The organism is Danxiaibacter flavus, from assembly GCF_041060425.1.
Taxonomy (GTDB): domain Bacteria; phylum Bacteroidota; class Bacteroidia; order Chitinophagales; family Chitinophagaceae; genus Danxiaibacter; species Danxiaibacter flavus.
The window spans coordinates 739,715-797,385 of sequence record NZ_JAULBC010000002.1 but is presented as its reverse complement, the minus strand read 5'-3'; the positions used below and the strand labels follow the sequence as shown (position 1 = coordinate 797,385).

Sequence of the window (57,671 nt, the reverse complement as noted above, 5' to 3'; positions counted from 1 at the left end):
AAAGTGCAGATGTACGGAAAGAATGAGGAAGTTTTAAAAAGGATTTTTGGAAACGATCGTTTTCCACAGGAAGAAATGGATAATTTATCCATTGAAAAAGAAAAAAGATACCAGGCTGCTTATAAACCAAAACTGGAATTGATTAAAGGCTTGAAACCCTTTCTGGATAAGGCGTTGGAACATGGTATACCAATGGCGATAGGATCTGCTGCCATTCCGTTTAACATAGATTTTGTGCTGGACAATTTAAACATTCGCCACTACTTCAAAGCCATTGTAAGTGCTGATGATGTAACCCACAGCAAACCCGACCCGCAGACTTACCTGGATTGTGCAGAAAAATTACAGATGGCACCTGAAAAATGCATTGTATTTGAAGATGCACCAAAAGGCGTGGAAAGCGCACAAAATGCAGGCATGCAATCCGTAGTGCTCACAACCATGCACGAAGAATACGAGTTCTCCCAATATAATAACACATTGTTTTTTATAAAAGATTATACGGACGATAAGCTGGAAAAGCTGTTTTAAGCTATGAGCTGTCAGCAATCAGCTGTCAGCCTAATTCTGACTCGTTTTCAGGTGTGCACATTTAAGATGTTACAGGAAAAATAGCCTATGGCATTTTATGCTCACAGCTCAAAGCTGATAGCTGAAAGCTAAAACACAACTTTATGAAAAAAATCGCCACCTTCCTGATGGCATGCGGCCTTATGCATGCACATTACTCGAATGCACAGGATATTGTTGTGCAGGTACATAAACCCCAGGCCGTTATACAGCCGAATATGTGGGGAGTTTTTTTTGAAGACATTAATCTCGCAGCAGATGGTGGTTTGTATGCTGAGTTGGTTAAGAACAGATCGTTCGAGTTTAATGCACCCATGATGGGCTGGAAGGAGTTGAAGAAAGAAGGAAGCTCTGCAGCATCACTCGTAGTAAATCGCAGTGCTGTTGACGACAATAATCCAAGATTTATACGGGTTAAGATTAACGATGAAAAAGATGCTTATGGCCTGCAAAATGAAGGGTTCAGAGGCATGGGTATTCATCAGGGCGAACAATATAATTTTTCTGTTTGGGCCAACGCCAGCGCAGGAAAAAATATGCGGCTTCGTCTTGAATTGATCAATGAACAGGGTAAAGAGATAGGTAATGCGTCGCTATCGCTTGACGGCAATAAGTGGAAAAAATATGCCGTATCATTTCCATCCAATGCAACTGCGGAAAAAGCAAAGCTGAATGTATGGATTGAAGGAACCGGTACTTTGGATCTGGATATGATCTCGCTTTTTCCTCAACATACATGGAAAGAAAGACCGGGTGGCTTGCGCGCAGATCTGGTTCAGTTACTTGCTGATTTAAAGCCCGGCTTTATCCGTTTTCCCGGCGGTTGCATTGTGGAAGGAAAGGAACTGGTAAATCGTTATCAATGGAAAAAAACTGTTGGAAATGTAGAAGACAGAAAACTTATCATCAACAGATGGAATAATGAATTTGCCCACAGGTCTACTCCGGATTATTTCCAATCTTTTGGATTAGGCTTCTTTGAATATTTTCAGCTTGCTGAAGACATAGGTGCGAGACCGTTACCCATCCTGAATTGTGGAATGGCCTGCCAGTTTAATTCAGCGGAAGTGGTTGCTGTTGAAGAGATCGATCCGTACATACAGGATGCACTGGATCTGATTGAATTTGCCAACGGCGGAACAGAATCCAAATGGGGCAAATTAAGAGCAGATATGGGACACCCTGCACCTTTCAATTTACAAATGATGGGTGTGGGCAACGAGCAATGGGGATCTCAGTATGTGGAGCGTTATAAACTGTTTGCAAAAGCGATCAAACAAAAATATCCTTCTATTCAGTTGGTGAATAGTGTAGGCCCCTTTCCTGATGGCGATCTGTTTAATTTCCTGAATGATACATTGAGGAGCCTCCATGCAGATATTCTTGATGAGCATTATTATCGTTCGCCCGAGTGGTTTTTGCAACAGGCCAAAAGATACGATAGCTATGATCGTAATGGACCTTCCATTTTTGCCGGAGAATATGCAGCACATACAAAACTGACTGATGAGGCCATCAAAAAGAATAACTGGCAAAGTGCATTAGCTGAAGCTGCTTTCATGACAGGTTTGGAACGTAATGCAGACGTGGTGAAGATGGCTTCTTATGCGCCGTTATTTGCGCATGCAGAGGGATGGCAGTGGGCGCCGGATCTTATCTGGTTCAACAATCTGAAGTCTTATGGAACACCTGACTATTATGTTCAAAAGCTTTATACAAATAATGTGGGCACACGTGTGGTTCCAGCCCTGATGAACAATGCTGTTATTGGAGGTGCAGATAGTTTGTATGCATCCGCAAGCATTAATGAAAACAGCCATGAATTGATCATCAAAATCGCCAATGTTTCAGCTGTTAAGAAAACAAAAAACATCGTCGCCGATGGATTGAAAAAATTGCCAAAGGAAATTTCAGTTACAATGCTTGCTTCTGATAATGTTGCCGGTGTAAACTCTTTCGATCAACCGGAGAATATTAAGCCTGCGCAGGTAACGGTAGTTCCTTCAAAAAATCTTATTCCGTTGAAAATGAAGCCATATTCATTTTATGTGTTACGCATGAAAATGTAAAATATTGCTTGGAAATACGGGACAGTCAGATTTTTAAGGTTAATATTTGTAAATTTTCCGTCGATAAAGGAATAGCGCTTCTCAGCATTATAGTGGAACTTTAGTCAATAGAAAAAGGTTTAGCATTTAAAAAATTTGTTCATGCGTAAAATTGTATTTTTTACATTTATTCTGCTGGCAATTGCAGCCCGGATAATCGCGCAGGATTATCCCATTCAGCCAGTGCCGTTTACTGCGGTAAAGGTGACGGATAACTTTTGGGCTCCACGTATTATGCGTAATTATAAAGTCACCATTCCCATTGCATTGGATCAATGTTACAAAACGGGAAGGGTGGACAATTTTTTAATTGCAGGACATTTGAAAAAGGGCAAGTTCAAAACGGAATATCCCTTTGATGATACAGATATCTATAAGATTATAGAAGGCGCGAGCTATTCGTTGCAAACCTTTCCTGATGCTACTTTGGAAAAACAAATAGATACGCTGATCTATTATATCAGTAAGGCGCAGGAGCCTGATGGTTATTTGTACACCAATCGTACCATTGCAAAAGACAGCGGTTCGCTGCACGAATGGGCGGGTGCTAAGCGTTGGGAAAAGGATCCCGATTTAAGTCATGAGCTTTACAATTGTGGTCACTTGTATGAAGCTGCTGTGGCTCACTACCAGGCAACAGGTAAAACCACTTTGCTGAACATCGCTATTAAAAATGCTGATCTTGTTTATAATGATTTTGTAGTAAAAGGATTGAAATATTATCCGGGACATCAGATCATTGAAATGGGTTTGGTAAAAATGTACAGGGCAACAGGCAACAAAAACTACCTTGAGTTGGCCAGGTACTTTTTGGACATTCGTAAAAATGGAACAGAGTATAACCAGGCACAGTTACCTGTAACTGAACAGACAAAAGCCGTTGGACATGCGGTACGCGCAACTTACATGTATAGCGGCATGGCCGACGTAGCTGCACTAACAGGCGACAAGAGCTATGTTACCGCGATAGATGCTATCTGGCACGATGTGGTAGATCATAAATTATATCTTACCGGTGGCATTGGTGCTGAAGCCGGACATGAAGGTTTTGGTCCTGATTATGCTTTGCCAAACATGAGTGCATACAATGAAACTTGCGCTTCTATTGGTAATATCTATTGGAATTATCGTTTATTTCTGTTGCATGGTGATTCAAAGTACTACGATGTTTTGGAACAGATCTTATACAACGGTATGATCTCTGGTGTATCAGTTAAGGGTGACAGATTTTTCTATCCCAATCCACTGGAATCAATGGGTCAGCATACCCGCAGCGAATGGTTTGGATGTGCATGCTGCCCGAGCAATGTTTGCCGTTTTATTCCTTCTGTACCCGGCTATGTGTATGCAACCGGAAGCAACAGGATCTATGTAAACCTGTTTGTTCAAAGTACTGCTAAAATTCCTTTCAACAAAAGCACTGTAAGTATTGAGCAACAAACAGAATATCCGTGGAAGGGTGATGTGAACTTCACGATTGATCCATCAACTGCATCATTATTTGAGTTGGCTTTGCGTTTGCCTGCATGGCTGAATGATGCGCCTGTTCCCGGCGGTTTATATTCTTTCACAAATGCTGAAGCAAAGAAATTCAATGTTCTTGTAAACGGCAAACCGGTAGAATATAAAAAGGAAAATGGGTACGCAGTTATCAGCAGGCAATGGAAGAAAGGAGATAAGATAACATTCAGTCTTCCAATGGATGTACGCTATGTTAAAGCCAAAGATCAGATAAAATCAGATAACGGTAGAGTTGCTTTGCAACGCGGGCCTTTAGTGTATTGTTTTGAATGGCCGGACAATAAAGATGCATCTGTGCGACACATGCTCTTGAATGATAATAGTATTACTTCCACTGTGTATGATCCGTCTTTACTGGATGGTGTTGAGTTAATTAAAACAACCGCAATTACTCCGGTAATTAATGCCGACGAGAAAGTAGTTGAAAAAAAGGAAGTAGTTACTGCTATCCCTTATTATGCATGGGCAAACAGGGGCGCAGGTGATATGAGTGTTTGGGTGGCAGACAAAGAAACAGCGGTAATACCCTTGCCTCCGCCAACGCTTGCTTCAAAAAGTAAAGTAACGGCCTCTTATCCTACCAAGGCTTTGAGAGCAGTAAATGATCAGCTTGAGTCATCTTCATCACACGATGGCAGTGTTCCATATTATCATTGGTGGCCCAAAAAAGATACTGTGCAATGGGTGCAATATGATTTTGAAAAGCCGGCGTCGGTATCAAAAGTACAATTGTATTGGTTCGATGATGGGCCGTGGGGTGGCTGTAGAATCCCTGCATCCTGGAAAGTGTTGTATAAAGACGGTTCCGGAAACTGGCAGGAAGTTAAAGCTAAAGACGCGTATGGTATAGAAAAAGATAAATATAATGTGGTAAATTTTGATGCGGTCAACACTTCGGCCTTAAGGCTGGAAGTGCAGATAAGCAAGGATCATTCGGCTGGAATTTACGAGTGGAGAGTTGAATAAGAAAGATTTTGGTGATAATAAAGCCCCGGGCAATAAATGGTTGCCCGGGGCTTTTTGTTGCAGGTATAAGATGCTTCAGGTTGCAATAGTTAAGCTTAATAGCTATTTTAAGTAAACATTGTAAAGCAAATCATTGTTTAGTATTAATCACGTCTGTAACTGGTTGAGTGCTGGATGTTTTACGTTCTATGATGCTCTTGGCCGGTTATGGTGTAACCCAAATAAATTATTGCAATGATACCTTCACGTCAACCATACAGTTTGCTTCTGACTTTAATTATATCGACAAGTTTCTGTTTTACCGTGCATAGCCAAATGCTGGTGAGCAGTAAACAACTTAAAGAAGCACTGAAAAAATCTCATGCCACACAAAACGACTGGGATAGTGTATATGAATATGCCGTTAATTATTTTTTATACACCGACACCGGTAGCCTTTATTCTGGCCTTGCCTTGTATATGAATTCGATTGATAGCTCTGAAGAACTTGATGCAGCCATACCATTAATGAAGGGAATGGTTAATGTAAGAAAAAGACGTTATGATAGTGCCATTAACCAATTGCAGCAGGCTTTGAAGACGGGTCTGGAGAAATCGTATTTCCCGCTGATATATTATTCAAACATTCAATTGGGCCAGGTATTCAGGAAGATTGGAAACTTTCCTATTGCGTTGTTAAGTTATAACGAGGCACTGAATGTGGCTGCCCAGGCAAAGAATAAAGATGCCATTGTGCACACGCAAATAAAAAAAAGCGAATTGTTTTTTGAATTGAAGTCCTACAGACGCTCCCTTGATGAACTGAACAATGCCTATGCTTTAACAGACTGGACGAAGATAGAAAGAGATGACCTGGTTAAGGCCTCAATACTCAAAAACAAGGTCAAATGTTTTGAAAAACTGAATAATAAAGACTCTTTGCTTACGACAAAACGTATGCTGGATGAACTTAAATCGGGAGAATTGTACGTTGAATTTGCCAGGATAAGTGCCAATGTTGAGGATGACAGAGTTAAGGGCAACAAGAACCAGGAAATAGCCGGGTTGAAAAAACTGCTTACCCTAACCCGGACTACGGCATTCGAAGATCCGTTGAATGTTGCTGTAAGCCTCGGCAAAGCTTACTATAGCAATGGTGATTACAAGAATGCGCTGGCGATACTTGATAGCGTTGAATATTATGTTGATGGTTTAAATCAACTGAGTGTATTGAAGGATTTATATGTTGTGAAAGCTAACACGTTTGCTGCTATGAATGATATGCCCGCAGCGCTCAAGTATTATGAAAAGAATGAACGTGTGAGTGACAGTATAAACGTAAACACAACTATTGCAAAAAATATGGAAATGAGTACTTCGGTATCTACGTTAAAGAATAATTTGGGAGAGGCTGTGAGAGAGAAAGATCTTCAGAGAAGAGTAGTCATATTCACGATCGTTATTTCCGTATTGTCCTTAACGCTGCTGTACCTGCTCTTCCGTTATGTAGTCAACCGGAATAAAATGCATAGGATGCAAATGCAACAGCATATGAAAGAATTGTCATTTATCAATTCTCATGAAGTGCGAAAATACCTGGCCAATATTTTGGGAATTGTGCAGGTCATAAAAATGGAAAATTATTCCTTTGATACTTACAGGCTGTTTGAAGAAGATTTATTTAAAAATGCGGATGCATTGGATCAGTCTATTAAGGCACTTGCAAAGAAGCTATATGGTATAGACGAAGCTTAATAGATAATTGAAAATTGAAAATCGAAAATGAATAATTGAAAATCGCTGTGTTCCTCCGTGTAACCACACGTATTGAATAGTACAGTTACACAGGGGGCACAGAGAATACACAGAGTTTCACAGAGGCTTACAAATTTGCACATCAAGCATCCTCAAATCAGACATCTTACTGTCTGTCCGATAAGCCCACATTCACATCGAGATCTTCATTCTCCATTAGATATGCGGCCATCTCATCATTCATGGAAAAGCCTCTGTCAAACGTGTGCATGCTCACCTTAATGTTTTCCAACGGCTCATAGACGTTGAATTTCACAACAGCTTTACCGGGGTTGTTTTTCAGGTTCGTCTCAACAAATGAAACAAAGTCTTTGGTTATAGAGGCTGCTGGTAAATTGAATTCAAGCTTTGCCGTCATCGCAGCTTTCAAAGATTCCAGCAGACTTATGGATGCTACTTTAAACTCAAACTGGTCGCTGTTAAATCGCTGTTTGAAGAAGCCGTTGATCACAACATTCTTTCCTTTGTCCAGATAATCTTTAAAGCGCATATAATCGTCGCTCCAAAGCATCATTTCTGTTTTGCCGCTAAAATCTTCAATCACCATAGAACCAAAGTTCCTTCCGGTTTTGGTAACGCGGTGCTGCGCATCAATTACAAGACCGGCCAGACGATAATTTCTGCTTGCAGGTTGCAATTGTGGAGCTTCTTTAATATCGTTGAAGTCGGCCAGTGTCATAATACCGTAGTGCTTCAATTCAAATTTAAAGTGATCAAGCGGGTGACCACTCATGAACATACCGGTGACTTCTTTTTCAAGATCCAGTTTTTCTGTCAATGACCACTCTTCACACTTTGGAAGTTTCGGTGCTGCAATCTCAGGCATCATTCCATCGCCGAACAAGCTGTTACTGCTTTGCTGCTTGTTTGTCTGAAATACGTTTCCGAACTTGATGATCCGCTCGATGCCGTTCATCGTTTCACCCGGAAGTGTATAGAAATATTGTGCACGATGCATGTCTGCAAAGCAGTCAAAAGAACCTGAATACACCAAACTTTCTATTGATCGCTTATTTACTGTTCTTTGGTTAATACGCTTAATAAAATCAAAAATATCCAGGTAGTTGCCATTACGTTCACGCTCTTCCAAAATACTTTCGATAGCAGATTCACCCACACCTTTTAAGCCACCCAGGCCAAAACGGATCTCGCCCTTTTTGTTAGGAGAGAAACCTTTGATAGATTCATTAATATCCGGACCAAGCACTTTAATGCCCATACGTTTGCACTCCTCCATAAAGAAGGTAAGCTTTTCAATGGCGCCTGCATGGTTAAGTACCGCAGCCATATATTCACCGGGGTAGTGCGCTTTTAGATAAGCTGTTTCGTAAGCAACAAACGCGTAACAGGTTGAGTGAGATTTGTTGAACGCATATTGGGCAAATGCTTCCCAGTCGGTCCATACTTTCTCAAGCACGTCTTTGGGATGACCTTTTTTTACAGCGCCATCCATAAACTGGGCCTTCATTTTATCCAGCGTCTTCTTGTCCTTTTTACCCATCGCTTTACGAAGAACGTCCGCATCACCCTTGCTAAAGCCGGCAATCTTCTGCGACAGCAGCATCACCTGCTCCTGGTACACCGTAATACCGTAAGTTTCCTCAAGATATTCCTGCATGTCTGGCAGGTCATAAGTAACCTCTTCGCGTCCGTGTTTACGCGCAACATATTGTGGGATATACGCCATTGGACCGGGACGATACAAGGCGTTCATCGCAATAAGATCGGCGAATTTATCGGGCTTCAGTTCTCGGAGATACTTCTGCATCCCGGGACTTTCAAACTGGAACGTACCGTTGGTTTCGCCCTTTTGATATAGTTGATAAGTTTTTTCATCTGTTAGTGAAATGTCGTCGATTACCAGGTCAACGCCATGATTCAGCTTAATCAACTCCAGCGCAGTTTTGATGATGGACAAGGTTTTCAAACCAAGAAAGTCCATCTTAATTACGCCGGCATCTTCAATCATGCTACCCTCAATCTGGGTAACCCACAGATCAGAGTCTTTTGCAGTAGCAACCGGAATCAATTCCGTAAGATCTTTAGGGGCAATGATGATACCGGCAGCGTGGATACCTGTGTTACGCACAGATCCTTCCAAACGCTCGGCTTCACGCAATACCTGTCCCCTTATATCTTCTCCACCGTAGATTTGCCTCAGTAGCTTAATGTTTTCCAACTCTTCCGGGCCATAGTTCTCTTTGTCTTCTAAGGATTTCTGGCCGTCTTTAGCTTCCTTGCTTGTCATTGGAGCAGTAAGCACACGGCCAAGATCAGTTCCCGGTCTGTCCGGCACCATCTTCGCCAGCATATTACTTTCTGCCAGCGGAAGATCCATTACACGCGCAACGTCCTTGATACTCGATTTCGCAGCCATTGTACCGTAGGTAATGATCTGCGCTACCTGGTTGTTGCCATATTTTTGAACTACATAATCAATTACTTTTTGTCTTCCTTCATCATCGAAGTCCGTATCAATATCCGGCATTGATTTACGGTCAGGGTTAAGAAAACGCTCAAACAGCAGATTGTACTTAATCGGGTCAATATTCGTGATGCCGATACAATAAGCAACTGCACTACCTGCCGCAGATCCACGACCCGGGCCAACAAATACACCAAGATCTCTACCCGCTTTAATGAAGTCACTCACAATAAGGAAGTAACCCGCGAAACCCATCGTTTTAATAGTGAATAATTCAAAGTCCAATCGTTCTCTTGCAGACTCTGATATTTCGCCATAACGCTGGCGTGCACCTTCATAAGTAAGATAGTGCAGGTAGTTCCACTGGTTGATGTTGTTGTCAGTTTCCGTCTGGAATTCCTTTGGCAAAGGAAACGCCGGAAGAAGGATATCTTTCTTCAGGTTGAGCACTTCAACACGATCAACGATCATGTTGGTGTTATCAATACTTTCAGGTATGTCGCTAAACAATTGCGACATTTCATCCTGTGTTTTAAAATAGAACTGATCGTTCGGGAATTTAAAACGACGGTTCTTTATCTGCAGCTCATCATTTACAAAGTCATCAAAACCGGGCGTTGATTGCTTTTCACCGGTGTTGATACAAAGCAGGATATCATGCGCATTAAAATCATCCCTGTCTGTATAGTGACTGTCATTGGTTGCAATAACAGGCACATTAAATTTTTTGGAGAACTTTAGGAGCGTGTCGTTGATGAGTTCCTGTTCTTTGATGTTATGGCGCTGCAGTTCAATAAAGAAATCGTCACCAAACAGATCAAGCCACCATTTGAATTCTTTTTCTGCAGCTTCTTCTCCATCATGAATGATGGTTTGCGGTATGTAAGCACCTATACAACAGGTTGTAGCGATCAGGCCTTCGTGATATTTTTCAATCAACCCCTTATCAATACGAGGATACTTGCTATAGTAACCTTCAATAAATCCAAGCGATGTTAACTTGATCAGGTTCTGGTAACCTTGTTTGTTCTTAGCAAGCAAAACCTGGTGATAACGTTCGTCTCTTACTTCTTTCGAGAAAGATTTTCTATGCCTGTCCTCAACCACGTAAAACTCACAACCAACGATTGGCTTTACGACCGGAGTGGTAATGTCTTTTCCATTCGCATCTTTCCCGATCACCTTGGTGTTTTTCCATGCCTTGCTCACAAATTCAAATACGCCGAACATATTACCGTGATCGGTAATAGCCAGCGCAGGCATGCCGTTCTTTTCTGCTTTTTTATAAAGACTATCTATCGCTGCCGCTCCATCCAGCAGAGAATATTGTGTATGTACGTGTAAGTGTGAGAATTGAGCCATGTTGTTCGTCCTTTGTAAACCTGTAAATCAGTGAATAGTCAATAGTGAATAGTGAAAGCTGAAACCTGTTTAGTTTCCCGTGACCTCTTAAAACTTAGTCCGGAACATAATATTTTGATGATGCTTTTGCCGCCTGTTTACGATTTGACCAAAACTGGTACCGATCGTATCTTTCACTTAGCTCCTTACCATTTACCGAATTATAATAATGAATGAATAAACTAGTACTGACTGCATCTTTCACTATTGACCATTCACCATTCACCATATCAAACCTGCAAATTTCGCTCAAAAATCCATGCCATCCGTCACCTTATTTTCCACAATAAGTGCGTATTATGTTTCGTTTCCTAAAAAGTTTTGCATATAATTTGTGTTGGTGCGCCAAGCCTTTTAACTTGCGCCCTGGTAATGAATATTAAATTTTTTATATATAGTCTTTGCGTTTGTTTGTCGTTAGCGTCGTGTAAAAGTCTCAAGCAAATTACTTCGAGAGATGATTCTAACAACAGAAACAATGCTTCCCGCAATAAAAACCGGGATCCAAGATTCCTCGACGATATCAATGTAACACCGGGAGGTGTTGCCAATAATACGACCTCTTCTTCTTCAAAACGCGCTGAAAAAGAAAGAAAAACTACCGTTTCTAAGATTGAACCTGATCCTTCGCTTTCCAACAGCAACATTGAAAATGCCAATTGGCTTCAGCTTAAATATTCAATCATACTTGACGCAAGTGTTGAAAAGCTCAACAATCCTGCTTTGCTGCAAAACATAGATAAATGGTGGGGAACTAAATATTGCCTCGGCGGTTCAACTGAGAACTGTCTTGACTGCTCAGCTTTTACTCAAATTATGCTGCGGGATGTATATAATGTTACTTTACCGCGGACAGCCCAGGAACAATATAATCTTACTGAACGGGTAGATCAGGAAAATCTGCAGGAAGGTGATCTTGTCTTCTTTCATACCAGCGGCAGGCGCAGCATTACACACGTTGGAATTTACATCCTCAACAATAAGTTTGTCCATGCCGCAACCAGCGGCGGCGTAATGGTCAGCGATCTGAACGACAATTACTGGAGACCCAGGTACAAAGGTGGCGGAAGACCAAAGAGTTAAATGTGCAAATTTGAGAATGTGCGGATGTGCGAATGGGAAGATGTGCACCCGTTTGCGAACTGCGAATATGCAAATGAGTTAGCTTTTTGATTTCATACAAAAAATCCCCTTTTTCAGCATTTAGTATTATATTTCCAAAGAGTGTGGTAGGCTTATGATGTGAGCTTATTAGCTTAGGCAAACGCCTGATACCTGATACCTGACACCTCACGCCCCTCACCATAAAACCTCTTCCATGAATCTCGATCTTTCCAATAAAACAGCACTCGTCTGTGGCGCATCCCAGGGATTGGGTGCCGCTGTGGCAAAAGAATTGGCCTTGCTTGGCGCAACAGTAATTGTGCTGGCACGTAATGAAGACAAGTTGAAAAAAGTAGTTGAGTTGCTGGATGTTTCAAAAAAACAGCGCCATAGTTATATTGTTGCTGATACCTCCAAGCCGCAGGACGTACAAGAAAAGGTTAAGCAACAATTAACTAAAACCAACATCATTCATATATTGGTAAATAACACCGGCGGGCCGCCTTCCGGACCATTGTTGGATACACCGGCAGAGGAGCTGGAACTGGCTTTTGATGCACATTTGGTGACCTCTCATTTGCTTGCACAGACACTGGTGCCGGGCATGAGAAAAGCTGAATTTGGACGTATCGTCAACATAGTGTCCACCTCCGTTAAGCAGCCGATCAACGGGCTGGGAATCTCCAACACCGTGCGCGCAGCTGTGGCCAACTGGGCAAAAACACTTGCAAACGAAATAGGTCATTTCGGCATAACTGTAAACAACGTATTGCCGGGTTTCACCAACACGGACCGGCTCGCTTATCTCTTCGGGAAACAGGCGGAGGCCAACGATACCTCCGTTGAAGAAATCACGCACAAAAGCATTTTGCAGATCCCTGCCGGCCGCCTTGGTGAGGCTTCAGAATTTGGCGCTGCCGTTGCATTCCTTTGCTCACCCGCGGCATCATATATTAATGGCGTTAATTTGCCAGTTGATGGAGGGAGAACGGGAACGCTTTAAGTGGATGAATTGATCAGATTATTGTAAACTGGCTTAGAAGGGGCGTTCAAATTTTATCTCTCACGATTATATATAAGTATTCTTATATTTGTGTATGAGAAAGATCGCCCTCCCCTTTTGTTTTTTTTTGCGCAGCATTGTTTTAGCCAGGCAAAATTCCACCCGTACATTGGCCTACATGCAGCCGTCAATTCCACAACAGATTATTTAGGACCATCATTTCAATTGGGCACTGATTACGCTTTGAATAAAAGAATAACTTTCAGCGCTTACATGAATTATTTCACGGCCAGAATGAATAGCAATGAAGATGATATCAGCTTAGAATATGGCAAACTCCGGATTTTTACCTGTGCATTTTTAGCTCAAACAGAGTTTTCTAAAAAGCTTAACCATTCAGGTCTGTTTGCTGCGGCGGGCGTAGCGTTGCAAAAGAAAACAGAAGACTATCTGTCACAAACAAGCAATGATCATCTCAATAAAATCTATCCAACTTTAGCAATAAGAACCGGCTATATGTTGCCTGTGCACAACGCATTATTGAGCATCGAAGTAAATGCAACGGGTCCATATGTAACTTCAAATAACGACGAGGAATTTGGGTTCTATCAACAATTAGAAGTAGTTACACAGCTTTCTCTTGGTGTAAGACTTATTTGGTAATGCCAGCCTGATCAAACCTCCACGTTTTTTACTTTTTACTTTTGAATTTTTACTTCCTCTTGTCGCGTTCCCGCCCTGACAGCTCAAAGCTTACAGCTGATCGCTTTATATTTCCACCACTTCTCCACAACCGAAAACGAAAAATGGCTATTTTAGCGGTTTTCGCTTAAGTTCGCAGCAATAATCAGGTTTGAAATTGCAATTTCCTGTAAAATCCATACGTTTCTTTTTGGCTATTGCATGCAACCAGTGAACAGAAAGTAGAGTTTATGAAGCTAAAAAGTCTTGAAATAAAAGGGTTTAAGAGTTTTGCCGACAAAACAGTGGTAAGCTTTGATGAAGGCATAACAGGAATTATTGGTCCGAATGGTTGCGGGAAAAGTAATATCATCGATAGCATCCGCTGGGTGATTGGGGAACAAAAGATCTCTGCTTTACGTAGTGAAAACCTGGAAGCGCTTGTCTTTAACGGCTCTAAGACCCGCAGCCCGAGCGGTCTTGCCGAAGTAAGCCTCACTTTTGAAAATACCAAGAATTTATTGCCAACGGAGTTCAGTACCGTTACCATTACCCGCCGTTTCTATAAAAATGGCGATAGTGAATACAGGCTGAATGATGTTGCCTGCCGTTTAAAAGATATCCATAACCTGTTCATGGATACAGGGGTGAGTACTGACAGCTATGCCATCATCGAGCTTGGCATGGTGGACGACATTATTAAAGATAAAGAGAACAGCCGCCGCCGCATGTTAGAGCAGGCCGCTGGTATCACCATATATAAAACACGTAAGAAAGAAGCGAAAGCCAAGCTGGATGCGACAGAGCAGGATCTTAACCGTATTGAGGACCTATTGTTCGAGATCAACAACCAGCTTAAAATGCTGGAGAACCAGGCAAAGAAGGCTGAGAAGTATTACGAAATAAAGAAAGACTACCGCGAAGTATCCATTGAGTTGGCTAAAGCTGCACTGGAAGGATTTAATGTTACTTACCGCGAACTGAACGAACAACAGGATGCGGAGACAGATAAGAAAGTTCGTTTAGAAGCCGAGATAGCGATTGAGGAGGCAGATATTGAGCAGGAGAAAGTTGGATTTATTGAAAAGGAACGAGCGTTGCAAAGCATGCAACATGAGTTTAACGACTTGCTACAAGGCTTGCGTACGAAGGAAAACGAGAAAAATCTCGCTTCTCAAAAACTTCACTACTTAACAGAAAAAGAAACCAGCTTAAAAGATTTCTTACAGAAAGCTGAAGGTCAGTTAAAGACAATTGAAGATTCTATTCATTATACACAAATACAGGTGGGTGATGAACAGGACAGACTTGCTGATCTGCAGGATAAAGTAGAAACTGCCAAACTGGATATAGAAGATAAGCGCCGCACATTTGATGAGAAAAGAAGCAGTGTAGATGGATTACGCGGAAAGTATCAGCAAATTCAACGCAGCCAGTTTGATGCAGAGAAAAAAGTAGCTGTCGCCGATACCTCTATTCAAAACCTGCAACGTTCTCACGCGCAGTTAAGCGATGAAAAGCAAAACCGTTCATTCCAGATGCAACAACTGGAAAATGAACTGAAAGATAAAGAAGAAGTACTTGATGCAAAACGCGTCGATCTGCAACAATTGCAGGAGCAGCATGAAAGAACAAAAGAGCAGATCCTGGAAACGCAGAAAGTGCTGGAATCTCTTCGTAACGAACTGGCTGATGAAACAAGAAAGCTTGATGCCAAACGCAACGAGCACGACTTGTTGAAGAGCCTGATAGATTCAATGGAAGGCTATCCTGAAAGCGTAAAATTCCTTCACAACAATCCGCAATGGAAATCCAACGTGCCCATTCTTTCTGACATTGTTTATGTACAGGAGGAATATCGTGCGGCAGTTGAAAATGTGTTGGAGCCTTACCTGAACTATTATGTAGTTGATAACTTAAAAGAAGGTCTGCAAGCCGTTCATCTGTTGGATCAAAACAAAAAAGGAAAGGCCAACTTCTTTATGCTGGAAGAACTGGACGGCGTAGAAATCAAAACGCATCAACCAGCCAACACCATCAAAGCGATGGATGTTATTGAAGTGGATGATCAATATGTAAAGCTTGCTGAATACTTGTTGGCAAATGTTTACATCGCGGAGAATGAAGAAGCGATGAACAATAGCAACGGTGCGGTTGTATTGGAAAAGACCGGTAAATATGTGAAAGGTAAATTCACTTTAACCGGTGGTAGCGTAGGATTGTTTGAAGGAAAGAAAATTGGGCGAGCCAAGAACCTGGAAAAACTGCACGATGAAATCGTATTGCAGGATGCAGTGGTAAATTCATTAAAAGCTGAGATCAAACAAAAACACAATGAGGTTATTGGTTACAATGAGCAGTTGAAAGAACATGCGATCAAGCAGACAGAGAATGAAATTAACCAGTTAACCAACCAGGTTTTTGCGACGAAGAATAAAATTGAGAATCTGCAGGCGGCTCAATCCAATGCACAGCATAAGCTGGAAGATACTGACAACAGGCTGCAGGATGAGCAGGAAGCCATTGCAGATACAAGAGAGTTGCTGCATACATTAAATGATGAATTGCAGCAGACGAATGAGGAAATGAAAATGGTTGAGCAGGATTATCAGCTTGCTGAACAGGAATACAACTTCGCGTCTGCACAGTATAACGAAACCAATCTGCAACTTACCCGTCAGCAGAGTAAAATATCTGCTTTAAAACAGGAGCTGGTATTTAAAGAAAACCAGTTAAACGATCTGCACGCACAGATCCAAAGCAACACCAAACAATTGTCAGAAGCTTCTGACGACATTCTGATTAACCAGGATGCATTAAAAGAAGCAGAAGAGCAATTGTTGGGCTTAATGCGTAAAAAAGAAGAAGAAGAGAAAAAGCTGAACGAAGCAGATCAGACTTATTACAATCTGCGGAACGCTTTGCAGGAAAAGGAAAGCGCTTTACGTTTGAAAGTGAAGAGCCGTGAAATGATCGAGCACCTGCTCAGCGAATTGAAAGATAAACTCAACGAGTTGAAGCTTCAGTTAGCTGGTATGAAAGAGCGGTTAAGTGTTGAGTTTAAAGTTGAGCTGGACGAGATTCTGGATCAGGATAGAAAGACCAACACCAGCGTTGAAGACCTTCAGGCAAGCTGCGACAGGATGAAGAAACGCCTGGAAAATATGGGCGAAGTGAACCCTACAGCTATTGAGGCGTTCACTGAAATGAAAAAACGTTATGAGTTCATCCTGGAACAAAAAACGGATCTGGTAACAGCTAAGGACAGCTTGTTGCAGACCATTCAGGAAGTGGAAGCAACAGCCAATCAGCAGTTCCTTGATACGTTCAACCAGGTAAGAGATAACTTCCAGAAGGTGTTTAAAGCCTTGTTTACAGAAGAAGATACCGCGGACATGGTGCTTGAAAATCCTGAGAATCTTGCTGAAACAGGCATTGACATCGTGGCCAAACCTAAAGGTAAGCGTCCTTCATCTATTACTCAGTTGAGTGGTGGAGAAAAAACACTAACAGCGACCGCGTTGCTGTTTGCTATCTACCTGATCAAGCCAGCGCCTTTCTGTATCCTGGATGAAGTAGATGCGCCGCTGGATGATGCCAACGTGGGCAAGTTTACGCAGATGATTAAAAAGTTCAGCGAAAACTCTCAGTTCATCATCGTAACGCACAACAAAATGACAATGAGTGCAGTGGATGTGGTTTATGGTGTAACCATGCAGGAACCGGGCGTGAGTAAGCTGGTACCCGTGGATTTCAGAAGCCTGAATTAGCGTTTTGAACCACGAAGCCACGGACGACACGAAGAAGCACAAAGCCTGAAAATTAAAACAGGTCTCAAGAGACTAGATGACGATAAGAAGGCATTCATCGGAACCGCCTTTTCGCTCTCATCTTGATTCGTCGTGTTTCGCAGTGTTCGTTATGTCTCCGTGGTTTTTAAAAAAGACTTACTAATTATTCTATATAGCGACCTGGCAGGTTGAGAAGCTTGTCAGGTTTTTGCTTACAGTCACTTACAAAACAATTACAGTTGTACAAAACGATCATCATACTTTATATTGTTGTTTTCTTTACTTACGTACTCTTTTCACGGCAACCGGATTATTTTGATGGCGAGCAAATGCCTGCAACCATTCATTTTGTGAAAGATCAGAATGATAAGTCTGTGGCTAAAGCAACATTCAATGTAGATAAGAAAGACTATGTTGTTAATGCCGCTTATTTGTTCAGAAGCTTTACGGAAGGAGAGAAGGTGAATATCATTTATGAAAAAGAGCATCCTGAAAAGGCGGCCGTCTATTCCCTTTGGGGATACTGGCTCACATGGCAGGAACTGGTCGGCTCAATAGTATTGTTGATTGTTTTGTTCCAGGCTGCGGTAAAAATCACCAGTCACCCTTCGCCGGAATCATTGATAGATGAACTTGAAGATGATGACAGGCCACGCAAAAAAAGAAGATACAACAGTTAATTTCAATTGTTACTATGCGCACGGTTATACTACTTGTTTTTTCCAATGTATTCATGACAATCGCCTGGTATTGGCATTTAAAAGAGAAAGGTCTCGCATTGTGGAAAGCAATTCTCATTAGTTGGGGAATTGCATTTTTTGAGTATTGTCTTACCGTCCCTGCCAACCGTTATGGGTATAAAGACGGGATAAATGCTTTCCAGCTCAAGATGGTCCAGGAAGTTATTACCCTGGTCATTTTCAGTTTTTTCGCAGTGCTTTATCTAAAAGAACCCTTTCACTGGAGATACCTCGTGAGCTTCTTATTCTTAATAGGTGCGGTATATTTTGCTTTTAAAAAGTAAACTTCATCGTCTTTATTACGTAGCGTAATTGCGTCGACAGTTTCGTTATTTCTACATATTTTTTTATTTCTTATTTTAATCGGTTTTTAATACTTAAAATTTTTCGGTGAATTCTTAAACAAACAATCCTTTGGACCGTTAATTGTTAAATAAAATTTAAGGGAATAGTCACTTAAGCCAAATTTCTATAGCCTCAAGGACCAGCTAACAATTTGTTTACTTTGAATACCAACATATTCAATTTTATTTGCACCCTGAAATTTTAACATTTTATGCTTAAGAAAAACACTACTCTGTTGCTATTGTTTATGGCATTTTTTGCCGTATTACATGCGCAGGTTACTACAAGTAACATGACGGGAGTTGTAAAATCCGTTCGAAATGAATCTTTAGTGGGTGCCACAATCACTGCAACTCACCTTCCCTCAGGAACAGTTTATAAGACGGTGTCAAGAAAAGACGGCCAGTTTGACCTGCCCAACATGCGTGTCGGTGGCCCTTATAAAGTAGAAGTAAGTTTTGTGGGGTTTGACACGCAGACTTTTAATGACCTTTTTCTACAGCTCGGTGAAGATACCCGGCTTACACCAACCTTGTCTGAAGGAACACAAACCCTTGCGGCCGTTAGCGTATCAAGCAGAAGAGGTGCAGTTGCCAAGGAAAAACTTGGTCCATCCATGCAAATTACACAGCAACAGTTAACTTCCTTACCTACTATTACCCGTAACGTAAATGATTTTGCCCGTTTGGTTCCCCAGGCTCAGGCCAGAACCAATGCATCTGACGGATCAACAATGGGTATTTCGTTCGCTGGTCAGAGCAACAGGTACAATCAGTTTACAATTGATGGGGTGAACTCAACGGATATCTTTGGTCTTGCGGCCAGTGGTACCAACGGAGGTCAGGCAGGTATCAATCCAATTCCGTTCGATGCTATCGAGCAGCTGCAAGTTGTATTGGCTCCCTACGATGTAACTCAGGGCGGTTTTACAGGAGGTGGATTAAATGCTGTTACACGTTCCGGTTCTAATGAATTCCATGGATCTGTATATGGTTTTAATCAGAACCAGGGATTGGTTGGTAAAAGTGCTACTGACCGTTCTAAATATGGCAAATTTCATGATAATACTTACGGTGCACGTTTAGGTGGACCAATCATCGCCAACAAATTGTTCTTCTTTGTAAACTACGAAGGAGAAAGGCGTTCAAGCCCGTTGGACTTCCAACCAGGTTCAGTTAACTCTAATGTAAAAACCTCAACGCTTGATTCACTTAGTACATGGTTAAAAGATGGGTCTAAACACGCGGGATGGAGCTATGACCCGGGTGCGTACAATGGTATCAATAAAACAAGACAGTCTGATGCCGTATTCGCACGTATTGACTGGAACATTGACTCAAAGAACAAACTGACACTTCGCCATAGCTATACAAATGGTAAATCATTCGTGATCAGTGACGCGCAAAACTCCATGCAGTTTGTAAACAACGGTTATTATTTTGCAAGCACCAACAACTCAACTGTACTTGAATTGAATTCTAATATTTCAAGTAAGATGTCCAACCTGGCGCGCGTAACCTATACTTCAACAAGAGACAGAAGAGAAACACCGGGCGCTCCCTTCCCTTATGTGAAAATTAAAGATGGTTCTCTTACCTATGCTTTTGGTACTGAAAACAGCTCGGGTGCTAATAAGTTGAGCCAGGACATCATTACTATTACAGATAACTTCAACATCTACTCAGGTAAACACGTGTTTACTGTCGGTACGAATAATGAGATCTACAATACTAAAAACCTGTTCATCCAGAACATCTACGGTAATTATGCCTACAACAGCTTAGCTGACTTTTATAATGATGCAAAGCCTAACAGCTATAGCTACTACTCACCTGCACAGAAGGGAAGCGATGGTTCCGCTGAGATCCATGCAGCTCAATTCGGTATATACGCACAGGATGTTTACCGTGTGACTAACAACTTTAAACTGACCTATGGTATCAGGGCTGATATTCCTGTGTTCTTCAACAAACCAGGAACAAACGAAGCATTCAACAATTCTGATATCGCTAAGAGTTACGGAGTTGCTACCGATAAAGTTCCTGCAACTAAAATATTGGTTGCTCCCCGTGTAGGCTTTACCTGGGATGTTAAAGGTGATAAACAAACCATCGTTCGCGGTGGTGCGGGCTTGTTCACCGGACGCATTCCTTTGGTTTGGATCTCCAACCAATATGGTGGAACAGGTGTATTGCTTAACAGGTATACTGCAAGTTCTGGTGATCTGGCTAACATTCACTTTAACCCGAACAATCCGCCTACAGGTACCGGTGCTGCAAGAAATGAGATCGATGTAACTTCTCACGATTTCAAATTCCCACGCACGTTCAGAGCGAACCTTGCACTGGATCAGAAATTGCCATGGGGTGTAATAGGTACATTCGAAGCTATATATACGAAGACGTTGCAGGATATCCTGTACCAGGATTTAAACCTTGCGCCTTCTACTTCACAGCTGCATTTGGGTAATACTTCCCGTCCGTTCTACGGTTCCCAGGTTGATCCTGTCAACTACAGCAATATCATCCTGTTGAAAAATACCAACAAAGGATATGCTTACAACCTGACGGCTCAGTTTGTACGTCCTTTCAGCCAGGGCTGGACAGCTATGGTTTCTTATAGCCTTGGACACTCCTTTGGTCTGAATGACGGTACTTCTTCTACGGCAATGTCAAACTACCGTTTCGCTTATAATATTAATGGTCTTGGCAATCTTGATTTAGCAAGAAACAACTACGATCAGGGTTCTGCAGTTAAAGCGTATGTAACCAAGAAATTTACTTACGGTAAATTCTATACTTCACTTGGTTTAGTATATAACGGCTACAGCGGACAGACGCTTTCTTATGTTTATTTTGGTGACCTGAACGGTGATGATGGAACTACCAAAACATCTGTAAACACAAGCAACAGCGCCGACCTTATGTACATGCCTACTTCATCGGCTGATTTTGCTCCATTGTACACCTTTGACAGTAAAGGAAACGTAACCGGGATTAAATATTCACCTGAACAACAATATGCAGGTTTCCAGGAGTATATGAATTCTACCCAGTATACAAAAGATCATATTGGTAAAAATACAGCACGTAACGGCGCACGCTTGCCGTGGGAAAATCACTTCGACTTCAAACTGGTTCAGGGCTTCAAGTTTTACAAATCACATTCTCTTGAACTGTCAGTTGATGTATTTAATATCGGCAACCTGCTAAGCAAAAACTGGGGACATGCGTATTATGCCAGCAACCAGGAGCTTCAGCCACTTAACGTAGCAGCTCCTACATCTGCAAGCAAATTCGCAGGAAGCAATGTTGATCCTTCTATGCAGTACACAACATTCGATCCTTCCAATCCAAAAGTTACGTTTGACAAAGCTTTCGGCCTGAACAAATACACTGGCAAGCCATGGGCTTATGCAGATTTCACTTCACGCTGGAACATGCAGATCGGTCTCCGTTATACTTTCTAATAGTTAGATTAATAATAGGAACAACAAAGAAGCGGTGCGAGAGCATCGCTTTTTTTGTCAGGTTTAGGTGGGAGTTTTTTATGTACGATGTGGGGGAATGCAATGTACGATGTTAGATGTACGGTGTACGATGTGAGGGAATGCAATGTACGATGTACGGTTTTAGATGTACGATGTAAGGGGACTTGCAATGTACGATGTACGGTTTTTGATGTACGATGCAGGGGCAAGTCAAAATTCAAAAGTAAAAAATCAAAAAGGGGGAGATGTACATGTCAAATTGCTTCGAGTGTTAATAAAGCATCGACTTTTAAAAAATGATAGTGTTTATGGACTGAAATGGAATAAACGAGGATGGAATACAGGTTAGAAATGTATGTGGCCAGCTAGCAAGCGATATATTCGGAAATGTGGTAAAAAGATAGTAAGGCAAAACTTTTTTTGAGTTACTCTCCTTCGCTCACATCGTACATCTAAAATCGTACATCGTACATTCTCCAAAAAAAGTGGGTGCCCCGCCTCCGGCGAAACACCCGTTTAACCCTGCTGCAAAAATTTATACTAAACCGTACTTTTTAAAATTCAAAACCGATATATAATAGACGAGAACTGATCTTCAAAGTTTAATCAAAACTGAAAAAAATCGAAATTTTTTTTAATAGTCTAAAAAGTTGAGGTTACCGGTAAAATAGTACCTGTTAAAGATGATTTTTTCGCAGGCTTCTTTTTTGATCCATTCAATTACATCCGGAACCATAAAATTTTCAATATTGCCATGTGTTACAGGCTTGTTTTTAAATCGTTGGTTTGTTACGTCAAGATTTTCAATTTCAACATTCCCTGATGAACGCGCCCGAAGACCATAAGAGCATAACGGAAAGTTAGGGCTTGGCTGATAAAGATGTATGTTACGGCGAACATTGCCCGGCACATGCCTGTCAATTTTATGCGACCATGGACCATTGGCTACGTCAATAGTAATTACGAGATCAATTTGATGGATTTGTTTAAGTAATCCCGCTAATCGTAAAACAACATCGCCTCCTTTACTATAACCATAGAAGACGTGTAAGACGCGTTAGACATGTAGGACAGGTAAGATTTAGGATGTAATTTGTTGAATAAAAAAGTGAGATCAATTACACACGATAAAAAGAAAAATCCTCCATTGACATGGAGGATCTTAACCCTTAAAACAACCAACATGAAAAAAATCTTGTTATACTATAAATGACAATCAAGAATATTTTTTGTTCAGTTGTAAGATATTTTTTAGGAAATTTTATACCAAAGCTAATTCCAGCACCTGCTGCATTGTTTTTACATAATGGAATTTTAAGCCCTTTATAAAATTGCTGTCTATTTCCTGTACATCTTTTTCGTTTTGCCAGCAGAGAATGATCTCTTTAAGTCCGGCACGCTTGGCTGCAAGCACTTTTTCTTTAATACCACCAACAGGCAATACCTGTCCGCGTAAAGTGATCTCTCCAGTCATTGCAACGTAAGACTTTAGTTTTCGTCCCGTAAATGCACTTGTTAACGAGCTCAGCATGGTAACGCCCGCACTCGGTCCATCTTTAGGCACCGCGCCTTCCGGCACATGTATATGTATGCTCCTTTTATTAAATAATTCAGGATCAATATCATACTTTTTAGCATTTGCCTGTAGATAAGTTAATGCAGTTGCGGCACTCTCTTTCATCACATTTCCAAGGTTACCTGTAAGTTTTAATTCGCCCTTGCCATCGCTCAACAATGTTTCTATAAAAAGAATATCACCGCCCACATATGTCCATGCTAAACCAACTGCAACGCCGGGCATGTTAGCGGTCTTATAAATTTCATTACTATACCGTGCACTACCCAGTATTTTCTCTATCTCCTGTTGTGTAAGTGTGGGCTTTACCTTTCCTTTTGTTGCATATTCTTTTGCTTCATAACGCATTACGCTGGCTAATTGTCTATCCAGTTCACGCACACCACTTTCACGTGTATAGCTTTCAATAACTTTTTCCAAAATCCTGTCACTGATCTTAAAGTTTACTTTTTGTAAGCCGTGCAGTTCTTTCTGTTTTGGAACAAGATGTCTTTTAGCTATCTCAACTTTTTCTTCAATTGCGTATCCGCTCAGGTCAATGATCTCGAGCCTGTCGCGTAGCGCAGGTTGAATATTTTGAATATTATTTGCGGTAGCAATAAATAAAACTTTACTCAAATCATATTCAAGTTCAAGATAATTATCGTAGAACGTATTATTCTGTTCAGGATCAAGAACTTCGAGTAATGCAGAAGACGGATCGCCGCGAAAATCACTGCCAATCTTATCAATCTCGTCCAGGATCATTACCGGGTTGGATGATTTGATCTTACGCACGTTTTGTAAAATACGTCCTGGCATAGCACCGATATAAGTTTTGCGGTGGCCACGGATCTCACTTTCATCATGCAATCCACCAAGGCTTATACGTACATATTTTCTTCCGATGGCGTGAGCAATGCTTCTGCCCAATGAAGTTTTACCAATACCCGGAGGACCTACAAAGCAAAGAATAGGGCTCTTCATGTCGCCCTTTAATTTCAGCACAGCCAGGTACTCAAGAATGCGCTCTTTTATCTTGGTCATACCGTAGTGATCGCTATCAAGAACCTGTTTGGCCTTCTTTAAATCATAGCTATCCTTTGTGTACTCTTCCCAGGGAAGATCCAGCATCAGGTCAAGGTGATTGTAAACCACAGAATAGTCAGGAGTGGATGCATGCATTCTCTCCAGTTTTGCAATGCCTGTCTTGAAGAGGTTTTTAGCAGCTTCCGGCCATTTCTTGGCCTCGGCTTTTTTCTTCATGTCGGCAATCTCACGCTCGTTTGTATCGCCACCCAGCTCTTCCTTAATGCTCTTCAATTGTTGCTGCAGAAAATATTCTTTCTGTTGCTTATCAATTTCGGTTCTTGTTTTGGTGGCTACTTTATTTTTTAGTTCAGCAAACTGTAATTCACGTTGAAGCAGTTCAACCAGTTTTTCTGCGCGTTTTTTAACATCGTCAATTTCTAAAAGCGCTTGTTTTTCAGCAATTTCTGTATTTAGGTTACTGCTTACGAAATTGATAAGAAAGGATGCGTTTTCAATGTTGCGAAGAATAATGGATGCTTCCGTGGGCAGGTTGGGAGAGAGGTGAATGATCTGAGCCGCCAGGTCTTTTATGGTTGAAGTATAAGCTGCGAAGTCATCGGTTTCCGGAATGGTATCCTCGGGAAGAAGGCTGATATTCGCTTTGAAATATGGCTCTTCTTCTACAAGGCTGAGTAATTTAAACCTCTTTTTCCCCTGTATGATCACAGTCGTGCCACCGTCGGGCATTTTAATCAGCTTCACAATTTTGGCAACAGTACCAATCTCACATAAATCTTTGTATTGGGGATCTTCGACATTGGCATCTACCTGGGCCAAAACCCCGATAAGTTTGTCGCCCTTATAGGCGTCGTTAACAGCTTTTATGCTTTTGTCCCTTCCTACGGTGATAGGTATTACCACGCCCGGAAAAAGAACAGTATTTCTAAGAGGTAACAGGGCAAGAATATCTGGTATTACCAGGTTTTTGTCTTGCTCGTTATCAGTTTCATTGATAGGAATAATCGGCAGAAAGTCTGTATCATCTTCAGCTTTCAGAAAAAAGTTGTCTTTAGTTATGTTCATCTCAACGTCAATTTGTCATCAGGTAATTACAGATTAGTTTAATCTGCTGAGCAGGAATATGGGTCAATTAAAATGCCACATGATGAAAGTTACCGCAATAGTTACAAAATGGCACAAAAAAATGGCACCACATAGCTGTGGTGCCTTAAAATGATTTTAAAAACAAATGGAACTAAAGGATCTTAAGACCTAATCCTACTTGAATTTGCTGGCTTTTCCAACTGCTTTGATCAGGAAGATCACCTATGTCAGAAAGTCCAATATTGTACCGGCCAAATACACGTAACATTTTTAGATTAAGCTGAGCGCCTAATGCCATAGCAAAATCGCCACCTTTAAAAGCGTCACCAACGTTTTGCAGGGTTGTTTTGTGATTATTTAATAGGATGCCAAACTGAGGTCCTACATGAAAAGTAAGTAACGGGCTGGCATTAATTCTCAACAGTACAGGAACAGTAAGGTAATTCAGGTTCACCTTGTCACCTGGCTTCCAGCCTAATGCATCGTTTGGATTATCGGATACCTTTGTATTGGTTTGATTAAAAACAACTTCAGGTTGAATACCAAAAGTTTTACTAAAGTCAATTTCGGCAAATCCACCTAAAACGTAGCCGAGTTCAAAACCATCCTTGAAATCCTGTCCGTTTATTTTAGAAAAATTGGCGCCTACTTTAGCTCCAAGATGAAACTGAGCCTGTGCAAACAACGTAGCAAATACCAGGGCTAACGATAATAATAGTGTCTTCTTCATGTTTGATTTTTTAGTGATTATTATGCTTTCGGTCTTAAACAACTCTAAACGAACGAATCTTTGATTTTAATGTTAAAGAAACTATAAGGTGGATTGGAAATTTGAAATTTGCGATTTGAAATTTTCCCGTTTTAATCCTAATACAACTTTACGGCCAACATTAAGATGAGGCAAGACAACATAGCGCAGCCTGAATAATCTCAGCTCTCTAATTGTAGGTGTGCGTAGGAGTTAGGCAGTTGAGTCTAAACAATCCCAAATTTCAAATCCAAATCTTCACATAAAAAAAGGATGCACCCGTTGGGGACATCCTAATATCTTAAACGAAGAACGTTTTAGCCGTTCTGAATCAATGTTTTAATTAAGCTGTAGCGGTAACTGCAGATTCAGTCTTCCTGGAAAGCTTGCTCTTAAGGTTAGAAGCTTTATTCTTATGAATGACACCGCGTTTAGCAAGTTTGTCAATCATAGCGATTACTGAAGGCAACTTTTCATCATAAGCCTTCTCTTCTTTTAAAGCTTTTAAGTCACGTACGGCATTACGTGTAGTTTTGCCATAGTAACGGTTCCTGTCCCTGCGTTTAGCTGCCTGGCGCACATCTTTCTTTGTAGCTTTATGATTTGCCATAATTTCTTTTTTGGGACGGCAAAGGTAGGGGATTGTTTTGGAAAGAAAAAAAAATTAGCAAAGAAATTTGTGCTTCAATAAAACTTCTTTCCAAGCCCTGCAAAGCCGCCTGATATTGTATTAAATAGAGGCCGCAAATTTACTTATATTGACTAAAATTCCCGTTTTTGCTGTAAACAGTTCGCATGGTTTTATTTGAATATATGTTTTTGATTGTTTTTTACCAGCCCAGTAGTGTGAGGCATTTGGCTCAGCCGCTGTTATTTGTTTTAAGTTTTGAATGCAGGCGTAAGGTCGCATCTCGTTAAAATTAACATCCCGTAACACTATTTTCGTTAAAATTTTATGATATCAATCACCGATATTTGCATCCGTTTAAGTTTAGAATTGAATAAATAAGCTTGCATGAACGACTTTTCATACATAACAAGTTCGCATCCGGCATATATTGAGAGTTTATACCAGGATTTTGTGAAAGACCCAAATAGTGTAGATCCTGAATTGAAAAAGTTTTTTGAGGGATTTGATTTTGCGGCCACAAACGGCTTTGTAGCTAACGGAAAAGCTCCGGCAGCAGCAGCGGCCTCTGGCATTGACTGGAAAAGAGAAATTGGTGCATATAGAATGATCCTTGGTTATCGCAACAAAGGACATTTGATAGCAAAAACCAATCCGATCAGAAAAAGAAAGGATAGAGGAGCTAATTTGGATTTAGGCTTTTTTGGTTTCACAGAAGCTGATCTTGATCAGAAATTTAATGCTGGTAATTTAATAGGTCTGGGTGTAACTACCCTCCGCAAGATTATCGAGCACCTGGAAAAAAGCTATGCCGCGCATGTTGGTATAGAATTCAAATACATAAGCGATCAAAAGAAGGTTGACTGGCTGACGAATGCGATGGAGAAGAACTTTGCTGCACCGCTTCCGATCGAAAAAAGAAAACGCATCCTGGAAAAACTGAACCAGGGTGTAATTTTTGAAAAATTCCTTCACACCAAATACATCGGCCAAAAGAGATTTTCACTGGAAGGTGGAGAAACTACTATCGCTGCGCTTGATGCTATCATCAGCACCTCGGCTGATAATGATGTACAGGAAGTGGTAATCGGTATGGCTCACCGTGGTCGTCTGAATGTTTTAGCCAACATTATGGGTAAAACATACGAGCAGATCTTTAGCGAGTTTGAGGGAACCGGGCAGGTTGACCAAACCATGGGCAGCGGCGACGTAAAATACCATATGGGATTTGGTAGCGAGGTACAGACGCTGAACGGTAAAAAGATCCATTTAAAACTGATGCCGAATCCTTCTCACCTTGAAGCAGTTGATCCTGTTGTTGAAGGTTTTGCAAGGGCCAAGGCAGACGTAATGTATAAAAGTGATTACGATAAGATTCTTCCCATACTTATTCATGGTGACGCATCAGTTGCGGGCCAGGGTATAGTTTATGAAGTATTGCAGTTTAGTGAGCTGGAGGGTTATGATACCGGTGGTACCATCCATTTTGTGATCAATAACCAGATTGGCTTTACCACTGATTTTGATGATGCAAGAAGTGCTGACTATTGTACTTCGATCGCTGCGATGATCCAGGCTCCGGTAATGCACGTAAATGGTGATGATCCCGAAGCTGTGGTTAAGTGTGCCGAGATTGCTACGCAGTACAGGCAGGAGTTTAACACAGATATATTTGTAGATATGGTTTGCTATCGTCGCCATGGTCACAATGAAGGCGATGATCCAAAATATACGCAGCCGCATTTGTATGCTTTAATTGAAAAGCACGCCAATCCAAGAGAAGTGTATACCAAATTCCTGATGGAAAATGGTGAAACTGATGCACAGGAACTGGCGAAGGAAATGGAAAAGAAATTCTGGAATGACCTGCAGGAAAGATTAGACGAAGTAAAACAGAAGCCTCTGCCTTATAAATATCAGCAACCGGAAGAGTGGTGGAGAAACCTGAGGAAAGCAACACAGGACGATTTTGAAAAATCACCCGATACATTTGTTTCCGAAGAGCAGTTCAACATTTTGTTCAAAGGGTTGATGAATTTACCTACAGACTTTACTCCGCTTAAAAAGGTAGAAAAATTGTTGCAGGAAAAGGTTAAGCTGTTTGACGCCGAGCAAAAAGTGGACTGGAGCACAGGTGAATTGATGGCGTATGGCTCTATTCTTACTGAAGGCAAAATTGTAAGAATGAGTGGACAGGATGTTAAGCGCGGTACATTTAGCCATCGTCATTCAGTATTAAGAGATGAAAACAATGATAAGGCTTACAACAGGCTGAATCATTTCAATGATAGCCAGGAAAGCTTTAGAATATATAACTCACTGTTAAGTGAATATGGTGTTCTGGGGTTTGAATATGGATATGCTTTAGCAAATCCTCAGGCATTGGTGATATGGGAAGCTCAGTTTGGTGATTTCTCCAACGGAGCACAAACCATGATTGACCAGTTCATCAGCGCAGGCGAACAGAAATGGAACCGCATGAACGGGGTGGTAATGTTGTTACCTCACGGTTATGAAGGACAAGGCCCTGAGCACAGCAGTGCACGCATGGAACGTTATCTGCAAATGTGTGCTGAGCTGAATCTTGTGATCACTAATATCACCACTTCAGCCAACTTCTTCCATGCAATGAGAAGACAGTTGACATGGCAGTTCCGCAAGCCGCTGATCAATTTCTCTCCAAAAGCAAATCTGCGTCACCCGGGTAGCTATAGTCACGTAAGTGAGTTTACCAAAGGTGGATTTAAAGAATTGATTGATGACAGCTTTGTTCAGGATCCGGCACAAGTGAAAAAAGTGTTGTTGTGTTCTGGTAAGTTGTACTTTGATCTTGCTGAAAGACAGGCAAAAGAAAACAGAACAGATATAGCAATAATCAGGTTAGAGCAGATCTATCCTTTACCATTCAAACAGATCGAAGCGCTTTATCACAAATACAATAAAGCAACGTGGTTCTGGGTACAGGAAGAGCCGCTGAATATGGGTGCAGCTTCATTCCTGCAAATGAATCTGAAGACCATCAATTATGGTGTGATCAGCAGACAACCAAGCGCAGCCACTGCAACCGGTTATGCTAAAGTGCACAAACAGGAGCAGGAAGAGATTATACAAACAGCGTTTTCAATTTAAGTACGATTTACGAAGTACGAAGTACTCAACGTGAATCAGGCTTACTAATTACAAGCATAACCAGGAATAAGCAGGATCAAAAATTGTAAACGTTCTAAAAAGCAGGTACTTCGTACTTCGTACTTCGTACTTGCCTCACGTTGAAGAAAGAAAAAAACGATAAAAGAAAACATTCTTTATGATAGAAATTAAAGTTCCTACGGTTGGAGAATCTATTAATGAAGTAACCTTGTTAAAATGGACCAAGAAAGATGGTGAGTATGTTGATCGTGATGAAGTGATTGCGGAACTGGAAAGTGAAAAAGCGACTTTTGAAGTAAATGCCGAACAATCCGGAACATTAAAAACAATTGCAAAAGAAGGGGACACTTTAAACATTGGTGCCGTTCTTGCGCACATTGATGAATCAGCTGCTAAGCCCTCTGCATCAGCAGCCGCACCTGCTGCTGAAGAGAAAAAAGAAGCTGCACCTGCTGCTCAGTCCGCCGCTGCGCCTGCAGCCGCAGCTGTAGCTGTTGGTAAAGGTGTTATTGAACTAAAAGTGCCAGTTGTTGGTGAATCCATTTCTGAAGTTACCTTGTTGAAATGGGTGAAGAAAGAGGGTGACCTGGTTCAACGTGATGAAGTGATCGCTGAAATGGAGAGCGAGAAAGCTACTTTTGAATTGAACGCAGAAGAAGCTGGTAAATTAAATACACTGGTTAACGAAGGTGATACAGTTAAGATAGGCGATGTAGTTGCCAAAATTGATACTGATGTTGCCGTTCCTGTTGGAGGAGCTGCATCACAACCTGCCGCTGCAGAAACAAAACCCGCCGCTAAACCTGCAGCAGAAGCTGCTCCGGTTACAGCCGTGGCAAATGATGTAAAGGCAACTCCTGTTGCTGCTGCAATTATTGCGGATAAAAAAGTTGATCCTAAGAGCATTACAGCATCTGGCCCTAGCGGCAAGATCCTGAAACATGATGTACTGGAAGCACTTGCCCATCCTGGTAAGAAAGCATTTGACGGACAGGAGCTCTTTACACGCAATGTGCGTAAGGAGAAAATGAGCAACCTGCGCAAAACTATCAGCCGCCGGCTTGTTGAATCTAAAAATACCACTGCGATGTTAACCACTTTCAACGAAGTGGATATGACACGCATCATGGAAATACGTAAGACATTCAAGGATAAGTTCAAAGAATCGCATGGAGTTAACCTTGGATTCATGAGCTTCTTTGCTAAAGCATGTGCTATTTCGTTAAGCGAGTGGCCCGCTGTGAATGCTTACATTGATAGCGATGAACTGGTTTATCATGACTATGCTGATATCAGCATCGCTGTAAGTACGCCACGTGGCTTAACAGTTCCTGTTATCCGCAACGTGGAGAGCCTGAGCATGGCCGACATTGAGAAGAAAGTAATTGAACTGGCAGGCAAAGCGAGGGATAATAAATTAACAATGGAAGAGCTACAGGGCGGTACATTTACCATCACAAATGGTGGTGTATTCGGAAGCCTGATGAGTACGCCGATCATTAACCTGCCTCAGAGCGCTATTCTTGGTATGCACAAGATCCAGGAAAGACCAATGGCCATCAACGGACAAGTAGTGATCAGACCAATGATGTACATCGCACTGAGCTATGACCACAGAATTATTGATGGCCGCGAAAGTGTAAGCTTCCTTGTACGTGTGAAAGAACTACTGGAAAATCCTGAGTTATTGTTATTCGGAAAAGATCCGGTTAAGACTTTACTAGAATTATAATTTCTATGATTTGTTGAAGTAGCGTGTGTGCAAGTGCTGATTGTGTTAGTGTACTTCGTACCTCGTACCTCGTACTTGTAAATTACCTGCATCAATAGATATCGAACTGGCAAATAAGCCCCGAGCACAATCGGGGTTTATTTTTGCCCAAAATACCTAAGCTTTGCATCAATAATAATTCCGGCAATATCATTCATTTCATGCAACAAAGATTTCATTCATATTTCAATACTGCAGTACAACTCATTTCTTCTTATGATGGAAAAATGCCATTGGCTGCCTGGCTGAAGAATTATTTCGCGGCGAATAAAAAACATGGTTCAAAAGACAGAAAGTATATCAGTCATTTGTGTTATTGTTACTATCGCCTGGGGCAGGCATTGCCAAATGTTGAGGTTGCAGAAAAATTGAAAGTAGCCATATTTCTTTGTAATGCGGAACCCGGTGTTTGGACCGGTTTGTTTGAGCTGGAATATATTGACAACTGGAACGTTGAATTGATAAGAAGAATTGTGTTTATACAAACCAAATACGCATTCTCATTGGAAGATGTTTTTCCGTTTGCAGAAAGCCTGACTGATGAGATTGATAAAGACAGTTTCATCGCTGGTCATTTCGTGCAGCCAGATGTGTTTATACGTGTGAGACCGGGCAAAGAAAAAACTGTCACAAAAAAAATGGAAGAAGCAGGTTTACCTTTTCAGCAATTGACAAATGATTGCATAGCCCTGCCCAATGCATCAAAAATCGACACCATACTTGCGCTGGATAAAGAAGCGGTGATACAAGATTACAGCTCGCAACGGATAGCAGAATTTTTTCCTTCTGAGCTAACTGATAAGAATATAACGGTGTGGGATTGTTGTTCCGCAAGCGGGGGAAAGTCAATTCTTGCTTATGATCATTTACACAAGATGAAGTTATTTGCAAGTGATGTACGTTCGTCTATACTTTTTAATCTTCAACAGCGTTTTGCAAAGGCCGGAATTAAGAATTATCACTCTTTTGTTTGTGATATTTCAAATGAGTTAACTGAATCCTTCACCAACGATCCGGTTAATTTTATTATTTGCGACGCACCTTGTTCCGGATCCGGCACCTGGAGCAGAACACCAGAACAACTTGCCTATTTCACCCGGAAGAAACTGGAAGATTACGCTGCATTACAAAAAAAGATCGCTGGTAATGCAATAAAGCATTTGTCTAAAGGCGGATACTTTTTATACATTACCTGCTCAGTTTTTAAACAGGAAAATGAAGAAGTGGTGGAATTTATTTTAGACGAAGTAAAAGGGCTCAAGCTCATCAAATCCGGCGCCCTCAAAGGCTATAACCAAAAAGCCGATAGCATGCACGCTTCGCTTTTTTTGAACCAGGGAGACAGTTTCGACACTGAGTAACACGGCGGTAAACCACGGAGACATTACGACACTAAGTAACACAGCGTTTTTTATTCCACGCAAAAGAATATTCTCGCTTTCGAATTAAATATTTATTTATTGTAATTAATTAAGCTACCTCTGTAAATATTCGCTGTGTTTCTCCGTGTCGCCGTGCCTCCGTGGTTCATCACCACATGGTTTTAGGGAAATACTTACCCGAGCGCCGCTTAATCAAGCCAAGCGAATGTTTTATATGCTGGTTTAAAAGTATCAACACAATCAGCACCAGTAAGCAACAGCCCACTACAGTATATATCTCCATATCCGACAACAACACAGTTTGATTAACAATCGAGCTGTTGATTTGACGAATGGCCAGGCTATTTGCAGCATCTGTTGCATATCCTTTGCTCATAAAGGCCTGGGCCGATTGAGCCAATCTGCTTTGTGTTTCGGAATTTTCAAGGGATACAAACTGCTGTAATTTGCTGTAATGATTTTGCTGTAGAAAAACCTGTGCGTTTTGTAAAATACAAAAGCCAATTGTTGTTCCCCAAAAGCGGCCGGATACAGTTACAAATCCGCCTGCCAGGGTGTCTTCTCGTTTTAAAGTAGATATACTGAATAACACCAGGGGAACGAAGGTCATTCCCACGCCTGTACCCTGTAGAAAGTAAGGGATACTGATTTGCTTTAACGACACATCAGGCACAAATAAAAAAGTAAACCAGATGTGATAAACAGCCAGGCACAAAAAGCCAGTTGCAAGTAAGTACCTTGTGGCAATACCTCTTGCAAAAAGAATAGCAGAGATGGTGAGGCCGGCGACTATTCCCGCAGCGTTTATATACTGAACATGCATAACATGGATCGGTTCCCAGTTCCATATTTTACCCATGGCGGAATGAAGCATATTCAAAGTAGCACGGGAAATGTAGAAAAGCAGAAATAACAGCAAGCCTATTCTCAGATCGGCATTCTTAAGCACGTTCATGTTAAGCGAAGGGCGTTTCATATATAACTGTCGCAATACAAACAGTCCTCCAAAACTAATTGCTACGACCGCTGCGACGATAATATGAACCGAAGCAAACCAGTAAAGCTTTTCACCATATACAAATACGTAAGCACCACAAAGAACGCCAGTGAGCAATAAGATGTAGCTAACCCAATCCAGCTGATACAGTGGAAATTTTTTGATGAATCTTTTACCGTTGAACACCAGCAATATCAAAGCCATACCAATTACCTGGAAAAGTGCTGCACCGTAGGCCATATGTTTCCAATCATACCGGTCAAGGATCCATACCATCATGTGCATGGTAACAGTGGAAGAAGTCAATAGAATGCCGTAAAAAATGCTGTACACAATAATGATTGCATTTTTTGATTTAAACTTAGATAACAACAACATGCGCATAGATACACCAGGCAACGCCATGCAGATGCCTTCTGCGATGCGCAGAAAAATAAACTGGTAGTAGTTTGATGTATAAGCCGATATGATAAGGATGGCGCTTGTAAAGATCTGGATGCAAAGGAAATAGTTTCGCGTGGAAAAATATTTAAAGAACCTGGCTTCGATTAACGCCGTGGCGAACAGCGTTCCGTACGTAACGCACATTACAAACTGCATATCTTCCGGTTCAATATCCAGGTAGCTTGCGGCGTAAGTAACATTGGAATTATACAAACCAAGCAGCATCATCGACGGAAGCAGGCAATAGATCAGCACTGCTTTTATGAACCATGCCGGTACCCATTCTTTAAAAACATTATCCGTGCGCATAAATACTATCTGCTTACTTTATCGTTGTTTTTTACGGTAACAATTACGTTCATGCCTGCGCGCAAAAAAGCGGTCTCTTTTTCGTTACCGGTCAACTGTATTCTTACCGGAATACGTTGTTCAATTTTTACGAAATTTCCTGTTGCATTATCCGGTGGTAATAGCGAAAATCTGGCACCACTTGCAGGGGACAACGATTCAACTTTGCCCCGGAAAATTTTGTTTCCTGTAGCGTCGGCTTTTATCACAACATCATTGCCCTCTGCCAGTTGCTGAACCTGTGTTTCTTTAAAATTTGCCGTCACCCATTTTTCTTTACTTACTACGGAAACAAGTGTCTGGCCTTCTTTGACAAGTTGACCGGGTTGAATGGTTTTACGCCCAACCCATCCATCATAAGGAGCGGTAATAACAGTATAAGAATAAAATAACGCGGCATTATCTACCGCAGCCTGTTTTGCCTGTACGGAAGAAACAACCGGGTCTACTTTTGAAGAAGCTTCTTCAGTACTAAGATTGGTTGCCGCAAGACTGTTTACAAGTTCATTGTAATGCGCTTTGGCAGATTCATAATTAGCCTTCATTTGTTCAAACTGTTGTTCCGTTGCAGCCTCTTCCTTCACTAAGTTATCATAACGCTTATAATCCTGTTCAGCTTTCCATAGTTGCGCCTGTGCAGCATCAATCTGTGCCTTATGGATTGCGGTATTGCTTTTACTTGTTATCACACCTCTCTCCATCACATGTACACTTTGTTTTGCAGATGACAGATCTGCAACCGCCATGTCCAATTTGCTTTTAAACTCACGGTTGTCAATTACAACAAGCGTATCTCCTTTATGAACAAATTGGTTTTCTTGAAATCTTACCGCTTGTATATAACCAGTTATCCTGCTTATTACAGGTGTAACGTATTGTTCAATCTGAGCATCATTTGTTTCTTCGTGATCATGATAAAATGTAAAGAAATAAATACCGCCGCCTATGCCAACAATGACTACCAGTATCGAAAGTGCGGTTATAAAATGATGATAGAAGTTTTTTTCTTTCTTCGGTTCTTTTTTGGGTGATGTATGTTGCTCTTTCATATAATGCGTGTGTTGTGTTTAGTTAAGTTTGTTTTGGTCCAGCATGCCGGATGCGTATAGTAGCTGATAGAATTTCATTTGTGCATCGATCTTTTCGGAGACATTGTTGAATCTTGCCTGTAACAAGGCATTGTCTGCATCAACAATATCCGTAATCAACGCCAGTTGGTTCAGGTATTTCACTTTGATGATACGATAATTTTCCTCTGCCTGCTGAATAGCTTTTTCAGTAACCGGAATCCGTTCTTTGATTTCCTTCAGTTGCTGATATTCTTTAAACACTTTGTCGGTTATTTCATCTTTCAGGATAGATGTTTCAAGCTGGCTTTCTGCTACATGCTTATTGGCAACTGTCATTTTCTTTTTGTTCTTGTACAGGTTTGAAATGCTGAAATTCACATCAACGCCAATCATTCCAAGACTATACAAATAAGGTGTCGGAGGAAATAACATATAGTCCGGATATTTATAAGCATACGATCCGAATAAACCTACTGTTGGATAAAAACCACCCTTTACTTCTTTCCGTTCAGCAAGTGCAATCTCCTGGTGCTTTAAAGCAATGCGCATATCTTCTTTTTGATAAGCTTTTTGCAAATAGGCTTCATAAGCATCCTCAAGCGCAGGCATTTGCAGCAAATTGGTCGTGTCGAGTTCCAGCGTCATTTCCTCAGACAGATTTAATATGGTTTGCAGGTCATGCGTGGCAACGGTGATATTCTTTTGGTTGGTAATGAGCGACAATTGCATGTTATTTAGTTGCAACTCTGCACGCAATATTTCGTTCTTTGTAACAGCTCCATTCCGTTTGAGCGCCTGTACTTCTCTTAATCTTTTTTGTTCTTCTTTTATTTGCTCATTAATGACTTGTTGAACGGACATCAGCTTATAAATACCGAGATAAGTGCCAATAACATCCATCTCAATATCGTTGGTTGTTTTTTCAACCTGTAAGGTTGATAGTTCCTTTTCTTTATTTGATTTTTCGATCGCTGTTTTAATTCTTCCACCTGCATATAAGGGAACTTTCGCGCTCAGGGTTGCATCATACATATCGGGAATAGCCTTGATGACTTCTTTGTTGCTGTATCCGTTGTGGAATTCCGTAAGATTGGTGATCCGTGCATACGATGTGTGAAAGTCGAGATCAGGCAGTTGCCTGTCCCTGGCAATATCCACTTCTTGTGTTGCTATATCTTTTTTTAGCTCAGCCTTTGCTATATGCTTGTTGTTTTCCCTGGCGGTTTGAATCGCATGTTCCAGTGTCAAAGTAATTTTAGCCTCATGCTGTGAAAAGGCAGTGTTGTTGCTGAGAAGAACAACAACAAGCATGCAAATAATAAGCATAAAAATTTTAGTGTTACTCATGCAGAGTAACCTTTTATTCCGAATCGTCATAATCGAGTGTTTGAGAAATGCAATCAGTTGGCTGTGATTGGTGACTTATGCGATGAGCACGTGGGGCATGGTGTCATGAATCATCGTAAATTTCACAACACAAAGTTCCATCATTCTCCACAGGCATAATTATCTTTGTACGTCAAACATTTATTCAATTCTGCCATGAAGCCCGCACATACCAGGTATTTAACAGAAGTTGACAAGATTGGGGAGAATATATATTGTGATCATGATTTTGTGGGAAGAAATGCAGCCGGCGAAAATCATGTTCCCACACATAAACATGTTAAAGGACAATTTTTGTATACTGAGGGCGGCATTGTGCATATTACTACAGATGAAAAAAATTACTTTCTGCCGGCAAGACATTACATGTGGATCCCGCCCGGAAAACTACACAGCATAACCACAAGTTCGCCTGATGTAATGATGCGTAACCTGTATTTTCCACCGCCGGAAAAAGAGGCTGATTTTTACAGGCAGATTGCCATTTACCCGGTCAATGATCTGCTGCTCGAAATGCTTTTTTTTACGCGACGCTGGCATGGACAAATTCCGCCGGAAAACGATGTGGCGTATAGTTTCATTCATTCCATCAAAGCAATATTGCCTGAGATAAGTAGTTATAGTTTACCGCTTTCATTGCCTTATCCGAAAAGCGAAAGATTACTACAACTTGTCCGTTATCTCTATCAACACATTGATGAGGATATCCGCTTTGCAACGCTGGCCAGGCAATTTGGATATAGCGAACGGACATTAGCGCGTGTATTTCAGCAGGAATTAAATATGTCTTTTGTTCAATTCTTCACCTTGCAAAGAATGATGAAGGCGCTGCAATTATTGTTGGAAGAAAAACGAACAGTCAATGAGACCGCCTATATGGTTGGCTACAATAGTGTGCCCACGTTCAGCAATACGTTTCATAAGATAATCGGCACACGGCCATCGGAATATATGAAGCAAAAGGGAGTGCGAGGAATAATTGAAAATTGAAAGTTGACAATTGAAAATGATGGTAGCGTATTTTCTTCTGTATTCATTGTCAATTTTCAACTTTCAATTGTCCATTATAAAACGGATCTGTAATCAATAATGCCGCCGCCAATCACTTCGTCACCTTCATAAAATACTGCGCTTTGGCCCGGAGCAATGCTTTTTACATTTTCATAAAAACGGATGCGTAACCCGCCATCATTGTTATATAAATTGCTGATCGCGCCCTTGTCTTTATAACGGATCCTGGTTATTGCTTCCATGCCGTCGGTAATACCATCATACTTGATCCAGTTGATTTTGTTTACCTGCATGTCGTTGCTTTCCAGATCGCTTTCATCACCCAAAACAACCGTGTTTGTTTCAGGGTTAATGTTGGTAACGTATGCGGGCTTGCCTAAGGCAATTTCAAGTCCTTTGCGCTGACCGATTGTATAGAATGGATAACCTTTATGTTTGCCTAACTTCTTTCCTGTTTTATCAACAAACCATCCGCCATTCACTTTTTCTTCAAGTCCGTCAACACGACGTTTTAAGAAACCGCGATAGTCATTATCCGGAACAAAACAAATTTCATAACTCTCGCTCTTTTTTGCCAGTTCAGGATAACCATAATCAAGTGCCATTTGACGGATCTCTGTCTTACGGTATTTGCCCAATGGCATAATTGTTCTGCTCAACAATTCCTGGTCAAGTCCCCACAATACATAACTCTGATCTTTAAGTTCGTCTAAACCTTTGCTGATCACATAACGGCCATTATCTGACTGGTAAACATTGGCATAGTGACCTGTCGCAATAAAATCACAACCAAGCGCATTGGCACGTTTTAGTAACGCTCTCCATTTAATATGCGTATTGCACATTACGCATGGGTTGGGCGTACGGCCAGCCAGGTATTCATCGACGAAGTTTTCAATTACGAAATCGCCAAACTCTTCACGTATATCAAGAATAAAGTGTGGGAACCCGTGTTGTACTGCGGCTTGCCTTGCATCATTAAAGCTATCGAGGTTACAGCAACCTGTTTCCTTATGTCCACCACCGCTTGAAGCATAGTCCCATGTTTTCATGGTAATGCCCACAACTTCATAGCCCTGTTCATTCAGCATGAGAGCCGTAACGGTACTGTCAATACCGCCACTCATTGCTACCAGGACTTTTCCTTTACGGCTCATATTATAAGATTTTTTAGAGAAAAATTCGTGCAAAGATAGATCATAAGTTCCAGAGCCGGAATTAAGAAGGTGACAGTGGGTTTTCGGATTAAGAAAAAAATGCACTAATTATTTATATTTAATTAAAATCAATTAATTACATATAATTATTTTAATGCTGTTATTGGGATTTTAACCTTCATATAGTTCGTCATAGCAAAAATTAATAGTTTCTTTATATTGTGAAATTAATTGTCTTTATTTGTAACATTACAGTGTAAAAAATTTGAATATGATAAAACTGCAAGTAATTGGAAATCTTGGAAAGGACTGCGTGGTGAATAATGTGAACGGCAAAAGTGTAATCAATTTCAGCGTGGCTCATACAGAAAAATTCAGAGACGCCCAGGGTAACCAAAAAGATAAAACAATTTGGGTAGAATGTGCTTACTGGACTGACAGAACAGCCATTGCCCCTTATCTTAAAAAAGGCACACAAGTATATGTGGAGGGTGCACCTGATATCAGAACATACAGCACACAGGATGGCAGACAGGGCGCTTCCCTGAGCCTGAGAATATCTAACGTTCAGTTGTTAGGAACAAGGTCTTCTGATGGTGAAGGTGGTTCTTCTTATAATTCTGGTCCCTCGTACAGTGCGGCTCCGCAGCATGTTTCGGCACCACCGTCATCCAGCCAGCTGAATGAACCTGCAGACGATCTTCCATTCTAAATATAGAACGTTGGTGTTAAGTCAAAAGTAAAAAGTCAAAATTCCCCGCCTGACCAGTCGGGCAGGAAAACGATCAAATGCAATCCTGTTGATTGTTTTTTAATCAGCTTGAACAATTTACTGTTGACATGACACTAGTTTAACCGGTCACATGACCGGTTTTTTTGTGCGCATTGCTGAATAAAAAGGGGTTATATTTTAATTAGAGCAAGAATTGCGCAAATAATAAGCCCTCTATTGATGTGAGATAATAGTAGGACTGACTGCCATTGTTTTTCCTGCCCGACTGGTCAGGCGGGGATTTTTTACTTTTTACTTTTGACTTAATCCTATCTTGCGTTCCACTAAAAATGTGTTGAAGTGATTATAGCTTACGATCGGTTGTTTGATTTTACATATGCAGTTTTTAAAGCGATAGGTTGTTCTGATAAACACGCGACCATTGCGACAAAAGTGTTACTGTCAGCAGATATAAGAGGAATTGACAGCCATGGTGTGGCAAGACTTACAGGGTATGTTCGTCTGTGGGAAGCGGGTCGTGTAAATGCAACTCCTGATATTAAGATAGTGCATGAAACTCCTTCTACGGCAGTTGTTGATGGAGATAAAGGTCTCGGGCTCGTAGTAGCGCCATTTGCTATGCAGGTGGCTATTGACAAAGCAAAGATTGCAGGTACGGGTTGGGTGAGCGTGAAGAACAGTAATCATTTTGGAATTGCCGGATATCACGCCATGCAGGCTCTGCAACATGACATGATTGGTATGGCCATGACAAATGCCAGTGCGTTGGTGGCGCCCACTTTCAGTGTTGAAAGAATGCTGGGAACCAATCCCATTGCTGTTGCTATCCCGGCAAATCAACAGCCGCCGTTTGTTGCAGATTTTGCAACAACAACTGCAGCCAACGGTAAGCTTGAAATATTACAGCGTAAAAATGCAGATGCTCCATTGGGTTGGGTGCAGGATAAATCCGGCGAGCCATCCACAAACGCAAACGAATTAAAGCAGGGTGGTGCATTGCTGCCTTTGGGTAGCGACAGAGAGCACGGTTCTCATAAAGGATACGCTTTAGGTAGCATTGTAGATATATTTTCTGCCGTATTAAGCGGTGCCAGTTATGGTCCCTGGGCGCCACCGTTCCCGGCTTATGTCCCCATGCCGGAAAATATGCCGGGCGAAGGTTTGGGACATTTCTTCGGGGCCATGCGCGTAGATGCATTCAGGCCCGCAGATGAATTTAAAAGCCATATGGACAATTGGATTGGTCGATTCAGAAACGCAAAGCCCGCCAGCGGTCACGATAAAGTATTGATCCCCGGCGATCCTGAACGGGAAATGGAGGAAGTCCGCATAAAAAAAGGCATTCCTTTGGTAGACAGTGTTGTAGATGAATTGAAGTTGGTAGGCGAGAAGTGGGGGATAGAGCTGAAGGCTTAAAGCCCATAGGCCAAAGCTTAAAGCCCAAAGCCTAAAGCTTAGAACTGATGTGTGGCTGGTTGTAAGTTTTACGTTATACGTTTTACGTTTAAGCCCGTGTAAGTAAGCGGGCTTCTTTGTGCTCCTTCGCTTCCTCCGTGTCTTCGTGTTTCAAAATGAGCCTTCGCGTTTCCCTGTGCCACCGTGCCACCGTGTTTCAAAACCTTTGTGCTTCTTTGCGCCTTAGCGCCTTTGTGGCAAAAAATCTTCGTGTTTCCCTGTGTCGCCGTGCCTCCGTGGTTTTCCCGCCTCCGTGTTTCAAAAAAAATCCTATATTTTTGCGGCTCAAAAAATTATAACATCCCAAAACGCCTTTAGAGGCTTGTATTATGAAAGTAATGAAGTTTGGCGGCACCAGCGTTGGTAAGCCGGAACGTATGCGACAGGTAGCACAACTCATCACAAAAGATGATGAGCCAACAATTGTTGTGCTGAGCGCTTTAAGCGGAACCACTAATGCCCTGGTTTCCATTAGTGACAGTTTAGCTAACCAGCAACGTGACGAAGCCAAACGAAAGATCGATGAGCTTGAGGCTCACTACCGCAATTTTGTATTAGATCTTGTTAGTTCTGAAGAATCACGTGCAAAGGCTAATGAAGTTGTTACAGAACATTTTGAATTCCTGAATATCATTTTAAAGATCTCTTTCAGCGATGCGCTGAATAAAGATATTCTTGCCCAGGGTGAATTAATGAGCACCAAGCTGTTCTCTGTTTACCTGGAAGAAAATAAAATTGATCACCTGCTATTGCCTGCGTTGGAGTTCATGAGCATAGATGCAAATGAAGAGCCGCAGTTGTCAGTCATCAGCGGCAAGCTTTCTGCTTTATTAAAGCAAAATGCAGCAAAGAAATTATTTATCACGCAGGGCTACATCTGCCGCAATTCAAGGGGAGAAGTTGACAACCTGAAACGTGGTGGTAGTGATTACACAGCTTCACTTGTTGCTGCAGCAATTCACGGATCTGTTTGTGAAATATGGACAGATATTGATGGCATGCACAACAACGATCCCCGTGTAGTTGATAAAACAAAACCCATCGAAACCCTGAGTTTTGATGAAGCTGCAGAATTGGCTTACTTCGGCGCGAAGATCCTGCATCCTACATGTATCTGGCCCGCACAACAAACTAAAGTGCCGGTGAAATTATTAAACACCATGCAGCCTGAAGCAAAAGGTACAACTATTGAGCAGGATGCAAAAAGCGTAGGTGTTAAAGCAGTTGCTGCAAAAGATGGCATTATTGCTATCAACATCAAGAGCAGCCGCATGTTGCTGGCTTATGGCTTTTTGAGAAAAGTGTTTGAAGTGTTTGAAAAATACCGCACGCCAATAGATATGATCACAACTTCTGAAGTGGCTGTATCTGTAACAATAGATAATGCAGCACACCTCGATGCTATTGTTAAAGAATTAGAACCATTTGGCAATGTTGAAGTGGATACTGATCAGACAATAGTTTCCATTGTAGGAAATGAAATCGCAGAAACACAGGATGTGCTGATGAAATTATTTGATGCCATCAAAGGTGTTCCTGTAAGGATGGTAAGCTACGGCGGAAGCAGGCACAATATTTCGCTTTTGGTTCCTGCAAGCCATAAGAAGGAAATGCTGCAGAAAATTAATAGTGGTGTGTTTGGATTGTAATTCAAAAGTAAAAAGAGGAGCGAAGAGGTTATAAGTTGTACGTTATACGTAATACGTTAATTGGAGCGAAGGATAAGCGTTTGACGTTTTGGAAATAGTTAGGAAGATTAAGATTAGAAATTTTGAATTTTTACTTTTTAATTTTGACTTTGCTCTAGACGATAAAAAGTAAACCGGTCACCACGACCGGTTTATTTATTTCCCGAATAACTAAGTTTTTAGTTATAAATAATTATATTCGGCAAATGAAGTTTAAAATCGTTGGTTTCATATATTCTTTGCTGTTATGGAACATAAGCTTTTGCCAGAAAACACTAAGCGGAAAAGTAACGGATAAACAAACCGGGCAACCATTATCGGGTGTAAGTGTATACATCGCCAATACATCTGCCGGCGCGGTTACAAATTCCAAAGGAGAATATGTAATAAACCAGGTTACGATTAACAATTTTGAACTAATTGCTTCTATAGTAGGATATGAAACCACGGCCGCAAATATTGCGATGAATGTTTCTGACCAGCAGAATTTTTCCCTCGTGCCCAAAGTAAATGAACTGGAAGAAGTTGTTGTAGGTACATACGAAAAAGACGGTTGGGAGAAATGGGGGCGTTTATTCCTCGAAAATTTTATTGGTACCTCCGATATTGCAAAAGGCTGCACCATTAAAAACTATAAAGCAGTTCGTTTCAGGTATTTTAAACAAAAGGATCAGCTTACAGCATATGCGATGGAGCCTTTGATCATTGAAAACAGATCACTGGGTTATACGATAAGATATGATTTGATAAAGTTTTCATCAGATTTTAAATCAGGATATGTTTTGTATGCCGGCTATCCACTCTTTACAGAAATGAAAGGAGGAAAAGCCAAGATAAAAAAATGGAAAGCGAACAGGTCCAATGCTTATTATGGTTCCATGCTTCAGTTTATGCGCGCCATGTACAGAAATAAAGTGCCGGAATTTGGATTTGAAATGCGCCGCCTTGAAAAACTGCCTAACCTGGAAAAGCAACGTGTCCGCGCCGTGCAGGACTTTTATATTCGCGTAGTTGTTGATAAGCATGGCGTTAAGCAGGTATCAAACGATATGGAAGAACAGTTGCCACCTGACACTTTAAAATACTATAAAGAAGTTTTGCAGCAGAAAGACGTTATTGAAGTGCTCCATCCGGAAGTTATTAAGGCGGAAACAATTGCTTATGCTGAAAATGACGTAACCGCGGTGATGGATTTTAAAGATTATTTGTTGGTCACTTATCCTGCTAAAAAAGAAGAGCCAGGCTATTATGAAGGACGGCTGGGCGTTACGGCTGATCCCTATATTACCTCAGCCATAACGCTTATTAATAACAGACCGGTAAAAATTCAAAGCAATGGATCATATTACGATTCCCAGGATCTTATGAGTTCCGGGTACTGGGGCTGGCACGACAAAATGGGAACAATGCTTCCTCTTGACTATAAGGAGCAATGAGCTATCAGCTATCAGCTATTAGCTATCAGCTTTGAGCCTGTTACGACTAACCGATAGTTCATTCTCTCATTTGGGATTTGGATAGCCAGATTCAATTAACCCACTTATGATTTATAGACTTGGAAACCCGCTTTTGTGTCCATCCTGTTTTCAGCTCATGGCATGTAAATGTTTGGAATTAAAAAAGACGGATTAATTGTTATGATGGTGCAATCCCGAAGGGATGAAATTATTATAGAAACATGTAAACAATTTATCTAACCCCGTCGGGGTTTTGATCGGTGCGAAATATTTTGCTATAATAATTTCATCCCTTTGGGATTGGCAAAATCAAGCCTGATGCTTTAATTCTTAATCGACAAATAATATCGTTCCCTGGACCAGTATCCAGGGTTTTGACTTCATGCTCGAAGAAAGTCATTTGCAAATTTGCATATTCACACATTTGCACATTCGCTCGTCATTTTCAATTGTCCCCGCCTGAACGATTTCAGTCGGACAGGAACTTTCCATTGTCAATTAAAGCAATCCGTTCGAGGTAAGCCAATTCTTCGCCCTCTCCATCCATTTATCGGTGGTGGTTTTATTATTTAAGCCAAAACCGTGACCGCCTTTTTCATATATGTGCAGTTCAGCCGGGATTTTATTGGTGAGCAGTGCTTCATAATAACGCGTGCTATTCATGGGGTTAACGCCTCCATCATCGCTCGCATGAACGAGAAAAGCAGGAGGCGTTTCCGTTGTTACCTGCTGCTCGTTGGAATATTCTTTGATCTTCTCTTTAGAAGCATTTTTGCCTAATAAATTATCGCGGCTACCTATATGTCCCAGTTCATCGGTAAAGCTGATAACAGGATAAATCAGCATAGAGAAATCAGGGCGCAACGACGTGTTATTTGGATTATCAATTACCGCTTTTGTAAAGTGTGTAGATGCGGTGGAAGCAAGATGTCCGCCTGCACTAAAACCCATAATACCAATATGTGTTGGATCGATATTCCATTCAGCAGCTCTTTCGCGAACAAGTTGTATGGCTCTTTGAGCATCCTGTAGCGGACCAATTTCTTTATTCTGCATCGTTGAGTCATCTGGTAATCTGTATTTCAAGACAAATGCAGTAACACCCATTTCATTAAATACTTTGGCCACGTCTGTTCCTTCATGTCCTGATGCGAGAATGGCATAGCCTCCACCCGGACAGATAATAACCGCTGTCTTTTTTGGGGAAGGTTTAGCTGGTTTAAACACCGTCAATGTCGGCACCGTTACCTTACTGATCCTCAAAATTCCATCCTTCCCCATCTCTGATTTTTCCTTAACAGAATTGGGCTTTGTGTTTGGAACAGTATTGTATAAGGGAATTTCCTGCGCTTTTAGTTTATTCATGGCAAAAAGAGTAGTGGCTATAACAAGCATTTTTTTCATGTTGGCGAGATTTTTTAAGACAGTAAGATAGTAAGAAAGTAAGATAGTAAGACATGTAAGACAGTAAGACGTGTAAGACAGTAAGACGTGTAAGATAGTAAAATAGTAAGATCGTATCATAAAGAGAATAAGAGTATGGACGACCCTCTGGATGTGGACTTGTTGCTGATAGCTGATAGCTCATTGCTGACAGCTAAAAAGGCAGCCACAAGGGCTGCCTCCATATATAAAAAGGGTTAATCACAAATTAGAGAACCAGCAATGCATCTCCGTAGGTAAAGAAGCGGTATTTATCTTTGATCGCTTTTTTGTAAGCTTCCATTGCCAGGTCGTAACCGGCAAAGGCGCAAGTCATAATCAATAAGCTTGTCTTTGGTAAATGGAAGTTGGTTACAAGGCTGTCAGCCACATTAAAGTCGTATGGAGGATGAATGAACGTGTTTGTCCATCCCTCGCTAGGCTTCAATAATTTCTGAGCAGTGAAGCTGCTTTCCATGCCACGCATCGTAGTAGTGCCGATAGAGCAGATACGGTGACCGGTTTCTTTTGCTTTATTTACGATTTTGCAAGCCTCCTCATCAATACGATAGTATTCAGCATCCATTTTGTGTTTGCTCAGGTCTTCCACTTCAATCGGACGGAAGGTGCCAAGGCCGGTATGCAAGGTCAACTCAGCGAAACGGATCCCTTTAATTTCGCAACGTTTAATGAGCTCTTTACTAAAGTGTAAGCCTGCAGTAGGTGCTGCAACAGCTCCCTCATATTTTGCATAAACAGTCTGGTAGCGCTCTTTATCTTCTTCGTCAGGTTTACGTTTAATATATTTAGGAAGGGGCGTTTCGCCGAGGAATTCCAACATCTTTTTAAAGCTCTCATCATCATTATCCCACAAAAAGCGAATGGTACGTCCGCGGCTTGTTGTATTATCAATTACTTCTGCAACCAGCTCATCATTATCACCAAAATATAATTTATTGCCCACACGGATTTTTCTTGCGGGATCAACAATTACATCCCACAGGCGGTTGGGTTTATTTAGTTCTCTCAGTAAAAACACTTCGATTTTGGCTCCGGTTTTTTCTTTCCTGCCGTACATACGTGCAGGGAAAACCTTTGTATTGTTTACAACAAATACGTCTTTATCGTCAAAATAATCGAGAATGTCTTTAAAGTGCTTGTTTTCAATATTACCGGTTTTGCGGTAAACAACCATCATTCGGCTGTCTTCTCGGCGTTTAGTGGGGTTTTGGGCAATAAGATTAAGAGGGAGATCGAACTTAAACTGTGATAATTTCATCTGTTTACTATTTGTTTAGCTATAGTTGAAAAACCTGGCAGAAAGAGAGAAAACAGTGCAGACGTCTAAAGAATCCGGCGAAACTGTTAACCCTGAATTGTTTGGTTATTTCATGTGTTTTGTTACCTTGTACAACCCCACATGCAGCTCGCCGCCGCCTTACGGGGCGGTTAACGTCATGTTACGGCATGATTCTAAAAGCTTGCAAAAGTAAGATATAAAAAATTATTTTGCTAAAAAAATAATGTTATTTGCTGTGGTTAGAATATATTTAGTTGAGTTACAGTTATTAAGTATTTGCTAAATTCAAGTATATATTACCCTGCTGTAATCGCTAATGATAAAACCTACCAACATGTCATCCAACAGAAGGAACTTTTTAAAACAACTGGGTAGCTCTGCAATTGTTATTGGAGCGGGTTCTTTGCAGGATCTTGCAGCAAGAGAAAGGCATGAACGGATTGTTCTGCAGTCAAAAAGCAGGTATGCGGCCAACGACAAATTAAGAATTGCAACTATTGGTATGGGAATCATGGGATACAATGACACCCAAACTGCCATTAAAGTGCCCGGCGTTGAGCTTGTAGCGTGTTGTGATCTGTATTCCGGCAGGTTGCAAAGGGCACAGGAACTGTATGGAAAAAATATTTTTATTACGAAAGATTACAAAGAGATCCTCGATCGAAAAGATATTGATGCGGTTATTGTTGCAACCAGTGATAACTGGCACAGCACCATTTCCATTGATGCATTACATAAAGGCAAGGCCGTTTATAGCGAAAAACCTATCGTGCACAAGTTTGAGCAAGGCTGGCAAGTGATCAATGCACAGAAGGAAACAAAAAGGCCCATGCAAATCGGCAGCCAGCGTATCAGCAGTATGGTGTTTGCCAAGGCAAAAGAACTGTACAAGGCTGGCGATATAGGAAAGATTAACTCTGTGGAAGCTGTCTTTAACAGGCAGAGCGCATTGGGTGCATGGGAGTACACAATTCCTTTGGATGCTTCTGCCAAAACAGTGGATTGGGAAAGGTACCAGGCACTGGCAGCTAACAAAACACCTTATGATGAAAAGAAATTCTTCTGGTGGCGCAATTACCGTGATTTCGGAACCGGCGTCGCGGGCGACCTCTTTGTTCACCTGCTTACCGGGCTGCATTATATCACCGATTCAAAGGGACCGTCATCCATTTACTCTATTGGTGGATTAACTTATTGGAAAGACGGGAGAGATGTTCCTGATGTGATGACCGCAGTGCTGGAATATCCTGAAACCAAAGAGCACTCCGCGTTCCAGGTTGTATTGCGCGTAAATTTTGTTAGCGGCGAAGGAGATACGGGCTATACACGCATCACAGGAACAGAAGGCGTTATGGAAATGGGGTATAACGGTTTTACAATTAAAAAGAATAAAATGGCCAGGGCTCCGGGATACGGAGGTTGGGATGCATTAAGCACATATCCCGAATCAATGCAAAAGCAAATTGTTGAAGCCTATAACAAAAAATACAGCAAGGCAGACCAGGAGATTCCCAAACTGCCATCAGTGACCTACTCTGCCCCCAAAGACGAAGATGAACATTACGCTCACTTCGCCAACTTTTTTGATGCGGTACGCAATGGCACTCCCGTTATAGAGCCACCTGAGTTTGGTTTCCGCGCTGCCGGCCCATGCCTGGCCTGCAACGAAAGTTACTTCCAGAAGAAAGTGATTCATTGGGACGGTGAGAATATTAAAACTGTTTAATTGGTAAATGTGCGAATTTGCGAATGTGCAAATGAAGTAACCGCCATTCTTACATGTCTGACGTAAGAATAAGCTATTCGATCATTCGCACATTTACACATCTGCACATTTGCACATTTGCACATCTGCACATTCGCACATTAAATAAGTCCTTCATCCGCAAAACTGAAATAACCTTCTTCACCTACAATAATGTGATCAAGAAGTTTGATGTCGAAATAGATCGCAGCTTCTTTTATTTTTTGTGTGAGTTGTTTGTCGGCGGCACTTGGTCTGATGTTTCCGCTTGGATGATTATGGCAAATAATAATGTTTGTTGCATAGTGCTCCAGCGCTTTCTTTATAATGATTCTAGGATCAGCAACGGTACCAGTAATGCCACCTATGCTGATAATTTCATGGTGTTCAATTTTATTAGCATTGTTGAGAAAGATAGCCGCAAACAGCTCAATTTTCTTGTATTGCAGTAACGCTTTAAAATAATTAGCGACATCACTGCTCTTGGTAATAACTAATTTCGTATTAGTAGCTACTGTTCTTCTTACACCTAATTCCAATGCTGCTGCTATAGTAATTGCTTTAACCTGCCCAATGCCTTTTATTTTTAATTGCACAATTTCTTTTACAGAAAGGGAGCCCAGTTTCTGCAAATCATTATTCACCTGTTTTAATAACTCTTTAGAAAGATCAACTGCGCTTTTGTCCTTGTTTCCATTGTTGATAAGAATAGCTAAAAGCTCTGAATTGCTGAGAGATGAAGGGCTGTTTGCTAATAGTTTTTCTCGGGGTCTGTCATCAACAGCCCAGGCTTTTATGCCAGAATTTTTCATGCGGGAATAGAAGTTTTTAATAATATATCCACAAGGTTAAAAAAAATACTAATGAAAATAAAAAATTGCTTGTATTACATAAATGCAAGACTTTATCTTCGCCGCATATTTTATTCAATATGAGTCCTTCAGTAAAAATTTTTTCTGGTACCGGCTCCCGCGAATTAGCTGAGAAAATAGCCAATTGCTTCGGCGCTTCACTCGGCAAGGTAAATGTCCAGAAGTTCAGTGATGGAGAGTTTCAACCCATATTTCTTGAGAGTATCCGTGGAGATTATGTTTTCCTGGTGCAAAGCACATTTGCGCCCATGGATAATTTGATGGAGTTGTTGTTGATGATTGATGCCGCAAAAAGGGCAAGTGCTTATAAAATAATCGCTGTAATTCCCTACTATGGCTTTTCAAGACAGGATAGAAAAGATAAACCGCGTGTAGCCATTGGTTCTAAACTGGTAGCCACTTTATTGGAAGCTGCCGGTGCTAACAGGGTGATAACCATGGATTTGCATGCAGCTCAAATTCAGGCTTTCTTCGAAATACCGGTGGATCATTTGGACAGCTCTGCAATTTTTATCCCTTATATTGAGCAATTACAGCTTGAAAACCTTACCTTTGCGGCCCCTGACGTGGGAAGTACAAATCGCGTAAGGGAAATTGCCAGCTATTTTAATGCTGAAATGGTGATCTGCGATAAGCACCGCAAACGTGCAAATGAAATAGCAAGCATGGTTGTGATAGGAGATGTGGTTGGAAAAGATATAGTGCTCATTGATGACATATGTGATACGGGCGGAACACTGGCAAAAGCAGCCGGCTTATTAATGGATAAAGGTGCAAAGAGTGTAAGGGCCTTATGTACGCATCCAATCTTAAGTGGCAATGCATATAAAACAATAGAGGGAAGCGTTCTGGATGAATTGGTGGTTTGCGATACAATTCCGCTCAAACAGGAAAGCTCCAAAATAAAAGTTCTTTCAGTGGCCGATCTTTTTGCAATTGCGATCAGAAACGCTTATGAAAATAAAAGTATCAGCAGTTTGTTTATGCACTCGCAGTTAAGAAGCAAGGGACTTTAGACAAACAAGAACAAGTGTTCATAATAATTCTAAAATAAAAACGATGAAATCAATTACAATCGAAGGACAACTGAGGACCGAATTTGGCAAAAAAGCCACCCGCCAGATACGCTCTCAGGAACAAGTGCCAGGTGTAATTTACGGGGGTGCCCAGGAAATTAATTTTTCCGCTTCCGAAAAAGCCTTTAAACCATTGGTTTATACTCCAGACTTTCAGATAGCGGAAGTTCAGGTAGATGGCAAAACTTACAGATGTATTCTGAAAGATCTTCAATTTGACAAAGTAAGTGACGAACTGATCCACGTAGACCTGCTTGAGCTGGTTGAAGACAGGGCAGTTATTGCTACTTTACCGTTGAAATTTACAGGTAGCGCTGCTGGTGTTAAAGCTGGTGGTAAATTGATTACCAAAATGAAAGCGCTGAAGGTAAAAACTTTACCTAAAAACCTGAAAGAAAGCATTGAAGTAGATATTACCGAGCTTGAATTGAACGGCAACATCCGCGTTGAAGATGTGAAAGCTGATGGCATGGAGATCTTAAACTCTCCACGTATTCCTATCGCTTCAATCGTGATGACTCGTCAGTTGAAACAGGAAGAAGCAGCCGCTGAAAAGAAAAAATAAGCGGATCTTTAAGATAATTAGCTATGAAAGCCCTGTACTTTGTGCAGGGCTTTGTTTTTAACCCTTTGTTTTATATGAGCAAGTTTTTGATTGTTGGGTTGGGAAATATAGGTGCAGAATATGCGCATACCAGGCATAATATAGGTTTTGATGTAGTAGAGGCTTTTGTGGCAAAACATGGTGGTGCATTCCGGACCGACAGACTGGCGGAAGTTGCAGAGGTAAGATGGAAAGGCAAGATCTTTATCTGCATAAAGCCCACTACGTATATGAACCTAAGCGGAAAGGCTTTCCGGTACTGGATGGATAAAGAGAAAGTGCCGTTGGAAAATACACTCACTATTGTCGATGAATTGGCTTTGCCTTTATCTAAAATACGTATAAGGCCCGGGGGAAGCGATGGCGGCCACAACGGCCTGCGTGATATACAGGCAACGGTTGCAACCGATAAATACCCCAAGCTGCGCTTTGGGATAGGCAACAACTACCCAAAGGGAATGCAAATTGATTTTGTATTGGGAAAATGGTTTCCCGAAGATGTGCCACTCGTTAACCGCAAGATTGAGAAATGTGTTGAGGTTATTGAAAGCTTTGCAACCACGGGCATAGAAAGGACCATGAACCAATATAACAAGCACGAATTTGTTTAAGCTTTTAAGAATGTATTATCGTTCCGGACTATGTAAAGAAATATTAAAAATCTTACGCTGTGATTTAAACTGGAATGAAATGTTTTCCTAAATTAGCAAATGATATAACACAAGTAGTGATACCTGAACTGATATGAGAGACGAGTATTAATATTTTTCGCGCTACCTGGTTAATATTACTAAACACAATATCTATGAAGATTTTTTGCGTAGGAAGAAATTATGCTGATCATGCTAAGGAATTGAAAAACGAGGTGCCCGAAGAGCCGGTGATTTTTATTAAACCGAAGAGTGCATTGCTTCAGTCGAATACTCCATTTTATTACCCGGAATTTTCGAATGAGCTTCATTATGAGGCTGAATTGGTATTGCGTATATCAAAAAATGGAAAGTATATTCAGCAGCATCATGCCAACAAGTATTACAATGCCATTACGGTGGGGCTTGATTTTACGGCGAGGGACGTTCAGAATGAATTAAAGAAAAAAGGATTGCCCTGGGAAAAGGCTAAAGCCTGGGATAATTCTGCTGTAATTGGCAAATGGATCGATATGACGCCTGAGAATATCAAAAAGCCATTCAATTTTTCTTTGAATCTAAATGATGAACAGGTTCAGAGAGCGAGCAGCACCGAAATGATCTTTTCATTTGATAAGATCATTTCCCACATATCTCAGTATTTCTCTATTAACATTGGTGATATGGTTTTTACCGGCACTCCGGCGGGTGTTGGCGAATGTGTGGTTGGTGACAACCTGAAAGGTTATATAGAAGATGTTGAAATGTTTGAACTTGACATACGATAAGTAAATAAACCTGGAAAAGGTAGGAATTAAAGCCTTGATGTTTATCTGAAAACATCAGGGCTTTGGTTTTTGGTAGCAAACCGCGCCTGGACTAAAAATTTACTTTGATCCCTGCTTTAAAGTAAACCGGCGTTCCCGGAGTAAAGTTGATTTCGTCAACAGGAACTGATTCATTCTTTAATCTCGATACGGTTTCAAACTGGGCTTCTTTCCAGTCAACATTAAACAGGTTTTGCACCTGCAGCGTCATTTCCCAATGTTTTCGTGTATAAGCAAGTGCAAGATCGTTCACAAAATACCCTTTGGCAGTAAGCGTATTGTCTTCATTGGCCGGTCTGTCCTGCATATACCGGTAACGAAGATTGGCTGATAAATTGGCAGGCAATTTTACCGAAACGCCTCCGGTACTTGTAAACTTAGGAGCCAGTGGAACATACGACTCACTTTTTTCTACACCCATATATCTTGCATGGGCATAATTTACATCTGCGTCAAGATATAACCAACTTACCGGCTGATAGCGCATGCTTACATCAATCCCCACCCGTTGCGTTTTTCCGGAGGGTTCCACTGTAGCCTCATCGCCTACATATACAAATTCCTGTTGCAGGTATAAATACCACAATGCGGGCTGAATAACCAATTTGGAGCCTGGTTTGATAATGGCCCCAAAATCTCCGCCGATGGAGTACGGAAGTGTTTTGTAACCATTTTGTTCTATTACAACGCGCATATCATTTGAGTGGAAACTCATTCCTGTTTTTATATACCATTGGAGTTGTTGGTTGGGTGTGTAACTGAAGTTTAGTTTCGGGCTTAGCGCTGTGGCCTGAACGCCCTGCGTAATATGTGAGCCGCTGAGTTTGTCATGGTAATTAAAAATGAAATGGTCAATACGTAAAGCCGGATTGATCATCCATTTGCCTGAACGCCATTGCGCCTGCGTGTAGGCATATAGATTAGTCTCTGTGCCGTTGCCCCAGGATCTTCTGTGAAGTAACGAATCTCTTTGGTAAACGTGATTTAGTTCAAGATCATTGATATCATCCATTCTTAAGCCAACACCTGATTCCCATGTAAGATCGCTTTTGTCAAAAAAGGATCGTTTAGAATATTTATGATCAAATCCATAAATATTCCTGCTTTCTTTTTGATTGATTTCATCTCCATTAACCGGATCGTTCAGGAAAAAAGTAAAATTTGAGTAGAGGTTAAATGTATACTTTGAATAATAGAAAAAGCTTTGCCAGTCTTCCCTGTCACTTATCCTGTATTTATATTTCAGAGCGATGTTTGTTCTGCTGGTGTTGCCTCCTTCTGTTGAATCAATAGACCCCCATCGTGTAATAATACTCTGTTCAACCGCACGGTCGGGAATCTGACCAGATGCGTTCCAGTTTGAGTTAAACGTAGATGCCTGAAAACTTACATAACTCCGGTCATTAATCTGGTGATTGAATTTGCCGAAAAGATTTAATCTGTTGAAGTTTTGCTTTACGTCAAAAGGGCCATTGGTGAAATTATATTCGCCAGCGATATATGCATTTGTTTTAGCAGCTTGTTGTTGATTATTATTATCAATGAGATTAAACATGCCCACCGTACGAAGCGTGTTAAATGACCCTGCTTCAACTTTAACCATGTTGTTATCCAGGCGGTCATACGTTGACATATTTACATAACCAGCTGTTGAAAAATCCCCTTTATCCGCATAATAGCCGCCTTTTCCGAAATCTATGTCTTTAATTGTCTCAGGAATAAGAAAGTGAAGATCAGCGTAGCCCTGGCCATGTGCATGAGATACCATATTTACAGGCATTCCATCTGCTGTAACACGCACATCTGTGCCATGGTCGCAATCAAATCCGCGGAGAAAAATCTGCTCCGCCTTACCACCGCCGGCGTGCTGGGCTATAAAAAGACCTGGTACTTTCCGAAGAAGGTCCTGGGCAGAATTTACTGGTGTCATTTTTAGATCAACATTCATTACTTGTCCGCTGACAGAACGAGATCCATTTACCGTTACCTGTCCTAATTGTACTTCAATTTCTTTTAATAGGATATGCAGGTTGTTGTTTTCGCCGTTTAGCTGTATTTTAAACAGTTCGTAACCAATATGACTAATTATAAGAGTGTCAGGAAACTTTGAAACCTTGATGGAAAAATTACCATCGTGTGCTGAATGGCTATGTGTGCCGCCACTTTTGAGCATAACTGTAACATCCTCCAGGGGCTCATTGGTTTCAAAATCATTCACGGAACCGCTAACAAGCTTTTGTGCCCGCAAAAAATAAAAGCAAGTGATTAAGACGCCAATTAGTAACGCTCTCTTTCTCATGTTCAACTACTGTAAGAATATGATCTGGAATATGTACGGAATTATTTCAGACGAAGATTTTCAGATCAAAAATTTGCGCGAAAGTAAGCTATTGGGGGAAATGACGGGAAGCATGGGGCTTTGATAGCGTAACCACGGATGACCTTAGAATTTTCATCCGTGGTTTTCTGTAAAATGAACACTATATTTCAACTTCGTGTATCTTCTCAAACTAAACTGGCTGAAGATATTGCGCATAAGCATAGCCTTCTGCGCCGCCATCGGTGCGGATTAACCACCATTGATCGTTGGCTTTGCTTACCAACGTAACAATTTCATCATGGGCAGCTTTTCCTGCAATTGGCTGATCGGTACCCGGACCTTTTCTAATATTCAGGTTAGTGCTTTCTGTTACAACCTTCAGTTTGCCGCCATCAATTGCGCCGGTTACATTTACATTTAATATCAGGTCACCCGCCCTGAAATCAGGATCGATCTTTCCATAAATGTCCCAAAGCTGATCCTTTACGGCTCCGCTGGGCGCATCTCCGTCAACATATAAAACGCCATCCTGCTCCCGCGCCTGCAAATTGGCTACACCGGAAGAAGAAGCCGCATCAAGCAATTCTTTGTATTTGTCCTGAAGTGCCATATGAGTTTATTTAATGGTTAGCTTATTTTCGATTTTTTTGGGTTTAAGTGCACTTAATTTCTGCATGAGCTTCGGCAGGTCGGCCCTTTTTATCTCGCCTGTTAATGTAACTACTCCATCCTTTACGCTGGCCTCAACTCCCGGATGATCTTTTATGGCATCAGTTACATTTTTAGATAGCGGCTCATCTGCAGAAATTGTTACGGGAGCCTGAACCGGCGGTGGTGGTGGCGCCATAACAGTACTGTTGTTTACTACAGATTTAACGCCCTTAACACCTTTTGCTATCTCTTCTCTCTTTGCCTTGCATTCTCCGTCTTTACACTCGCCACCTATTGTTGCTACCCCATTCATTACATCAACGGTCAGTGTTCCCATGCTGGCCATTGGATCAGCCTGTATTGCTTTTTCAACATTCGCTTTAATGTCCGCATCCTTCGGGCCGCACGATGTAAACATCACCGGTATAAGTATTGTAAACAGCAACAAAAGCCTGTTTAAGATCTGTTTTTTCATATTTTGTTTTTTTGATGATGAAATAAAACAACTGATCTGAGCGCTGCGAATGACAAGTTTATTTTTCCGGCTACAATCTTCTAAATAACAATGTGATCCAGGTCGCCAGCAAATGAAAAGGTAAGGTATGGCGTCAATAAAAAACTGATCATCGCAGCTTCAAATTAATACTGGCAAAACAACTGCCATTAATACAAACAACCCCTCTTTTTGTTTAAAACCGAAAAAAGTGTGGCACACAAAGTCGCATTGGAACTGAACCTTCACGCATTAAGATCTTCAGATGTTTTTTCATATTTAAGTGAGTGTCACACTCATAAATGAACGAAGTGACCAATGACGCACCCACCAGTGTTGCTTTAAATCCATGATCACACAACATCACCAGGGCATCGCCGAAAATGCCTTATTTATTCAAAAAATAATTAATAAGAAGTTTTGACAGATGGTGAGTATCTGTCGTAAAAACTGTTTTTCAACCTGATATAGCCTCCGATCTGCACATCTTTTTAAAAATTAGAAACATATTAACCTCTTACGGGTTATTTTTGTGACCTAATAAACTAGCACAATGAAATTTGGAGTTGTTGTTTTTCCCGGTTCTAATTGCGACAGAGACATGCGCGACGCCTTACAGAATGACCTTAATAAAGAAGTGATTATGCTTTGGCATAAGGATAAAGACCTTAGCATGTT

At 41.2% G+C, this 57,671-nt stretch carries 40 protein-coding genes (2 of these 40 running past the window's edge); 25 read left to right on the top strand and 15 right to left on the bottom strand.

Translation table 11 applies throughout. The features are described 5' to 3' along the window. The 4 genes from QTN47_RS08900 to QTN47_RS08885 all read left to right on the top strand — a co-directional run. Positions 1-531, top strand: partial view of an HAD family hydrolase gene (locus tag QTN47_RS08900; RefSeq protein ID WP_369329002.1) — the 3' portion only. Its footprint begins 135 nt before the window's first position; only the last 531 of its 666 coding nucleotides appear in the window; its start codon lies off the left edge, out of view; the stop codon is at positions 529-531. Between the two features lie 143 nt (positions 532-674). Then, the gene (locus tag QTN47_RS08895) at positions 675-2,639 is read left to right on the top strand and encodes an alpha-L-arabinofuranosidase family protein (protein ID WP_369329001.1); all 1,965 of its coding nucleotides are present in this window, start codon (positions 675-677) and stop codon (positions 2,637-2,639) included. 141 nt (positions 2,640-2,780) lie between these two features. Then, the gene (locus QTN47_RS08890; protein ID WP_369329000.1) at positions 2,781-5,165 is read left to right on the top strand and encodes a glycoside hydrolase family 127 protein; all 2,385 of its coding nucleotides are present in this window, start codon (positions 2,781-2,783) and stop codon (positions 5,163-5,165) included. Between the two features lie 234 nt (positions 5,166-5,399). Continuing rightward, a complete protein-coding gene (locus QTN47_RS08885; protein ID WP_369328999.1) occupies positions 5,400-6,899 on the top strand; it encodes a tetratricopeptide repeat protein in 1,500 nt (499 codons plus the stop codon). 166 nt (positions 6,900-7,065) lie between these two features. Here QTN47_RS08885 and dnaE read toward each other — a convergent pair whose 3' ends face one another. Next, positions 7,066-10,746: a DNA polymerase III subunit alpha gene (gene dnaE, locus QTN47_RS08880; RefSeq protein ID WP_369328998.1), complete on the bottom strand. Its 3,681-nt coding sequence runs from the start codon at positions 10,744-10,746 to the stop codon at positions 7,066-7,068. A 411-nt stretch (positions 10,747-11,157) separates the two neighbouring features. Here dnaE and QTN47_RS08875 point away from each other — a divergent pair, with 411 nt between their 5' ends. The 7 genes from QTN47_RS08875 (at position 11,158) to QTN47_RS08845 (ending at position 21,918) form a co-directional block, all read left to right on the top strand. Beyond that, a complete protein-coding gene (locus QTN47_RS08875; RefSeq protein ID WP_369328997.1) occupies positions 11,158-11,868 on the top strand; it encodes a C40 family peptidase in 711 nt (236 codons plus the stop codon). A gap of 235 nt (positions 11,869-12,103) precedes the next feature. Then, on the top strand, positions 12,104-12,892 hold the full coding sequence (locus QTN47_RS08870) for an SDR family oxidoreductase (RefSeq protein WP_369328996.1): 789 nt from the start codon (positions 12,104-12,106) through the stop codon (positions 12,890-12,892). A gap of 273 nt (positions 12,893-13,165) precedes the next feature. Next, entirely contained in the window at positions 13,166-13,555 is a 390-nt protein-coding gene (locus tag QTN47_RS08865; RefSeq protein ID WP_369328995.1) for a hypothetical protein, read from the top strand. 269 nt (positions 13,556-13,824) lie between these two features. Then, positions 13,825-17,343: a chromosome segregation protein SMC gene (gene smc, locus QTN47_RS08860; RefSeq protein WP_369328994.1), complete on the top strand. Its 3,519-nt coding sequence runs from the start codon at positions 13,825-13,827 to the stop codon at positions 17,341-17,343. A 260-nt stretch (positions 17,344-17,603) separates the two neighbouring features. Beyond that, positions 17,604-18,044, top strand: coding sequence for a hypothetical protein (locus QTN47_RS08855; RefSeq protein ID WP_369328993.1), 441 nt, complete (start codon positions 17,604-17,606; stop codon positions 18,042-18,044). Between the two features lie 14 nt (positions 18,045-18,058). Continuing rightward, positions 18,059-18,388 (top strand): DMT family protein, encoded by a 330-nt coding sequence (locus QTN47_RS08850; RefSeq protein ID WP_369328992.1) that lies wholly within the window; start codon positions 18,059-18,061, stop codon positions 18,386-18,388. 272 nt (positions 18,389-18,660) lie between these two features. Continuing rightward, positions 18,661-21,918 carry a TonB-dependent receptor gene (locus QTN47_RS08845; RefSeq protein ID WP_369328991.1) on the top strand — a complete coding sequence of 1,086 codons (3,258 nt, stop codon included), beginning with the start codon at positions 18,661-18,663 and terminating at the stop codon, positions 21,916-21,918. A gap of 655 nt (positions 21,919-22,573) precedes the next feature. On the opposite strand, the gene QTN47_RS08840 is transcribed toward QTN47_RS08845, so the two are convergent. From QTN47_RS08840 to rpsT, 4 genes are all read right to left on the bottom strand, one after another. Further along, positions 22,574-22,849, bottom strand: coding sequence for a hypothetical protein (locus tag QTN47_RS08840; protein ID WP_369328990.1), 276 nt, complete (start codon positions 22,847-22,849; stop codon positions 22,574-22,576). A 351-nt stretch (positions 22,850-23,200) separates the two neighbouring features. Further along, positions 23,201-25,609, bottom strand: coding sequence for an endopeptidase La (gene lon, locus QTN47_RS08835; protein WP_369328989.1), 2,409 nt, complete (start codon positions 25,607-25,609; stop codon positions 23,201-23,203). 172 nt (positions 25,610-25,781) lie between these two features. Next, positions 25,782-26,360 (bottom strand): porin family protein, encoded by a 579-nt coding sequence (locus QTN47_RS08830; protein ID WP_369328988.1) that lies wholly within the window; start codon positions 26,358-26,360, stop codon positions 25,782-25,784. 361 nt (positions 26,361-26,721) lie between these two features. Continuing rightward, complete coding sequence (gene rpsT, locus QTN47_RS08825) at positions 26,722-26,988, bottom strand: 30S ribosomal protein S20 (RefSeq protein ID WP_369328987.1); 267 nt, start codon at positions 26,986-26,988, stop codon at positions 26,722-26,724. A 405-nt stretch (positions 26,989-27,393) separates the two neighbouring features. On the opposite strand from rpsT, the gene QTN47_RS08820 reads away from it, so the two are divergent. The 3 genes from QTN47_RS08820 (at position 27,394) to QTN47_RS08810 (ending at position 33,288) form a co-directional block, all read left to right on the top strand. Next, positions 27,394-30,135, top strand: a complete 2,742-nt coding sequence (locus tag QTN47_RS08820) for a 2-oxoglutarate dehydrogenase E1 component (protein WP_369328986.1) — start codon at positions 27,394-27,396, stop codon at positions 30,133-30,135. Positions 30,136-30,313: 178 nt separating this feature from the next. Beyond that, positions 30,314-31,888: a 2-oxoglutarate dehydrogenase complex dihydrolipoyllysine-residue succinyltransferase gene (odhB, locus tag QTN47_RS08815; RefSeq protein ID WP_369328985.1), complete on the top strand. Its 1,575-nt coding sequence runs from the start codon at positions 30,314-30,316 to the stop codon at positions 31,886-31,888. Positions 31,889-32,088: 200 nt separating this feature from the next. Continuing rightward, complete coding sequence (locus QTN47_RS08810; RefSeq protein ID WP_369328984.1) at positions 32,089-33,288, top strand: methyltransferase domain-containing protein; 1,200 nt, start codon at positions 32,089-32,091, stop codon at positions 33,286-33,288. Positions 33,289-33,457: 169 nt separating this feature from the next. On the opposite strand, the gene QTN47_RS08805 is transcribed toward QTN47_RS08810, so the two are convergent. From QTN47_RS08805 to QTN47_RS08795, 3 genes are read right to left on the bottom strand one after another with little or no spacing between them, the layout of a single operon-like run. Next, the gene (locus QTN47_RS08805) at positions 33,458-35,059 is read right to left on the bottom strand and encodes an efflux MFS transporter permease (protein ID WP_369328983.1); all 1,602 of its coding nucleotides are present in this window, start codon (positions 35,057-35,059) and stop codon (positions 33,458-33,460) included. A 5-nt stretch (positions 35,060-35,064) separates the two neighbouring features. Then, positions 35,065-36,147 (bottom strand): HlyD family secretion protein, encoded by a 1,083-nt coding sequence (locus QTN47_RS08800; RefSeq protein ID WP_369328982.1) that lies wholly within the window; start codon positions 36,145-36,147, stop codon positions 35,065-35,067. An 18-nt stretch (positions 36,148-36,165) separates the two neighbouring features. Next, positions 36,166-37,515: a TolC family protein gene (locus tag QTN47_RS08795; protein WP_369328981.1), complete on the bottom strand. Its 1,350-nt coding sequence runs from the start codon at positions 37,513-37,515 to the stop codon at positions 36,166-36,168. A 195-nt stretch (positions 37,516-37,710) separates the two neighbouring features. Here QTN47_RS08795 and QTN47_RS08790 point away from each other — a divergent pair, with 195 nt between their 5' ends. Then, on the top strand, positions 37,711-38,544 hold the full coding sequence (locus tag QTN47_RS08790) for a helix-turn-helix domain-containing protein (protein WP_369328980.1): 834 nt from the start codon (positions 37,711-37,713) through the stop codon (positions 38,542-38,544). A gap of 74 nt (positions 38,545-38,618) precedes the next feature. Here the strand turns inward: QTN47_RS08790 and mnmA are convergent, their stop codons facing one another. Then, on the bottom strand, positions 38,619-39,722 hold the full coding sequence (mnmA, locus tag QTN47_RS08785; RefSeq protein WP_369328979.1) for a tRNA 2-thiouridine(34) synthase MnmA: 1,104 nt from the start codon (positions 39,720-39,722) through the stop codon (positions 38,619-38,621). A 271-nt stretch (positions 39,723-39,993) separates the two neighbouring features. Between mnmA and QTN47_RS08780 the strand changes: the two genes are divergently transcribed. From QTN47_RS08780 to QTN47_RS08765, 4 genes are all read left to right on the top strand, one after another. Then, positions 39,994-40,434, top strand: a complete 441-nt coding sequence (locus QTN47_RS08780) for a single-stranded DNA-binding protein (RefSeq protein WP_369328978.1) — start codon at positions 39,994-39,996, stop codon at positions 40,432-40,434. Positions 40,435-40,794: 360 nt separating this feature from the next. After that, positions 40,795-41,871: an Ldh family oxidoreductase gene (locus QTN47_RS08775; RefSeq protein WP_369328977.1), complete on the top strand. Its 1,077-nt coding sequence runs from the start codon at positions 40,795-40,797 to the stop codon at positions 41,869-41,871. 368 nt (positions 41,872-42,239) lie between these two features. Beyond that, complete coding sequence (locus tag QTN47_RS08770; RefSeq protein ID WP_369328976.1) at positions 42,240-43,559, top strand: aspartate kinase; 1,320 nt, start codon at positions 42,240-42,242, stop codon at positions 43,557-43,559. 245 nt (positions 43,560-43,804) lie between these two features. Then, complete coding sequence (locus QTN47_RS08765) at positions 43,805-45,034, top strand: carboxypeptidase-like regulatory domain-containing protein (protein ID WP_369328975.1); 1,230 nt, start codon at positions 43,805-43,807, stop codon at positions 45,032-45,034. Between the two features lie 519 nt (positions 45,035-45,553). Here the strand turns inward: QTN47_RS08765 and QTN47_RS08760 are convergent. Together QTN47_RS08760 and queA are read right to left on the bottom strand one after the other, a co-directional pair. Next, positions 45,554-46,459, bottom strand: coding sequence for an alpha/beta hydrolase (locus QTN47_RS08760; protein ID WP_369328974.1), 906 nt, complete (start codon positions 46,457-46,459; stop codon positions 45,554-45,556). 247 nt (positions 46,460-46,706) lie between these two features. Beyond that, the gene (queA, locus tag QTN47_RS08755) at positions 46,707-47,756 is read right to left on the bottom strand and encodes a tRNA preQ1(34) S-adenosylmethionine ribosyltransferase-isomerase QueA (RefSeq protein WP_369328973.1); all 1,050 of its coding nucleotides are present in this window, start codon (positions 47,754-47,756) and stop codon (positions 46,707-46,709) included. A 355-nt stretch (positions 47,757-48,111) separates the two neighbouring features. Here queA and QTN47_RS08750 point away from each other — a divergent pair, with 355 nt between their 5' ends. After that, positions 48,112-49,503 carry a Gfo/Idh/MocA family protein gene (locus QTN47_RS08750; RefSeq protein ID WP_369328972.1) on the top strand — a complete coding sequence of 464 codons (1,392 nt, stop codon included), beginning with the start codon at positions 48,112-48,114 and terminating at the stop codon, positions 49,501-49,503. 140 nt (positions 49,504-49,643) lie between these two features. Here QTN47_RS08750 and radC read toward each other — a convergent pair whose 3' ends face one another. Next, positions 49,644-50,333, bottom strand: a complete 690-nt coding sequence (gene radC / locus QTN47_RS08745; RefSeq protein ID WP_369328971.1) for a RadC family protein — start codon at positions 50,331-50,333, stop codon at positions 49,644-49,646. Positions 50,334-50,452: 119 nt separating this feature from the next. Here radC and QTN47_RS08740 point away from each other — a divergent pair, with 119 nt between their 5' ends. The 4 genes from QTN47_RS08740 (at position 50,453) to QTN47_RS08725 (ending at position 53,490) form a co-directional block, all read left to right on the top strand. After that, positions 50,453-51,409: a ribose-phosphate pyrophosphokinase gene (locus QTN47_RS08740; protein ID WP_369328970.1), complete on the top strand. Its 957-nt coding sequence runs from the start codon at positions 50,453-50,455 to the stop codon at positions 51,407-51,409. Between the two features lie 43 nt (positions 51,410-51,452). Next, complete coding sequence (locus QTN47_RS08735; protein ID WP_369328969.1) at positions 51,453-52,034, top strand: 50S ribosomal protein L25; 582 nt, start codon at positions 51,453-51,455, stop codon at positions 52,032-52,034. A 74-nt stretch (positions 52,035-52,108) separates the two neighbouring features. Beyond that, entirely contained in the window at positions 52,109-52,684 is a 576-nt protein-coding gene (gene pth, locus QTN47_RS08730) for an aminoacyl-tRNA hydrolase (RefSeq protein WP_369328968.1), read from the top strand. Between the two features lie 194 nt (positions 52,685-52,878). After that, positions 52,879-53,490 (top strand): fumarylacetoacetate hydrolase family protein, encoded by a 612-nt coding sequence (locus tag QTN47_RS08725; protein WP_369328967.1) that lies wholly within the window; start codon positions 52,879-52,881, stop codon positions 53,488-53,490. 91 nt (positions 53,491-53,581) lie between these two features. On the opposite strand, the gene QTN47_RS08720 is transcribed toward QTN47_RS08725, so the two are convergent. From QTN47_RS08720 to QTN47_RS08710, 3 genes are all read right to left on the bottom strand, one after another. Then, entirely contained in the window at positions 53,582-55,828 is a 2,247-nt protein-coding gene (locus QTN47_RS08720) for a TonB-dependent receptor (protein WP_369328966.1), read from the bottom strand. A 211-nt stretch (positions 55,829-56,039) separates the two neighbouring features. Continuing rightward, positions 56,040-56,459 (bottom strand): SH3 domain-containing protein, encoded by a 420-nt coding sequence (locus tag QTN47_RS08715; protein ID WP_369328965.1) that lies wholly within the window; start codon positions 56,457-56,459, stop codon positions 56,040-56,042. Positions 56,460-56,465: 6 nt separating this feature from the next. Beyond that, a complete protein-coding gene (locus tag QTN47_RS08710) occupies positions 56,466-56,975 on the bottom strand; it encodes a BON domain-containing protein (RefSeq protein ID WP_369328964.1) in 510 nt (169 codons plus the stop codon). 571 nt (positions 56,976-57,546) lie between these two features. Here QTN47_RS08710 and purQ point away from each other — a divergent pair. Next, positions 57,547-57,671, top strand: partial view of a phosphoribosylformylglycinamidine synthase subunit PurQ gene (gene purQ / locus QTN47_RS08705; protein ID WP_369328963.1) — the start only. 535 nt of this gene lie beyond the right edge of the window; 125 of the gene's 660 nt are visible here — the first part of the coding sequence; it begins with the start codon at positions 57,547-57,549; its stop codon lies off the right edge, out of view.

Excerpts from the sequence above, each read along its gene's own strand:
- QTN47_RS08895 (WP_369329001.1), top strand. The coding sequence starts at position 675 with ATGAAAAAAATCGCCACCTTCCTGATGGCATGCGGCCTTATGCATGCA.
- QTN47_RS08890 (WP_369329000.1), top strand. The coding sequence starts at position 2,781 with ATGCGTAAAATTGTATTTTTTACATTTATTCTGCTGGCAATTGCAGCC.
- QTN47_RS08885 (WP_369328999.1), top strand. The coding sequence starts at position 5,400 with ATGATACCTTCACGTCAACCATACAGTTTGCTTCTGACTTTAATTATA.
- dnaE (WP_369328998.1), bottom strand. The coding sequence starts at position 10,746 with ATGGCTCAATTCTCACACTTACACGTACATACACAATATTCTCTGCTG.
- QTN47_RS08875 (WP_369328997.1), top strand. The coding sequence starts at position 11,158 with ATGAATATTAAATTTTTTATATATAGTCTTTGCGTTTGTTTGTCGTTA.
- QTN47_RS08870 (WP_369328996.1), top strand. The coding sequence starts at position 12,104 with ATGAATCTCGATCTTTCCAATAAAACAGCACTCGTCTGTGGCGCATCC.
- QTN47_RS08865 (WP_369328995.1), top strand. The coding sequence starts at position 13,166 with ATGAATTATTTCACGGCCAGAATGAATAGCAATGAAGATGATATCAGC.
- smc (WP_369328994.1), top strand. The coding sequence starts at position 13,825 with ATGAAGCTAAAAAGTCTTGAAATAAAAGGGTTTAAGAGTTTTGCCGAC.
- QTN47_RS08850 (WP_369328992.1), top strand. The coding sequence starts at position 18,059 with ATGCGCACGGTTATACTACTTGTTTTTTCCAATGTATTCATGACAATC.
- QTN47_RS08845 (WP_369328991.1), top strand. The coding sequence starts at position 18,661 with ATGCTTAAGAAAAACACTACTCTGTTGCTATTGTTTATGGCATTTTTT.
- lon (WP_369328989.1), bottom strand. The coding sequence starts at position 25,609 with ATGAACATAACTAAAGACAACTTTTTTCTGAAAGCTGAAGATGATACA.
- QTN47_RS08830 (WP_369328988.1), bottom strand. The coding sequence starts at position 26,360 with ATGAAGAAGACACTATTATTATCGTTAGCCCTGGTATTTGCTACGTTG.
- rpsT (WP_369328987.1), bottom strand. The coding sequence starts at position 26,988 with ATGGCAAATCATAAAGCTACAAAGAAAGATGTGCGCCAGGCAGCTAAA.
- QTN47_RS08820 (WP_369328986.1), top strand. The coding sequence starts at position 27,394 with ATGAACGACTTTTCATACATAACAAGTTCGCATCCGGCATATATTGAG.
- odhB (WP_369328985.1), top strand. The coding sequence starts at position 30,314 with ATGATAGAAATTAAAGTTCCTACGGTTGGAGAATCTATTAATGAAGTA.
- QTN47_RS08810 (WP_369328984.1), top strand. The coding sequence starts at position 32,089 with ATGCAACAAAGATTTCATTCATATTTCAATACTGCAGTACAACTCATT.
- QTN47_RS08805 (WP_369328983.1), bottom strand. The coding sequence starts at position 35,059 with ATGCGCACGGATAATGTTTTTAAAGAATGGGTACCGGCATGGTTCATA.
- QTN47_RS08800 (WP_369328982.1), bottom strand. The coding sequence starts at position 36,147 with ATGAAAGAGCAACATACATCACCCAAAAAAGAACCGAAGAAAGAAAAA.
- QTN47_RS08795 (WP_369328981.1), bottom strand. The coding sequence starts at position 37,515 with ATGAGTAACACTAAAATTTTTATGCTTATTATTTGCATGCTTGTTGTT.
- QTN47_RS08790 (WP_369328980.1), top strand. The coding sequence starts at position 37,711 with ATGAAGCCCGCACATACCAGGTATTTAACAGAAGTTGACAAGATTGGG.
- mnmA (WP_369328979.1), bottom strand. The coding sequence starts at position 39,722 with ATGAGCCGTAAAGGAAAAGTCCTGGTAGCAATGAGTGGCGGTATTGAC.
- QTN47_RS08780 (WP_369328978.1), top strand. The coding sequence starts at position 39,994 with ATGATAAAACTGCAAGTAATTGGAAATCTTGGAAAGGACTGCGTGGTG.
- QTN47_RS08770 (WP_369328976.1), top strand. The coding sequence starts at position 42,240 with ATGAAAGTAATGAAGTTTGGCGGCACCAGCGTTGGTAAGCCGGAACGT.
- QTN47_RS08765 (WP_369328975.1), top strand. The coding sequence starts at position 43,805 with ATGAAGTTTAAAATCGTTGGTTTCATATATTCTTTGCTGTTATGGAAC.
- QTN47_RS08760 (WP_369328974.1), bottom strand. The coding sequence starts at position 46,459 with ATGAAAAAAATGCTTGTTATAGCCACTACTCTTTTTGCCATGAATAAA.
- queA (WP_369328973.1), bottom strand. The coding sequence starts at position 47,756 with ATGAAATTATCACAGTTTAAGTTCGATCTCCCTCTTAATCTTATTGCC.
- QTN47_RS08750 (WP_369328972.1), top strand. The coding sequence starts at position 48,112 with ATGTCATCCAACAGAAGGAACTTTTTAAAACAACTGGGTAGCTCTGCA.
- radC (WP_369328971.1), bottom strand. The coding sequence starts at position 50,333 with ATGAAAAATTCTGGCATAAAAGCCTGGGCTGTTGATGACAGACCCCGA.
- QTN47_RS08740 (WP_369328970.1), top strand. The coding sequence starts at position 50,453 with ATGAGTCCTTCAGTAAAAATTTTTTCTGGTACCGGCTCCCGCGAATTA.
- QTN47_RS08735 (WP_369328969.1), top strand. The coding sequence starts at position 51,453 with ATGAAATCAATTACAATCGAAGGACAACTGAGGACCGAATTTGGCAAA.
- pth (WP_369328968.1), top strand. The coding sequence starts at position 52,109 with ATGAGCAAGTTTTTGATTGTTGGGTTGGGAAATATAGGTGCAGAATAT.
- QTN47_RS08725 (WP_369328967.1), top strand. The coding sequence starts at position 52,879 with ATGAAGATTTTTTGCGTAGGAAGAAATTATGCTGATCATGCTAAGGAA.
- QTN47_RS08720 (WP_369328966.1), bottom strand. The coding sequence starts at position 55,828 with ATGAGAAAGAGAGCGTTACTAATTGGCGTCTTAATCACTTGCTTTTAT.
- QTN47_RS08715 (WP_369328965.1), bottom strand. The coding sequence starts at position 56,459 with ATGGCACTTCAGGACAAATACAAAGAATTGCTTGATGCGGCTTCTTCT.
- QTN47_RS08710 (WP_369328964.1), bottom strand. The coding sequence starts at position 56,975 with ATGAAAAAACAGATCTTAAACAGGCTTTTGTTGCTGTTTACAATACTT.